General features: G+C 49.2%; 43 protein-coding genes and 1 riboswitch (2 of these 44 only partly in view). Of the genes, 9 read left to right on the plus strand and 34 right to left on the minus strand.

Features of this window, described 5'->3' with window-relative positions:
• Together J2T16_RS14265 and J2T16_RS14270 are read right to left on the minus strand one after the other, a co-directional pair.
• On the minus strand, positions 1 to 960 hold the beginning of the coding sequence (locus J2T16_RS14265; protein ID WP_253499563.1) for a tubulin-like doman-containing protein. Its footprint begins 2,430 nt before the window's first position; the window shows 960 of its 3,390 coding nt (coding positions 1-960); the start codon lies at positions 958 to 960; its stop codon lies beyond the left edge, outside the window.
• A gap of 275 nt (positions 961 to 1,235) precedes the next feature.
• Positions 1,236 to 3,029 carry a vWA domain-containing protein gene (locus J2T16_RS14270; RefSeq protein WP_221791689.1) on the minus strand — a complete coding sequence of 598 codons (1,794 nt, stop codon included), beginning with the start codon at positions 3,027 to 3,029 and terminating at the stop codon, positions 1,236 to 1,238.
• Between the two features lie 409 nt (positions 3,030 to 3,438).
• Here J2T16_RS14270 and J2T16_RS14275 point away from each other — a divergent pair, with 409 nt between their 5' ends.
• Complete coding sequence (locus J2T16_RS14275) at positions 3,439 to 4,374, plus strand: hypothetical protein (RefSeq protein ID WP_221791690.1); 936 nt, start codon at positions 3,439 to 3,441, stop codon at positions 4,372 to 4,374.
• A 559-nt stretch (positions 4,375 to 4,933) separates the two neighbouring features.
• On the opposite strand, the gene J2T16_RS14280 is transcribed toward J2T16_RS14275, so the two are convergent.
• The 28 genes from J2T16_RS14280 to J2T16_RS14415 all read right to left on the minus strand — a co-directional run bounded on the left by J2T16_RS14280 (position 4,934) and on the right by J2T16_RS14415 (position 37,897).
• Positions 4,934 to 6,523 carry a DEAD/DEAH box helicase gene (locus J2T16_RS14280; RefSeq protein ID WP_154892007.1) on the minus strand — a complete coding sequence of 530 codons (1,590 nt, stop codon included), beginning with the start codon at positions 6,521 to 6,523 and terminating at the stop codon, positions 4,934 to 4,936.
• 989 nt (positions 6,524 to 7,512) lie between these two features.
• Positions 7,513 to 8,988 carry a SulP family inorganic anion transporter gene (locus tag J2T16_RS14285; protein ID WP_341181317.1) on the minus strand — a complete coding sequence of 492 codons (1,476 nt, stop codon included), beginning with the start codon at positions 8,986 to 8,988 and terminating at the stop codon, positions 7,513 to 7,515.
• A gap of 659 nt (positions 8,989 to 9,647) precedes the next feature.
• Positions 9,648 to 11,318 (minus strand): ABC1 kinase family protein, encoded by a 1,671-nt coding sequence (locus J2T16_RS14290; protein ID WP_464678767.1) that lies wholly within the window; start codon positions 11,316 to 11,318, stop codon positions 9,648 to 9,650.
• The gene (locus tag J2T16_RS14295) at positions 11,319 to 11,702 is read right to left on the minus strand and encodes a phasin family protein (protein ID WP_499018561.1); all 384 of its coding nucleotides are present in this window, start codon (positions 11,700 to 11,702) and stop codon (positions 11,319 to 11,321) included. It abuts the gene before it with no gap.
• A gap of 73 nt (positions 11,703 to 11,775) precedes the next feature.
• Complete coding sequence (locus J2T16_RS14300) at positions 11,776 to 12,414, minus strand: ThuA domain-containing protein (protein ID WP_221788826.1); 639 nt, start codon at positions 12,412 to 12,414, stop codon at positions 11,776 to 11,778.
• A gap of 425 nt (positions 12,415 to 12,839) precedes the next feature.
• Positions 12,840 to 14,258: a cobyrinic acid a,c-diamide synthase CobB gene (locus J2T16_RS14305; protein ID WP_499018562.1), complete on the minus strand. Its 1,419-nt coding sequence runs from the start codon at positions 14,256 to 14,258 to the stop codon at positions 12,840 to 12,842.
• 145 nt (positions 14,259 to 14,403) lie between these two features.
• Entirely contained in the window at positions 14,404 to 15,492 is a 1,089-nt protein-coding gene (locus J2T16_RS14310; RefSeq protein ID WP_499018564.1) for a cobalt-precorrin 5A hydrolase, read from the minus strand.
• Positions 15,485 to 16,282, minus strand: coding sequence for a precorrin-4 C(11)-methyltransferase (cobM, locus tag J2T16_RS14315; RefSeq protein ID WP_499018565.1), 798 nt, complete (start codon positions 16,280 to 16,282; stop codon positions 15,485 to 15,487). The genes J2T16_RS14310 and cobM overlap by 8 nt, the downstream gene beginning before the upstream one ends.
• Positions 16,279 to 17,001 (minus strand): precorrin-2 C(20)-methyltransferase, encoded by a 723-nt coding sequence (gene cobI / locus J2T16_RS14320; protein WP_499018566.1) that lies wholly within the window; start codon positions 16,999 to 17,001, stop codon positions 16,279 to 16,281. Before cobI ends, cobM begins: the two co-directional genes overlap by 4 nt.
• A 92-nt stretch (positions 17,002 to 17,093) precedes the next feature.
• Positions 17,094 to 18,383, minus strand: a complete 1,290-nt coding sequence (cbiE, locus tag J2T16_RS14325) for a precorrin-6y C5,15-methyltransferase (decarboxylating) subunit CbiE (protein ID WP_499018567.1) — start codon at positions 18,381 to 18,383, stop codon at positions 17,094 to 17,096.
• Positions 18,346 to 19,500 (minus strand): cobalt-precorrin-5B (C(1))-methyltransferase, encoded by a 1,155-nt coding sequence (locus tag J2T16_RS14330; RefSeq protein ID WP_499018568.1) that lies wholly within the window; start codon positions 19,498 to 19,500, stop codon positions 18,346 to 18,348. The genes cbiE and J2T16_RS14330 overlap by 38 nt, the downstream gene beginning before the upstream one ends.
• A gap of 629 nt (positions 19,501 to 20,129) precedes the next feature.
• Entirely contained in the window at positions 20,130 to 20,777 is a 648-nt protein-coding gene (locus J2T16_RS14335; protein WP_221788838.1) for a precorrin-8X methylmutase, read from the minus strand.
• 161 nt (positions 20,778 to 20,938) lie between these two features.
• Positions 20,939 to 21,709: a precorrin-6A reductase gene (gene cobK / locus J2T16_RS14340; RefSeq protein WP_336121720.1), complete on the minus strand. Its 771-nt coding sequence runs from the start codon at positions 21,707 to 21,709 to the stop codon at positions 20,939 to 20,941.
• Positions 21,706 to 22,962, minus strand: coding sequence for a sirohydrochlorin chelatase (locus J2T16_RS14345; RefSeq protein ID WP_499018569.1), 1,257 nt, complete (start codon positions 22,960 to 22,962; stop codon positions 21,706 to 21,708). The genes cobK and J2T16_RS14345 overlap by 4 nt, the downstream gene beginning before the upstream one ends.
• A gap of 270 nt (positions 22,963 to 23,232) precedes the next feature.
• Entirely contained in the window at positions 23,233 to 25,170 is a 1,938-nt protein-coding gene (gene cobJ, locus J2T16_RS14350) for a precorrin-3B C(17)-methyltransferase (protein ID WP_499018570.1), read from the minus strand.
• A 338-nt stretch (positions 25,171 to 25,508) separates the two neighbouring features.
• Positions 25,509 to 25,697, minus strand: a riboswitch (cobalamin riboswitch).
• A gap of 227 nt (positions 25,698 to 25,924) precedes the next feature.
• The gene (locus J2T16_RS14355; RefSeq protein ID WP_499018571.1) at positions 25,925 to 26,755 is read right to left on the minus strand and encodes a uroporphyrinogen-III synthase; all 831 of its coding nucleotides are present in this window, start codon (positions 26,753 to 26,755) and stop codon (positions 25,925 to 25,927) included.
• A gap of 131 nt (positions 26,756 to 26,886) precedes the next feature.
• Positions 26,887 to 28,155 (minus strand): GerAB/ArcD/ProY family transporter, encoded by a 1,269-nt coding sequence (locus tag J2T16_RS14360; RefSeq protein ID WP_499018572.1) that lies wholly within the window; start codon positions 28,153 to 28,155, stop codon positions 26,887 to 26,889.
• Positions 28,156 to 28,211: 56 nt separating this feature from the next.
• Positions 28,212 to 28,433 (minus strand): hypothetical protein, encoded by a 222-nt coding sequence (locus J2T16_RS14365; protein ID WP_221789695.1) that lies wholly within the window; start codon positions 28,431 to 28,433, stop codon positions 28,212 to 28,214.
• Positions 28,426 to 29,625 (minus strand): Ger(x)C family spore germination protein, encoded by a 1,200-nt coding sequence (locus tag J2T16_RS14370; protein WP_221789693.1) that lies wholly within the window; start codon positions 29,623 to 29,625, stop codon positions 28,426 to 28,428. The genes J2T16_RS14365 and J2T16_RS14370 overlap by 8 nt, the downstream gene beginning before the upstream one ends.
• Before the next feature lie 4 nt (positions 29,626 to 29,629).
• Entirely contained in the window at positions 29,630 to 31,228 is a 1,599-nt protein-coding gene (locus tag J2T16_RS14375; protein WP_221789691.1) for a spore germination protein, read from the minus strand.
• Between the two features lie 212 nt (positions 31,229 to 31,440).
• Positions 31,441 to 31,779: a hypothetical protein gene (locus tag J2T16_RS14380; RefSeq protein WP_090924143.1), complete on the minus strand. Its 339-nt coding sequence runs from the start codon at positions 31,777 to 31,779 to the stop codon at positions 31,441 to 31,443.
• A 46-nt stretch (positions 31,780 to 31,825) separates the two neighbouring features.
• Positions 31,826 to 32,527, minus strand: coding sequence for a pirin family protein (locus J2T16_RS14385; protein ID WP_221789689.1), 702 nt, complete (start codon positions 32,525 to 32,527; stop codon positions 31,826 to 31,828).
• A 320-nt stretch (positions 32,528 to 32,847) separates the two neighbouring features.
• Positions 32,848 to 33,270 carry a DoxX family protein gene (locus tag J2T16_RS14390; RefSeq protein WP_154890356.1) on the minus strand — a complete coding sequence of 141 codons (423 nt, stop codon included), beginning with the start codon at positions 33,268 to 33,270 and terminating at the stop codon, positions 32,848 to 32,850.
• 64 nt (positions 33,271 to 33,334) lie between these two features.
• Positions 33,335 to 34,195: a M56 family metallopeptidase gene (locus tag J2T16_RS14395; RefSeq protein ID WP_154984458.1), complete on the minus strand. Its 861-nt coding sequence runs from the start codon at positions 34,193 to 34,195 to the stop codon at positions 33,335 to 33,337.
• Position 34,196: 1 nt separating this feature from the next.
• Positions 34,197 to 34,613, minus strand: coding sequence for a BlaI/MecI/CopY family transcriptional regulator (locus J2T16_RS14400; protein ID WP_145333541.1), 417 nt, complete (start codon positions 34,611 to 34,613; stop codon positions 34,197 to 34,199).
• Positions 34,614 to 34,865: 252 nt separating this feature from the next.
• Positions 34,866 to 36,317, minus strand: coding sequence for a catalase (locus J2T16_RS14405; protein ID WP_221789687.1), 1,452 nt, complete (start codon positions 36,315 to 36,317; stop codon positions 34,866 to 34,868).
• A 396-nt stretch (positions 36,318 to 36,713) separates the two neighbouring features.
• Entirely contained in the window at positions 36,714 to 37,526 is an 813-nt protein-coding gene (locus J2T16_RS14410; protein ID WP_221789685.1) for a winged helix-turn-helix transcriptional regulator, read from the minus strand.
• Positions 37,502 to 37,897 (minus strand): Fur family transcriptional regulator, encoded by a 396-nt coding sequence (locus J2T16_RS14415; protein WP_090924136.1) that lies wholly within the window; start codon positions 37,895 to 37,897, stop codon positions 37,502 to 37,504. Before J2T16_RS14415 ends, J2T16_RS14410 begins: the two co-directional genes overlap by 25 nt.
• A 268-nt stretch (positions 37,898 to 38,165) precedes the next feature.
• On the opposite strand from J2T16_RS14415, the gene J2T16_RS14420 reads away from it, so the two are divergent.
• A complete protein-coding gene (locus J2T16_RS14420; protein WP_221789683.1) occupies positions 38,166 to 39,290 on the plus strand; it encodes a GGDEF domain-containing protein in 1,125 nt (374 codons plus the stop codon).
• Between the two features lie 130 nt (positions 39,291 to 39,420).
• Here the strand turns inward: J2T16_RS14420 and J2T16_RS14425 are convergent, their stop codons facing one another.
• Both J2T16_RS14425 and J2T16_RS14430 read right to left on the minus strand, forming a co-directional pair.
• On the minus strand, positions 39,421 to 40,359 hold the full coding sequence (locus J2T16_RS14425; RefSeq protein ID WP_221789681.1) for an aldo/keto reductase family protein: 939 nt from the start codon (positions 40,357 to 40,359) through the stop codon (positions 39,421 to 39,423).
• Positions 40,360 to 40,534: 175 nt separating this feature from the next.
• Entirely contained in the window at positions 40,535 to 42,169 is a 1,635-nt protein-coding gene (locus J2T16_RS14430) for a hybrid sensor histidine kinase/response regulator (RefSeq protein WP_221789679.1), read from the minus strand.
• 454 nt (positions 42,170 to 42,623) lie between these two features.
• Between J2T16_RS14430 and J2T16_RS14435 the strand changes: the two genes are divergently transcribed.
• The gene (locus J2T16_RS14435) at positions 42,624 to 44,585 is read left to right on the plus strand and encodes an anaerobic ribonucleoside triphosphate reductase (RefSeq protein ID WP_221789677.1); all 1,962 of its coding nucleotides are present in this window, start codon (positions 42,624 to 42,626) and stop codon (positions 44,583 to 44,585) included.
• Positions 44,582 to 45,091 (plus strand): anaerobic ribonucleoside-triphosphate reductase activating protein, encoded by a 510-nt coding sequence (gene nrdG / locus J2T16_RS14440; RefSeq protein ID WP_221789675.1) that lies wholly within the window; start codon positions 44,582 to 44,584, stop codon positions 45,089 to 45,091. The genes J2T16_RS14435 and nrdG overlap by 4 nt, the downstream gene beginning before the upstream one ends.
• A 16-nt stretch (positions 45,092 to 45,107) precedes the next feature.
• On the opposite strand, the gene J2T16_RS14445 is transcribed toward nrdG, so the two are convergent.
• On the minus strand, positions 45,108 to 46,856 hold the full coding sequence (locus J2T16_RS14445) for a methyl-accepting chemotaxis protein (RefSeq protein ID WP_221789674.1): 1,749 nt from the start codon (positions 46,854 to 46,856) through the stop codon (positions 45,108 to 45,110).
• Positions 46,857 to 47,133: 277 nt separating this feature from the next.
• The gene (locus J2T16_RS14450) at positions 47,134 to 49,965 is read right to left on the minus strand and encodes a glycoside hydrolase family 3 C-terminal domain-containing protein (RefSeq protein WP_499018574.1); all 2,832 of its coding nucleotides are present in this window, start codon (positions 49,963 to 49,965) and stop codon (positions 47,134 to 47,136) included.
• Positions 49,966 to 50,336: 371 nt separating this feature from the next.
• Between J2T16_RS14450 and J2T16_RS14455 the strand changes: the two genes are divergently transcribed.
• The 5 genes from J2T16_RS14455 to J2T16_RS14475 form a co-directional block, all read left to right on the plus strand.
• Complete coding sequence (locus J2T16_RS14455) at positions 50,337 to 51,881, plus strand: FAD-dependent oxidoreductase (protein ID WP_336121712.1); 1,545 nt, start codon at positions 50,337 to 50,339, stop codon at positions 51,879 to 51,881.
• A 289-nt stretch (positions 51,882 to 52,170) separates the two neighbouring features.
• Positions 52,171 to 52,782: a DUF1700 domain-containing protein gene (locus J2T16_RS14460; protein WP_336121711.1), complete on the plus strand. Its 612-nt coding sequence runs from the start codon at positions 52,171 to 52,173 to the stop codon at positions 52,780 to 52,782.
• The gene (locus J2T16_RS14465) at positions 52,779 to 53,702 is read left to right on the plus strand and encodes a DUF4097 family beta strand repeat-containing protein (RefSeq protein ID WP_336121710.1); all 924 of its coding nucleotides are present in this window, start codon (positions 52,779 to 52,781) and stop codon (positions 53,700 to 53,702) included. The genes J2T16_RS14460 and J2T16_RS14465 overlap by 4 nt, the downstream gene beginning before the upstream one ends.
• An 83-nt stretch (positions 53,703 to 53,785) precedes the next feature.
• Positions 53,786 to 54,505 carry a 3-ketoacyl-ACP reductase gene (locus tag J2T16_RS14470; protein ID WP_090924125.1) on the plus strand — a complete coding sequence of 240 codons (720 nt, stop codon included), beginning with the start codon at positions 53,786 to 53,788 and terminating at the stop codon, positions 54,503 to 54,505.
• Between the two features lie 588 nt (positions 54,506 to 55,093).
• Positions 55,094 to 57,671, plus strand: the start of a protein-coding gene (locus tag J2T16_RS14475) for an S-layer homology domain-containing protein (protein ID WP_499018575.1). The gene runs 3,428 nt beyond the window's last position; 2,578 of the gene's 6,006 nt are visible here — the first part of the coding sequence; its start codon is at positions 55,094 to 55,096; its stop codon lies off the right edge, out of view.

The following is a 57,671-nucleotide window of genomic DNA, read 5'->3' on the forward strand; positions in this document are numbered from 1 at the left end:
AAAGTTGGTGATGTTCTCCGCCGTAACGTTCATGCAGTAGTCGTAGGCATTCTCCAATAACTTGCCTTCCGTATTGGTCGCCGAGATCAGATGACACAGGTTAAATGGCGGCAACGGTGAGTTCACGGCCAAAATGTTGCCGTACTTCTGGGTAAACCGCTCACCGCGGCTGTCCACGTTCATCCAGTAATCCAGCTCTTTGAGCGCTGCATATCCATTCTTGCGAATATATTCGCGTGTATGCTCACTCAGGCTTTTATTGGACAAGTTCACGTCTGGCGTAAACAGGTAACCGAGCGTGTTGACGCGGTCAATCCCGGCAGAGCCGTGATCCCGCTCAATGATGCCACGCACGATATAGGAAATATCGAGGAAGCAGCCGCTGCCTGTACCACCGGACAATCCGGTGAGCAGGAATACCATTAGTTTTTTATTCGTACCAACGGATAATGTTTTGATCTTTTTATCGATGGCCTGTACGACTTGATTGATCTTCGTAAACAGCAGCAAACGTCCAGCCTGACGCACCCCTGCGGCTCCGTTCATACCGTCCGTGATGCTCAGTTCAGGAGACAGCCAGTCTGTAATATACGGCTCCAGCACGCTGCGGTTCTGCAAAAGGCCACCAATCTCGGCATTCGAAAGCAGTACAAATTCGTTGATCGGATCAAGTCCGATGCCTCTGTATTTCTTCGCGCGATCCTGTTCGTTCGTTTCAAACGCCAGAAATTCAACGTTGTCCGGCTTCTCCATCTTTTTCTTGGACACCGGGTCTTGTGGCAGCTTGAAACGACGATTGATCTGATATTTCAGACGCAGTAGCGCGTCAATTCCCGTTCCGCCCAGACCGATAATCAGAATCGGGTTGTCAATCGTATCGACCCTGATTTTCTCACTGACGATACCTCCGCCCAGTGATACATCCAGTTGTTGAATATGTTCTCTCACGATCGGTTTCATTCAATATCCTCCCTGTATTTCAATTAAAAAGACTAGAAACCTCATTTACACTTGCCACTCCGATGACAGAGGAACCTTCCGATCGCTGTTATCCCCGGATATCTTTGAAATGTTTTCAAGGATGATATCCGGTGATAGCGTATGCTTCCGTAGCAGCTTTCTTTCAGAAAGCTTGCAGGCGAACGCTTCGCTTCTTCAGGTTTTCTCTGTCCTCTCCGTTAAAGTGTAAATTGTAATCTGTCTTTTAAAGCTCTCATTCAATGAGCTCCAACACGTCACACCAAATACTCAATCAAAATCGTTTTATCCGCCTGTTGCAGCGGGATGCTCAGTCGATCACCGTTCTTCAGTTCAACGCCTGAGCTTGCATCTACCGCACGACCTGATTTCTCCAGCGTACCTCCTGCGGTATTGCGAATGATCAATCGGTCTCCATTGCCAGGAGTAAATATATATTTTTCGGTTTCCTTCAGTTCAGGATCAAGCTGCAACAATTGATGCAGGTGGAACTTGCCCCGGAAGGATGCCAGCTTTTTGTATTGCGGATAGGATTTGTCTCCAGTGTTCTCATCCCGAATCTCCACGATGATCTGACCGACAAAGCCGCGGTTTTTGCGTTTCAGCCAGCCCATCAGGAACCAACCGCAGGCCGCCACCACGATCAGGGCAATCACACCCAGGATGACGGGCAACCAAGGGAACGGCTTATCATTCGCAGCAGGTGGCGTTGTAGGTTTTGCCTGACTTCCGCCTGTGCTCCCTGCGTTGATGACAATCGGTGCACTTTCACGGTAAAAGCTGTCTTCCTCTGCACGGATGATCAGTTCATAGTTGTGATTGTCCGGCACTTCAAAGGTTCCGGCAAAACCGGAGCCGGTGTTCTTCAGCGGTTGCTCTTCACTCTTGCCTGCGTCCTTGTCATTCACGATCAAGGTGGCCTTCATGTCCGCGTACAGATCTTTATCTTGTAGCGGTTGACCGCCATTTTCCAGCCTCGCTGACAGGTCGATCTTGTCGCCCTTCGTATAGGACTTGGTCTTAATTGGGTCCGCAACGAGTTGAAGATCGTAGTTAAACAGCAAGTTGATATCGATGCTGTCTTTGGGAGCCCCTTTTACCCGAAGTTTCCAGTCGCCCTCCTGAGGTTTCAAGAGCTTCACCAGCGAATAACTTTTGGAGGTAGATAGCTTGGCCTCATTCGAATTCAGGTTTACGTTCTTGCCAGAAGGATCGGTTAACTGTACCTGTACCGGCTTCGAAGACATGATGGAAATATTGGCTTCGAGCACGCTGTCATTCGGCACGTTCACGGTAACTTCCTGATAACTGCCGTTTCCGGTTACAGAAGGTAGCTTCACAACATTCAGCTTGGCATGATCGGCGAAAATTTCACTTAAAATCTGCGGCAGATCATCCGGTGTATCGGTGATAAACGACTTGCCTTTTGTTTGTTTGGCAAGGTCTGCAAGTGCATTTTTGTTCAGCTTGCCATCGGCATTCAGTCCGATCGTGTAGACTGGAATACCTTTCGCTTGCGCATCCTTGACGGCTTTTGCCAGATCCGCGTCCGACTCGGCCTGCGTGCGTCCTTTGCTTTTGTTAAAATCGTTATTGCCATCCGCAAGCAGTACAATCATGGGCGAGTGCGACGGGTCGGCCCCATGGCTCAATATGTTCATGGCTTCCGCAACACCTACGGATATATCGGTGTATGGGCCTCTGCCAAGCTGGTCGATAAAGTCTTTCAGATTACTTTTATCTGCGTCAGACTGAATTTCAAGCATTGCCTTTTCTCGCTCCACCTGATCGGTGTAAGCCACGATACCTACTTTATCGCCGACGGTGGGCAGCATATCTATAAACATTTTCATCGCTTCGTTACTGATCTTGTCGCGATCACTTGTATTCATCGAGTTGCTGACATCGGCTACAAGCACCGCGTCGATTCCACTAGTTTGTGCCTGGGCAGCTTCCGCTTGGGGGAGCAATGCCGAAGGCAGCAGCAGGGTTAGTAATGCCAGCAGAACCAGAGTTCCGCTAAGCCAGCGTTTTTTGCGTATCCGCAGCATGGGCTGTACTCCTTCACGTTTGAGATTAAAATGCGAATAGTTTATTATAGGCGTCAAGCCTTAAGGAAATCTTAACAGTCTTCTAATAAAATCTGAAAAGCACCCCTATTCTGAGTTACAATTTTGTAATGTCTGACAAAAATCGACGATTTTAGCGCCTTTGTTGGAATTCAAATTCCAACTATGGAAATATGATATAGCTATTACCAACAAACCGCAATATAACAGCGCTTGATCTTCAAGCCTTAGAAAGGGACGGAATTATGGTTACATACGTATGCCTCGCCATAGTGTTTCTTTTTGTTATGATCAAGGTGATCACGTTTCAGGTTCATCGGCGAAAGACCGTCTCCCGTGAAGACACGGATCGTACCCTGTACAATATTCTAAATGGTGGGCGTGATGGAGCATGAGTAGTACGAAAAAAGTAGTATCCATCCGGCCTTTCTATCGAACGACATATGCCTACCAAAAGTTGCATATCTGCAAACGCTGCGGGCAGTATACCTGCCTCTGGGAAGATCAGTGCACTTCCTGCGGACGTAGCACCCTTGTCACCGTAGAGGAAAAAGCAAGTTCACGAGTAAAACGCAGGATGGTCCGTGATGCTTTCTTTGTTCTTTTGATCGGCGCCGCAGCTACTTATTTCGGTGAAACGCTGGACCAGTCTATGATCGCTGTTACGGTGACGCTGTTACTGTTCGGCGGCCTAATCTTCTTGCAGCAGCGTTCATTCCAGATTGAACAACGGCGCGAAATGAGACAGTTGCTACGATTGGACGAAGAGATCATTCGCCAAGGGATCAATCGGAACTGGGCCCTTGTTGCCGAAGCGCGAAAAGAGGACGAGGCACTCGCCTACGAGATGTTGCGCGAGATCGGCTCCCTGATCTATAACGACCGGATTCGTCTGCAACAGATCGCGTTACTGCAATCCTTCGTGTTACGCAGCGATATGGACTTGCAACTTAAACCGCTACTGCTCCAGAACTTCGAGCGGCTGCTCGCCGAGTATATTGGCGAAATTGCCCGGCTGAAGCCGGAACTGATTCGTGAAGACGCGATTCGATATATCGCCACGTATGAGGTTCACATTTTACAGTTGCATAATGGCATCCAAATTCTGACCGCCGTGGCGGCCGCTGCCGTGCGTAAGAGCAAATATATTGAACTGTTTCCCAGTCTGATCACCCGCTATGCACGTTTCATGCCCAAAGACCGGTTTATGCGGCTTTATCACACGATCGAGCGTTATCCAACCAAGGCACGCGGTGGACTCGCGGAGTCCGTCGGCCGGGTATATAACGAGAAATACCGCGACCAGTATGCTGATGTCCATGGGTGACCGTCTGTGCAACAAGCCGGTCTATATCGTATCAAGACTGGCTTACGTTCAGATTCGGATTTATAAAAAGTGAGCGAACCGCGTGTAATAACCAGTTAACCCGTAAGTAAAATAATGCAAATCAGCTCCCTAATTATAGACGAACGGTACACCGAGCTTCCCTGAATTGTTGTGATCTAGTAAGCAAGATATCGTGCCATCTTTTAATCATATAAGTTTTAAACCAAAAACACCCCGTCCTTAGGTCTAGGATGAGGTGTTTTGTCGTTCTGGTTCATATTGTGCGAATTCTAACGATCACAGGGGAGCCATCATAGCGTGGTGACTGTATAACGAGTGAAGGCTGGAGTGCGGTTCACATCGTGTGAATAAGTGCATGTGCATCCTGATTGTAAAAAAGGGCCGCGACGTGCTTCCGTCGCGACCCTTGGTTCGAGCGTTCGGTACGATGACGTACCCGAACGCTCTCGATATGGGCCATGCGGCATCCGCTACTGCGATGCATGGCTATGATGCTTCTAGCGCAATATGCGGCTGCATCGCCGCTTGCGCCAGTGCGTTACCGCCCGCGACGAGAATCGCGGCGGTCGCCCCTGCTCGGACCGCGTCCAGCGGAGTCCGAGCGGCCTGAACCAGCGCCACCGCGTCCAGCGGTGCGCTTGTCGGCGCTGCGGCCAGCCCAGCCGCCGCTGCTGCGCTCTTCGCCGCGGCCTGCTCCACCGCGGCCGCCTTGGCTTGTGCCGCGGCTACTGCTGCTGCGGCCTTGGCTTGCTGCACCGCGACTGCTGTCGCTGCTACGCGCCGATCCGCGGCCTGCGCTGCGCTCGTCACCGCTACGGCCGCCACTGCGTCCACCGCTACGGCCACCTTCGCCTCCGCGTGATCCACGACCGCCACGTCCACCATCTCGGCGGTCGTTACGACCTGCACCGCGACGGGCACTGCCTGTCCCGGCAGTACGACCACCACGCTCATCATTGCCCTCGCTATTAATTACGCGGCGAGAAGCTCCCGTAGAAGCGACTGGTCCTTCGCTTGTCCATTGGATGCGATTCAGCTTCTGATTCGTACCTTCCTCGATCCGAGCAAGTTCCGGTCTGTCGTGCTGGGTTGCAAACGTCACGGCAAGACCCGTTCCACCTGCCCGGCCTGTACGACCGATACGGTGAATATAACTTTCCGCATCATGTGGCATATCGTAGTTGAATACGTGGGTAACCCCTTCAACGTCCAAACCGCGTGCGGCGACATCGGTAGCCACAAGGATTTGCAGCTTCGCATCACGGAATGCCTTCATGACATTCTCTCGCTTGGATTGGGACAAGTCCCCGTGAAGCTCGTCGCTCTCATATCCTGCTTCTCTCAGATCTTCGTTCAGCTTCGAAGCCCGGCGCTTCGTCCGGCAGAAAATAATCGCCAAATACGGGCGATACGTATCAATCATACCCCGAAGTGCATCAAACTTGCCGCGATCTGTACATTCCAGCACCTGCTGGCGAATCTGATGAATCGGAATCACGGACTTGGAGGAAACTTTCACGTCCTCCGGGTCTTTCATGTAGTTTTTCGCCAGAACACGAATGCCCTTAGGCATCGTAGCCGAGAAGAGCATCGTTTGACGTCTATGCGGCAATTCTTTCAAAATCGTTTCTACATCGTCCAGGAAGCCCATGTGTAACATCTGATCTGCTTCATCCAGCACCAGCTTTTTCACATTATCGAGCTTCAAGGTACCACGGCGCAGGTGATCCAGAAGACGCCCTGGTGTTCCTACAACGATCTGCGTTCCGTTTTGCAGTTTGCGCAACTGCTTTTCTACATCCTGTCCACCATATACCGCAAGCACATGCAGCTTGTCATCGTTCGCGGTCAGTTTCTTCGCTTCTTCCGTAATCTGCAATGCCAGCTCACGCGTAGGCGCAATAATCAGTGCCTGCGGAGAGCGGTCGGATACGTTAATTTTCTGAATAATCGGCAGCAAAAAAGCCAGCGTTTTCCCTGTGCCCGTCTGCGCCTCGGCGATGATATCACGTCCACCCAGCAGTACTGGAATGGAACGCTCCTGTACTGGAGTTGGCACGGCGATGCCCTGATGTTTCAGCACCTCGCACCATTCCGGGCGAATGCCCAGTTGTTCAAAGTTTGCCAATCGTTACACCTCTGTATATTCATTTAGATAAGTTCATTTCATAGAAGACCCTAGCCCCCTTGGAAATGCATAGGCATCTCCGTCTGAACTTGATTGAGTCTATGTCATTGTCTGAGTCGGCATACGAGCCTGCTATTTACGTCCTTGTGCCCGAGTTCTGCATCTGAACCTGATTCTCTACTCCAATCACACCCGTAACTGCAGTACACATCCTGTGAGTCCAAACTAGTTTTCCTGAATTCAACTCTGATTATGAAATGAATTTTTAAAAAGCAATCATTCCATTGCTCTTCTTCTCCATACCCTGTAGTTTACACGTTCATCCAGCAAAACAAAAGCGAAACTGAACTACCGCGCCAACTTGTAGCATGAATGTAGCGTAAAAAGCAGACGTTTTAAGTTTATATTTCACACGCGGCGCATAATAAGCCGGACATAGGGAGTACGGAACACACAAGGTTTGTTTTTCGTAAATCAAGCTACACCAACTACTGTGACACCAACCACGAAAGTCCTAACGATCACCACAGAGCTTATTTGCTCGAATTATGCCTTGTCTGAATTCTAACGATCACCAGGAAGCTTATTTCTTCAAAAATCACGAGAATTCTCACAAAAAGTAGTGAAATCAGTAAAATAGCGTCTCTGATGATCGTTAGAAATGAAAATGGCCCAAATTGGGCTAAATAAGCTCTCTCCTGATCGTTAGCGCTCACAGCTACAAAAAAAGCGGCTCCCCCCGGCAAACACCGCAAGGAGACCGCTGCATATCAATACTGTCTAGCGTTATCTATAGCCTATATTCGTTCGCATCGCAGTCCGCTATTTCTAGCTTACTTGCCGCCTGTTGATGTTGTAACGTTCAGATACCAATACCGATACCATTTTGGAACAAGTTACTTAAACGTTCGCTTTACTTGAACTTTACACTTCGCTTTAACTTTACGCCTTACCCGAGCCTTACATGAGCTTTACACTTCACTTCAGCCTTATGCTCCGTGTCCGCCCGTCCCCGGGACGGTACCCGCATCAGAAGCCTTAAAACCGCTGCGCTCCAGCAATCGGGAGCTTTCCTCGTTTAATCCACGCAAATGCACGGTTTTACCAAGCTTCGCGTATTTGAATTTTACTTTGCCAATCGCCACAACCGCGGTGTTGTCCCAGATATGCGAGCCGTCAAAGTCAATGGTGATGTCCTGCGGATCGGCTTCCGCATCGAATTTGTCCACGAAATGGGACGAGGAACCGAAGAAGAACGGTCCGTGTACACGATACACTTTCTGTCCTTGCTCCTCGCTAGACTGGACGCGAATTTTGGTCTGTTTCCAGCCGAAGTGTAGCACACTGAGCACGACGCCAACCATTACACCAAGCGACAGATCATGCGTGTAAACAACGATCGCTACCGTCACCACCATAACAATCGCTTCAGCGCGTGGGACGCGGGCTATATTTTTCACAGAACTCCAGTCAAACGTACCAATACACACCATAAACATCACGCCAACCAGCGCCCCCATCGGTACCTGCTTCACCACACCGCTCAAGAGCAACAATAAAATCGCCAGAAACGCACCTGCCGTAAATGTCGATAGCCTGCCTCGGCCGCCTGACTTCACATTAATGACGGACTGGCCGATCATTGCACAGCCACCCATACCGCCGAACAATCCGTTTACAAAGTTTGCAATCCCCTGACCACGCACCTCGCGGTTTTTGCTGCTTTTGGTTTCCGTCATCTCATCCACAATGGTTGCGGTCAAAAGGGACTCCAGCAAACCGACAAGTGCCATCGTAAACGAATAAGGCAACAGGATCATTAGTGTATCCCATGTCCACGCAATATTCGGCAGATGGAACATCGGCAATGTACTTGTCAGATTGCCCATCTGACCTACCGTTTTGACATCAAGATGAAAGACCACCGTAATAATAGTCATGATAATAATCGCTACAAGCGGAGCCGGAGCCCCTTTGAAAAAACGCGGTAAAATATAGATGATTGCCAGTGTTCCCGCCACCATCACGTACATGATCCAGTTCGCTCCCGTAAAGTGGGTGAGCTGCGCCATAAAGATCAGAATCGCTAGTGCGTTCACAAATCCGGTCAACACCGAATGAGGCACAAACGTAATAAATCGTCCTACTTTAAATATGCCTAAAATAAACTGAATGATGCCCGTCAGGATGGTCGCCGCAAAAAGATATTCCACGCCATAATCCTTGACCAGCCCTACCATTAATACCGCCATAGCTCCTGTTGCTGCCGAGATCATACCCGGTCTACCGCCCGCAATCGAAATGACGATAGCAATCGTAATCGACGCGTATAATCCCACCATCGGATCTACACCTGCAATGATGGAAAACGCGATCGCTTCCGGAATCAGTGCCAGTGCTACGGTGATGCCTGCGAGCACATCTCCACGGATATTGCCAAACCACTGTTGTTTTAACGTATTCATATGTTGTTGCTTTGCCTCCTAGATGTGTCCCTCAAATTAACGAACCTGCTGAAGAATAACGGGAGTCGTACACGTCCAATTTCTCACCTTGGGACCCATAAAAATGACAGTGATGTGTAAAAGCAAACCGCTTCCTTAACCTGTCTATCGCTAGTCTACTTGTCCCTAAGTGCATGATGATCTAATGCCTTGATTCAGCCGCAAACACCGTCTCATAATCATCATGTCATTGCCGTTCCAGCATGTACTGACTATTTCCGTTACCATTCAGCTGTCTTTCTTGCTTACGGCATCTCGTCTCACCATCTAATCTCAACTATATTTGCTGGATAGACAGAGCAATGCCTGTTGTTAGTTTTCCTCTCTCAGAAAAACCGGGGCCGTTAATCTACTGACCTATTATTATAGTTACAGACTTACATATGTACGAACACTGTAATATCGCAAAAACAGGTGCTTATCTCCTATTATCTTCATCCTTCTAGATTTAACTCTCTGTATCTCTGCTCATCAAAAAAAAACCGCAAAGACCTTTCATAAAAGGCCTTGCAGTCTATTTTGGCATTTACAGGTTATGGTGAGTTATACCTATTGTCAAGCAATCACTTTTTGGCGTTCGTTTGCTAGCTGCATTAATTATAAAAGCTTGAACTTCCGGCTTAAAACCTGCCCGATTTAAAAATCGAGTACAGCAGAAATGCCACCATGAGGATCGCCACGAGAAAACCAATCTCAATCACCGGAATATCCCATAGCATCGTGGATTGGTGACTAATCGAAGAACCGATAATAAGTCCTACCATGATGATACAGAAGGCGAGCAGCACAATGCTGAACGATAAACGATTGCTGATCTGATCCAGTCTGCGCATGAGTGACTCTAATTCGGGAACGCTGATCTCCAGTCGCAGCTTACCTTTGCTGATGATGGAGGACAACTGCCGCAGCTGTCCCGGCAAACCAATGACACTTTCGGCCATATCTGCCGCACTGCGAAACAGCCGATTTTTGATCCGACCCGCACTAAAACGTTCCTTGAGCAGCTTTCGCCCGAACGGCTCTGCCATATCCACAATGCTCAAAGTAGGATCTAGATGTTCAATGACCCCCTCCATCGTCAGCAAGGATTTGCCCATCAACAGTATATCTGCGGGCATGACAACCTTATGTTTCTGGGCAATGCCAAACAGATCATTGAGCGCCTGTCCTACACTGATTTTGGAAAAAGGGATATCGTAATATTTCGTTCGAAGTTTGTCCAAATCCACATGAAGGGCGCGCGCGTCCATGTCATCCGGCATCATACCGAGTTTCTCAATCGCACGGATCATACTATCCGTATCCTTACGCATCAGCCCGATAATAAGCGAGGCAAGCTGCTGCTTCATCTCATCACTCAGACTGCCCACCATACCGAAGTCGATGAAAGCCAGTCGCCCGTCCTTCAGCACCATCAGATTACCCGGATGCGGATCGGCATGGAAGAAGCCATGCATAAAAATCTGATTGAGCAACGCATCCACCAGCCGCTCGGCAATATTGTTCAGATCATGACCACGCTTCACCAGTTCATCCCGATTATTCAGCTTAATGCCCTCGATATACTCCATGGTCAATACACGTGATGAGGTCTGATCCCAGTAGATTACCGGAATTTTCACTTTAGGGTCCTGCTGATATTGCTGTGCAATCTTCTCCGTATTGCGACCTTCCACCGTGTAATCGAGCTCTGCCATCAGAGCCTGGGCATACTCTTCTACCATCTGCGGAATCTGGTATTGTTTCACCCAATCCCAACGTTTCTCCGCCATCGCAGTCAGTTCTCGCAGAATATCCAGATCGCGCTGCACAATCCGCGATATGCCGGGGCGCTGGATTTTGATCGCTACCGCCTCTCCGCTCTGAAGTTTGCCCAGATGCACCTGACCAATACTGGCCGCGGCCACCGGGGTATCCTCGAACCGGGAAAAGATCTCTTCCAGCGGTGTATCCAATTCCTGTTCCAAAATACCCCGTGCCGTCTCTGACGAGAACGGCGGAACCTGATCCTGTAATTTGACCAATTCACGAATCACCGATTCAGGTAATAGATCTGCCCTTGTGCTTGCAAGTTGCCCCAGCTTCACAAAAGCCGGCCCCAGCTCCTGCAACACCAGCCTGATCCGTTCACTTAACGTTTTGGTGGGTTGCGCTTCACGCGACATCCACCGTCTGGGCAGCGCGAGTAGCTGGAATAGCCCCAGCTCCTCGACCATATACCCGAAGCCATGACGCACCAGCGCCATGGCAATTTCCCGGTATCTGCCGACATGTTTGATCCGCACAGCCATCTATTCGATCTCGTTTCCTTTGAGAGGAGGAGAATCTTCAACAACCGGAGCCGGGGATTCATCAAGTTGAAGCTGAGGTGTCTGATTCAGCTCGGCCAGCTTTTTTTCCAAAACCGCAACACGCTGTTCCAGACTAGTTACATCACTTTCGGATGCCACGCCAGCTTCCTGAAGCACACGTTTGACCTGCTCCTGAATGACACGTTTCAGTTGGCCCTGCTCTTCTTCACCACGCTCCAATAATCGTTCAACAAACGCTTTGGATTCTCCAGGTGCAAGCTTCCCGCGCTCCACCAGATCATCCACGGTTTTCTCAATCTTTTCTTTGCTAACTAACGTAAGACCAAGCCCTAACGAGAACGCCTTCTTGAACAAATCGCTCATCTTATTCATCCTCCTCTTCGGTTGTCTATATATTACACCTCTTAAACCTCGACATGCAAAAAGGAGAGCTTCCTTACACGTACCGCGCTGCCCATTTTCCCGCTTGCAAAACTAATCGACGATATGTTTCATTCGCAAAGGATGGAACTGAATGCCCAGGCATCAGATAAACAATCCGCCCGAGTCCATACTTGTGTGCCCAAGCTGCCGGTTTCGGCCCCTCTTTAGACTGATAGTGTAGCAAAATTTTAGTCTCGGTAAATGAACCGAACTCGAATTCATATGGTTCTTCTTCCATCGTAAAACCGGAAATGCCCTCCGTCACAGGATGGCTCTCTTCCGTCACCGTGAACTCGAGCGGCGCATAAGCCGGGTGATGAAGAAATTTGGCGCCAATCATCTGTTTGATCTCATTTCGATTCTGAAGCGAGATTCCATTATGTAAGATGACCAGACCGCCCCCGTTACTTACGTAAGACAACAGACCCGCTGTCTGCTGCGGGGAGACTTTTCCTCTCCAATCGTCCATGTATGAGATACATACATCAAATCCCGAAATATTTTCATGAAGCAACATGTTGCGATTTTCACTACATTGAACTGTAATCGTATCTTGAAAAATCCGGCTAATCTCCCCGTCTACCCCCTGTAGCGGATGCCAGTCCGGATGTGTATAATCTCCAATTAAAAGTGCCTTTTTGCGATGATCCATTATAATCATCTCCTTTCTGCTGATCTTGTTCATTTAGATTCGTCTGCACACTCCATATCCTATAAATTAACCACGTTTTATAAAATCGACTACCGTGATGTTTATTCATCTCTTCTACTCAGGTTTTGAATAAGACGTATACCATCTCACAATACTTTCTAGTATAGCCGTATAACGGTTTGGCATATCCATATCATGCAGATCCAGCTGGGATTCACCGTCTATCTTGTCACAACACACTCCATCCTAACACATTCCACATGTTTCACTAAAAACCTTTAATTGTACAGTCCCACACCCAACTTCATGACCAAAGTCTCAGGAGGTTCAAAACGAATTCAAGCCCTTCCGCATATGGATAAGTTAAGCACGTTCGTTCTGAGCACTTCTTAGCACGATCATTGCACACGGATGCTACACTTGAACTAAGCTTGGTGCTCGCGGTACAGTCGACAATGCTCCACCCATCGCTGTGCGGCTTGCGGATCAGAACCGAGGTGTACATGTGTGTATCCAGCTACGATACTGCCCGACGCGTATCCCTCCTGCTTCGAACCCCTTAACCCCTTCGTCTCATACGCGTATGGAATGGCTCCTTCTTCGCGGTACGTCATCATGGAGTAATGGAATTCATGCCCCCGTAGAACTTCACCCTGTTTTAGCAAAAAGGAATCCTGAACCGCACTCGCCTCCCGGTATCCCAGTGCAGCTCGTTTCTTCTGCATCTGTACCTGCGCAGGAATAATACCTGCCATGGTATATGTCCGCCCTTCACGATCCGTGAGCGTTTCGGCCAGTACCATATAGCCGCCGCACTCCGCAAACAGCGGCATCTGGGAACGGGCCGCTTCGCGGAGCCCTTCCAGAAAACGCTCGTTTCCGGCAATCACCGCGGCAAACTCTTCAGGGAAACCACCACCCAGATAAATACTATCCGCCTCAGCCGGGATGCCTTCACCAGCGAGTGGACTGAAATACTTCAGCCTTGCCCCAGCCGCTTCAAGCAGTTCCAGGTTATCGGGATAATAGAAATTAAATGCCGCATCACGAGCGACGGCAATAACAGGCTGGTACGTATCCGGCTTGCTGTGGATGTGATTGGTGGAATGCACCGAGAGCGGGAGAGCACTTGTTGCCAGTTCCAGCAAAAGATCCAGATCCGTGCCCTCTAGCAACACATCGGCTGCCCGCTGGAATAACGGCTCCAGTTCTCCACGCTCAATGGCAGGAACGAGTCCAAGATGTCTCTCGGGGATCGACATGTCTTCATCTCGCTTTAGCCAACCGACGACCGGAATGTTGCACATTTGTTCAATGGCTTTTTTCACAATTGTATAATGACCCACACTTCCGCACCGATTTACAATCACACCAGCAATGTTTAATTCAGGCTCCAGATGCTGAAAGCCCAGTACGATAGCGGCTGCACTGCGCGCCATACTCCGTACATCGACAACCAAAATCACCGGTGTCTGCGTAATCATCGCAATCTCGGCGGTAGAGCCGATGTTGCTGAGCGGATCTTTGCCATCGTAGAGGCCCATCACGCCTTCAATGATGGAAATATCATGTCCCGCGGAAGCCCGCTGAAATGTCTGCTTCACATATGCAGGCGAAGTCATCCATGCGTCCAGATTACGCGAAGGTCTGCCTGTCACTGCCGTATGATAAGTTGGATCAATATAATCCGGACCGCATTTGAACCCCTGCACACTCAATCCTCGCTGGGCAAGTGCCTTCATTAGACCGAGCGTTACCGTTGTTTTGCCAGCCCCACTCCCCGTACCTGCGATGATCAGCCGAGGTGCACTTTGGTTATTGGGCGTTACATTTTTTGAGTTCATCGTTCATCCCGCCTTTGCTCTACATATAACAAATAGACCATCCCATATCGGTTTCAACGGCTGGGACGGTCCTTTACATGAGGTTGTAACAACTACTTTTTATGTGTGAATCCATAAGATGCTTCCCAATCACACGAACCCTAGCTTAATCAAACGCAACCCGTGCGACAGAGATCGTCAGGTTGCCGCTCTTTTTCTTTTCCAGCAGCCAATGATCAGCTCCCGAAGAGAGCAGTGCCGCCGGTTCACTTACGCCATAGGCTCCGGTGTATTTAAATACCGTCTCGGACGGATTGGCAAGTTGCACCGTATTCAGTTCCTCTGGAGTGTAAGTGACGAGTTCCCAGCCGTACTTGGCGCATAGGGCCAGCAGGCCCTCCTCATCTTTTTTCAGATCAATCGTAGCCACGTTGCGCACGCTCTTCACAGACAGGGATAGCTCTTCCAGCGTGGCAAGCACTTCCTGCTCCAACTCCTCCATCGCCGTTCCGCGATTGCAGCCCATGCCGAGCACGAGACTTTTGGGACGATACAACACACCATTCGTTAGAAAACGTTCCTCTTCCGCCGCCGAAAGCAGACGGTCACTGACCACCAGTGCAGCGTTAAACGCAAACGATTCCGTCTCCTGCATACTGCCGAAGACCTGAATGTGATCCGGTACAGGTTTGTTATACCGCCACCAGTTGCGTTCGCCTGTCTCTTGAATAAGTGCCACCGGCTCTTCGTTGACCACCGCCGCACTTACCGGAGTAGCTTTATCAAAGCTATCCACGATCCAGCCCAGTTCACGACCAAACATATCCACCGGGATCGTGCCCTGTACATCCGAAGCTGTCGTAATGACTGCACGCGCATCAAGCACTTCCGCCACTTGACGCGTGAGTTCATTGGCACCGCCAAGATGACCAGATAACACGCTGATCACGTTCTCGCCGCGGTCATCGATGACCAGCACGGCAGGATCGACTTTTTTGTCCACCAGCAGCGGAGCAATCATACGGACGACGGCACCCAGCGAGATAAACAGAATGATGCCGTTGTAACGTTTGAACAGGTCTGGCAGAATAAGCTTCACCGAACCTTCAAACAGGGTATAACCAAGTTGTTCCTCATCGCCACGGGCAAATTTGCTCATATAATAGACGTCTGTGCCCTGAAACTGTCCTTCGAGGTTACGCACCATCTCCACGCCGTGCTTCGTAATGGCTACAGCAGCAAACGGATTACTCACCGGACTTCACTCCCTTGCGATAGCCGTGGGTGAAGGATTTATCATAAAGTTTCGAACGGTGAGCATCCCGGTTCACCAGATCAGGATCAAGCGCCCAGCCTGCCAAAATCATCGCATGCATCGTAATGCCTGCGGCACGCAGATCAACAGCCAGATTGGCCAGCGTGGTGCGCACGATTTTCTGATCCGGCCATGTTGCTCGCTGCACTACCGCCACTGGTGTATCTTCGCTCCAGCCTGCGGCAAGGAATTCCACCACGACTTTTTTTGCCAATGTTGCACTTAGGAAGAGCGCCACCGTACAGTGATGCGAGGCCAAATCGCGCAGCTTCTCCCGTTCAGGCACAGGGGTGCGTCCTTCCGCACGCGTCAGGATGACGGTCTGCGTCAGTTCCGGCACAGTCAGCTCCGCTCCCAGCGCCGCTGCCGAAGCAAATACCGAGCTAACGCCTGGAATAATCTCGTACTCCACGCCATGTTGTTTCAACAAAACCATCTGTTCCAAAATGGCACCATACATCGCTGGATCACCCGTATGTACACGTGCTACGCTGCGTCCTGCACGAACCGCTGTGCACATCAGTTCGACCTGCTGTTCCAAATCCATGCCGGAGCTTTGCAACACCTCGGCTTCGGGTTTGGCAGTCGCAATCAGTTCATCATTCACGAGGGAATCCGTGTACAGAACGAGGTCGGCATTTTTCAAAATATTCGAACCTTTTACCGTAATCAGCTCGGGATCTCCCGGGCCTGCACCAACAATGTACACTTTCGGTTCCAATGTTTTCATTTGCTCACCACCATCAGGCTTAAATATTCCAGCTCCTGCCCTTTCAGTTCACGGGCGTCACGCCAGACCAGTTCATAAGGAGAAGTGACTTTGGTGACCACCGACGCTTTGTCGCCAAGTCCCATCTCCTCCAGCAGCTCCAGCATCGGGTCCAGCACCTTTGCTACTTTGATAAACACAATCGTATCGTGATGCTCAATCGCCTGCCGCATCGCTTCTTTATCCGCTGTAGCCGGAATAATGCCAACCTGCTCATCTCCATCTGCCAGATGGATATCCAGCGCTGCCGCCGCACCAAGCACGGAGGATATGCCCGGAATAGAGCTAATCGGCACTTCAGGATGAAGTTCACGCATGAGACGTGCAAGGTGGATAAATGTACTGTATAAGTTCGGATCACCTTCCGTCACGAACGCTACATCTTTGCCTTCCTTAAGTGCTTCCCAGCACGCTTCCACGGTTTTGCCCCACTCCCGCTCTAGTACGACCGGGTCTTTGGTCATCGGAAAGATCAGCCCCAGCATCTCTTTCTCCTCCGGATTCACATACAATTCCACGATCTCGTGAGCGTAGGATTTGCCGCCTTTGCGTTTCTTCGGATAGGCGACTACCGGGCATTCGCGAATCATCCGGTATGCTTTGACCGTAATTAGCTCCGGGTCTCCGGGCCCAACACCGACGCCATACAATGTGCCAACGGTAACTCCGGCTCCTGTCATGCTCTCTGAACTTTCCGTGTGAATTCCGGTACTGTTGATGTTTCCTGTTGTTGTACTAATGCGACTCTCCCCCTTCTTCGTCTCCTGCCAAACTATTCCGCTCCGTACGCTGTTTCGGCTTCCGCTTCTGCTCCTGCTATAAATTGACCTGTAATGACATAGATCGGATTCAGTCCGTCAAAACGGGTCATGTTCAGGATCGGCTTGCTCCGCGCCGTCTGCAGCAAAGTCACGGAGGCGTCCATGCCTGCATCGCGCATCGCCTTCATGCTGTCATGCAGCGTTTCGATAGTCGCTGCATTCACCACGATGCGTCCTTCGGGGCGCAGCCGGGACGCACACAAGGCGATCAGCTGCGCGAGTTCACCGCCGCTGCCGCCAATGAACACCGCATCGGGACCCGGCAGTTCGTCCAGCCCCGCTGGCGCTTTGGCATGAAGGACGGTAAAATCCGTCCGGAATTTGATCCGGTTGGCCTCGATGTTCACGAGGTCACCCTCGTTTTTTTCGATGGCGAAGACCTGGCCTCGCGGCGCCAGCCGCGTGCACTCCACCGCCACCGAGCCTGAACCTGCGCCGATATCCCACACGATGCTGTCCTCGCCCAGTTTCAGCTCAGATAAGCTGAACGCGCGGACTTCACGCTTAGTGATGAGGCCCTTCTCGGGTTTGCGCTGATGGAATTCTTCATCTGCAAACCCGAAGCCTTTGCGCGGCGCCAGTGCATCTTTACGGCGCAACAAAATGACGACGTTCAGCGGGCTGCACTCAGCCGCTGCCAGCTCGTCCAGGGTGTAATGGCGGGCACGCTCGTCTGCCGCGCCCAAGTTTTCCGCAACGTAGGCATCATACTCCGTCATGCCGAATTGTTGCAGATACGCCCCGATCGCAGCGGGGCTGTTATGCTCGTCCGTGAGCAGAGCGACTTTGGCTTTGCCATCGATGCGCTGGGCTAGACCTTTGAGGGGGCGACCGTGCACGCTTTCAAGCACGGCGTCGTGCCAGCTCTCGCCAAGCCTTGCGAATGCCAGCTGCAGCGAGCTGAGATTAGGCCGGATATCCAACTGATCCGGGCCGAGTTTGCGCGCGAAATACCCGGCGATGCCGTAAAACAGCGGGTCTCCTGAGGCAAGCACAACGATGGTGTGCGAGTCCTGCAACGCTTTTATTTTCGCAACGAGGTCATTCAAACTGCTCTTGATCACAATCTTCTCTCCCGCAAACGCCGGGAAAAATTGCAACAGACGTTCGCCGCCTACCAGCACATCGGCCTCCTGAATGAGTTGTAGACTGTCTGCCGTCAGCCCCGCCGCGCCTTCTTCGCCTACGCCAATAATGCGGATGTTACGATTCTTTGCTCCAGTTGTTATGTTCGAGTTCACTGATTTCCGCCCTCCCCAGTTCCATTCCTTTCATGGTGACGAGCACCACTTCCACCGTTACGCCGCCCCCCGCATGTTCCAGACAGTGCTGACAGGCGTATAAGCATAACTTTTCAAAATAAGGCAAATATCCCGCTTCGGTCATCATATCCGCTACCTGAGTCGCCGTGTTGGCTTCCTCGATCGCTTGCGCCAGTTCATCGCCAGCCCCGGTCTCGCGAGCCACGGACGCAAGAAATCCAAAATCCACCGGCGCACTTTTGGAGTGCACCATCATGACCCCTTGAGCCACTTTGGCGAATTTGCCCGGCATCCCGACCAGACTGATGCGTTTCATGCCCAATCGTTTCCCATGTTTGATCGCAAAGCCTACAAAGTCACCCATCTGAATAAAGGCTTCCTCCGGCAGTTCGGGCATCATTTTCATGGCGTATTTCTCACTGCTGCCTCCTGTTGTCAGCACAATATGCTCACAACCGGAAGCCTGAGCAACGGAAATCGCCTGTACTACACTGGCTTTGTACGCTGAAGTAGAGAACGGAACGACCACGCCGCGTGTGCCTAAAATGGAGATACCGCCAAGAATGCCAAGCCGCGCATTGAGCGTTTTCTTCGCGATCTCTTCGCCGTCCGGTACGCTAATCACGACCCGCACTCCCCTGGCGGCCCCATATTCCGCAAGTACCTGTGTCACCGCTTCGGTAATCATACGGCGCGGCACGGGATTAATGGCCGCTTCCCCAACAGGCACGGGCAGTCCTGGCTTCGTAACACGCCCCACACCAATGCCGCCATCCAGCTCTACCCCCGGCTCGTCCCGCCAAGACACATGCGCAATGATTTTCGCTAAATGTGTGGCGTCCGGGTCATCCCCGGCGTCTTTGATCGTGGCACAAGTCGCCGTGCCGTCCGTCATCAGTTCCTGCTCGATCAGCTCGAACGAGTGGTCAAAGCCGGCGGGCAAGGAAACCACGGCTTGCGCAGGGATATGACCCGTTAACAGGAGCTGCGTCGCTCCTTTGGCAACGGCTGTCGCACACGCACCGGTCGTAAAGCCGGAACGCATCGGTTTATCCGGGTCCGGTGCTTCTCCGCTTTTCATGCGTTTCTTTTCCATGGCTTTGAACCTCCCGTCCTTCTATATGCTCGCTAGTTGGTGCGCTTATGTTGACCGTTGGTTATTGCTGATTGTTGCTGGTTGTTGTTTAGTTTTGTATGGATTGTTAGTTAATCGATTTTTAGTTGTACTCAACAACTGAGACACTAATAAATGTACACTAACCATTGTTGATCGTTAGAGGTTACTAGACGGTGCTGGATTAGACTTACACTCTCTGGCGATCGCACCTAACCATCTCATTGACTTAACACCCACTCCACTCACGGCTAAGCGCTAACGATCACAGATAACGTTATTTGGCCTAATATGCCCTCGCTGGAATTCTAACGATCTCGGGAGACGCTATTTCACTAAAACAGTGCGATTTCCAGCGCTTTTGGGTGGTTTTGGGCGAAATAACGTTCCTCAGGATCGTTAGAATTTCAAAAGGGTGATTTCACGCAAAATAAGCTTCCTGGTGATCGTTAGAAGTTGCTGGACTTTAACAGATTCGGACATGGCCCTTAGTGAAGACTCTTCCAGTTCTCATTAGGATTCGGCACGGCTCGCTAACCAGACTTAATCAGATCAGTTAGATTTCGTTTGACCTCACTGGTCAAGCGAGGCAAACCGTCTTAGTACCCGCTCTATGCCTTTACAGCCATCAACGAGATTGCGTTAAGTGCTGCCACAACGATCGTACTGCCGCCTTTGCGACCGATGTTGGTAATAAAAGGAATATCCAGCTTGCGTAGCTCGTCCTTGGACTCGGCCGCAGATACAAAACCTACCGGCATGCCGATGATCAGCCCCGGCTTGGCCTCGCCCTCTTTGACAAGACGAATCAATTCCAGTAGCGCCGTTGGCGCGTTACCGATGGCGTAGATGCCCCCGTCATACATTTGGGTTGCTTTGCGCGTCGAGATGATGGCACGAGTGGTGTTGAGGCGTTTGGCCTCTTCCATTACATCTGGATCGGAAATATGTACATGCACATCGCCGCCAAAACCGCGAATACGATCCTTGCTCACACCCGCCTGAATCATCTGCACATCGGCAATGACTGACTGACCTGCACGTAGCGCCGCAATCCCTGCCTGGATCGCATCCGGGTGAAACACCATACTACGGCCCAGTTCAAAATCAGCCGAAGCGTGAATCACACGCTGTACGACCGGATACTGCTCATCGGTAAACGGGTGCTCCCCCAGTTCCTCCGTAATCATCTCAAAGCTCTTACCTTCAATTTCCTGAGGTTGCACGGTCAGCGGTTTAAAATCTGTTTTGAAATCCACCCGAATCACTCCACTCCTTGTATTTGAACAAACATTTTCATCGTACAAAAACTGTCCCATACATCATTGCATCGTCTACCTGAACGCACTCCATGCTTCTTTCAATCCTTGCAATCAAGCCGTTCAAAGTTGCGTTATTCAAATTAAGCCTATCGGGGAGATTACTTCCCCAAAATACTTTTCAGCTCGTCCAGTACACCATCAAAATGATCAAACACCGTGCCAAACTCCGCCTCTGGACGTGAGATCAGCACAACATGAATACCCAGCTCCAGTGCAGACTGGATTTTCTCATCCACGGCTCCGGTTTTACCACTTTCCTTCGTGACCATCACCGTTGTTGCATAGTGCTTGTAAAGTGCCTCATTCATTTCTCGGGAAAAAGGTCCTTGCATCGCAATAATATTGCGTTGCTCTACGCCCAGCTCACCGCATTTCTCCATATTGTCGAGACGGGGGAGCATGCGTGCAACAAGTCGTATATTCGGATCACCGAGCAGGTGCTTGGTAAAGATTTGCAGCGTTTTGCTGCCTGTCGTCAGCATGACAGAACCTTTCAGCTCTTTGGCCTTGAGTGCTGCCTCATCATAAGATGACACGACATGTAATAGTTCATGGTCATCATAAGCAAGCCCCGTTCGTTCGTAACGAATGTAAGGAATGTTCGCTTGTTTCGCGGCTTCCATAGCATTCGCATGGGCTTCTTCGGCAAAAGGATGGCTCGCATCCACAAGGACAGGGGTATTATTTTCAAGAATCAGCTTCACCATCGCCTCTACGGTCAATCGGCCTGTCCGCACTGGTAAACCGGCTTCGGTCAGACTTTGGGCTGCACTTTCGGTCACAACCGACGTCAGGACGTTATGTCCTTGTTGCTGGATTCGGATCGCAAGTTCGCGTGCATCGCTTGTACCGCATAACATAAAGATCATGAACGCTTCACCTGCTCGGAAGTTGATGCCACTTGTGCCTGAGAAGAGGATGCATGCTGCTGAATATCTCCTGCTGTTGCTTCTGAAGCGAGTTGCTGGTTGCTCCGATGTCCTTCGTGCTCATGGTGTGAGTGATGCAACTCTTCGTCATGGTCATGATGGAAATCAAGTTTCGCCTCACGAGTAGATGCAACCTCCGCAGCGTGCTCGGAATGCTTGTGGTCATGACTATGATCGTGATGATCGTGCTCATGATGGTGGTGATCGTGCCCGTGGTCATGTCCGTGATCGTGATGATCATGGTGATGGTGGTCATGGTGATGATCATGGTCGTGATCGTGGTCGTGATCGTGGTCATGCCCATGGTCGTGGTCGTGATGGTGATGATGGTGTTTGGCCGCTTCGAGGCGGAACTGGCAGTTGTCACAGTTGGCTGTAACCCGTCCATATAGCCCCTCGTGCGCACGTTCCAGCACCAGCTCGACCAGCTTCGGATGGAAGCCGAAATAACCACCGATTTCGACTTGAATATCTGGATGCGCGGCTGCAAATTCGGCCGTCATCTCATCAATGCGTTTAATCAGTACACCGGTAAAGAGGAAATACGGCATGACGATAATTTTTTTCGCACCAAGCAAGAGACAACGTTCCAATCCATCCGGGAAAGAAGGCTGGGTTACGCCGATAAAGCTGCTTTCTGCCCATCTGTACGGCAACTTCTCCCACAGCATACGGGTCATTTTGAAAAAGTCACTGTTCGCATCCGGGTCACTGCTTCCCCGTCCAAGTACAAGTACAGCGGTCTCTTCATCAGTCACCGTAGCAGGCGGAGCGGCCACTGCAACTGCTGTATCTGTTCCACCTTCACCTTGAGCTGCAATCCGTACAGGCTGCGCCTCTTGCAGTCGAGTTTGCATAATTTGCACGACTTTTTCATGCACACCGATCGGACGGCCATATATAAACTGTACTTGCGGATAACGCGCTTTGGCACGATCAATCGCATTCGGAATATCAATTTTCGCATGACCGGCCGCAAATAAAATAATCGGTACGAGTACGACACGGGTTGCGCCTCGATCTACACAAGCGGTAACTCCATCCGCAATACTTGGTCTGGTTAATTCCAGAAAACAGGTTTCGACCAGTGTGTTCTCCGGTGCTTGCTCCGCGACCTCACGTGCAAACTCCTTTAACTCGCGGTTCCCCTCTGGATCACGGCTCCCGTGTCCTACCAACAAAATTGCATCCATCTTCGTATTTCCTCCTCTGTCCGATCCACAGATCAGATTTCTCATATTCGTAAGGCTCTCCACTCGGTTCCAAGGAAGAAAGGTATAATCTATGTCTAAGTCTGTATTGATGCAGCTGTAGATGTTGTATCTATCTCAATCAGCTGGGTTTCAGCCGAGTTGTGTCTGGGTTAACTTTTAGCTTTGTGGCCTCTTATCTTCCGTAGATCACTCTGCTGCTGATGCTTAAGTGGACTTCAAGCCCGTAACCCAAACTACGCACTTCCACTCTTAGTCACCGCATACCGGATTCACTTCAACAGTGACTGGCGCATCCACATGGCGGAAGCCTTGAATGACTCCTACACGTTTGAAAAACTTGTGGAAACGTTCGTTCGGATGACCTTTTTCCTTGTACTCCGCGACAATGCGTTCCACAATACCGCCGATCTGATCACCTGGAATGCCCTCTGCTACAGGCTGAGCCGGGTGGGCATTGCGGCCAAACTTTTTCCCGCCAAGGAACAGATCGTATCCTCCTTTGCGGTACACGATACCGATATCCTCCAGCACTGCCCCGTAACAAGCCATACCGCAGCCGTTTAACGCTACGCTCGTTTCCTTCGGAGCAGACAATCCACCGATCACGTCCTGCAAGTGGTTAGCCATCGGCACTGCATCGTCCTTCTCCAGATTGCAGAAGTCACAGGCTTTGACTTTGATCACATCCCCAATCGGCACCACGATAAAGTTTGCTGCGCGCAGCTCATCTACCAGCGCATCCGGTTCAAACGTCGGCACTCTCAGAATAATCTGGTGCTCTGGCGTATACTCGAGTTCACCATCCTCACTTGCGCACTGCGCCAGCAGGGCCATCTGAGCGGCGGTGAACTTTTTGTTGCCCACGCCGGGCGACACGCCGATCTCAAAGAGCGGCGCCTTGCGCCCCGGCACGGGCACAGCAGCGGCTGCGCCAAGCACCGCTGCGCTGCTCGCGCTCTGCGCGCTTGCGGCTGCCGGACCTGACGCCGATGCGTCCAGCCAGCGGCCTGCCGCTTCGCCTGCGAGCGCACCGCCTGCCGCGAGCCGCGTCAGCGCCTCGGCGGCGAGCTCGGCTGCGCCGGCGCGTGGCGCCACAGCGGCAGCGCGCGGTGCGGCCTCTGCCGCCGCGGACGCGGGCCGCTCTGCGGCAAGCACGGCGGTGCCAGCACCGCTCGCCGGGCTTGCCGCAGGCGGGGTCGCCGCCCATGCGCTTGCGGGCGGCTGCCCTTGCGGAGCCGTGCCCGCTCCGGCGCTGGCGCCGCGCAGGGCTGGCTCCGCCGGTGGCACGGCCTGCGCATCGCGGGCCGTGCCATTGCCCGCTGCCTCGCCGGAGGCGGCAGCGCGGGCTTCTTGTGCGCCGAGCGACCATGGCTCGGCTTCGGTGCGTAGCCGCTCATGGGGCCTGAGCGGCTGTTCCGCGGAGTTCAGCGTATATTTCCGCTGATATCCGCGCGGGGTGACCATGAGTCCTTCGTACATCATGGTCGAGGAATTGCCGATAATCACGGTGGTTAACATACCGATATCGTGATTCAGCATATCTTCCAGCGTCGTCATGACCACGTCCTGTCGCTCCCGATATGCACTTTTGACCAAGCCAACCGGTGTCTTCGGATCACGGTAACGTAGCAACATCTCTTGCGTTTCTACAATCTGGCGTGTGCGTCGTCCACTGCGGGGATTATACAGAGCAATAACAAAATCAGCGGAAGCCGCTGCCTCAACCCGGCGAATAATCGTTTCCCATGGCGTCAGATGATCGCTGAGGCTGATCGTACACGCGTCATGCATAACCGGCGCACCAAGCAAGGACGCACACGATTGAATAGCGGACACGCCAGGAATAACCTCGACAGCTACGCCTGTATCCGGCTTCCAGCCTTGCTCGATCAGCACCTCATATACAAGCCCCGCCATACCGTATACCCCGGCATCCCCACTGGAGATTACGGCAACAATGTGGCCTGCTTCCGCTTGTCTTACCGCTTCCTGTGCCCGACTGACTTCCTCCGTCATGCCTGTACGCACAATGGCTTGTCCATTCAACAAAGGCCGGATCAGATCCACATAGGTGTTATATCCAATGATGACCTCGCTTTCCTGCAATGCATCCAGCGCCCGTTTCGTTATGTGCTCCATCGCACCTGGACCGAAACCGATGATCAGCAACTTGCCTTGCTTTTGCATCCCGTTTTCCCCCTCACTCCACTTGTCATACGATTAATGCCCCAACCTTGTTTATCCCAAAAGTTCCCCGATACAGATGTGTCTCTCTCGTTTATAGCCCTGTAAAACATCATTTCTTCTGCTCAACTCGGCAACTTCGTTCCTGTCCGAAAAAACAAAAAAATCCCATCCTAATCACGGATGAGATACGCATGTACTTACACTCAGGAAACCTGGCCTGTAATATTCCATAATAAGGAATTACAAGCAGCCAGAATAGCCCATATAGAGCCTCGCAAGACAAACCACGGTTTGTCCCTTTCCCGAACTTATCGTACACCACTCCTTTCCGCGAAGGGTTTGGTGACACATGCAAGGTAGGTCTCCTGGCTCTGGATCATTAGCGTTCTTTCCTGTCTTCCCCAGTATACCGAGTGACTTTCATGGAAAACGCTTCACCATTACAGTGGCGGGACCGCTCGGGACTTGCACCCGATTCCCTGTTACCTCTTGCTTTATGCAAGAGCACCTTGCTGTTTTCATATTGTCTTCATCATACCATCGGTCAGGAAATAATGTCCACGCTTCTCAAGATTGTCCTAAACATTAATTTTGGATAAAAATGAAAAAAAGGTCCCGATCCGATAACGGATCAGAACCTTTATATATCCATCCATATAATTGATGTGATTCCTTCTAAACTTAATACCTCTGTATACGAATTGCGTCTGCTATTCTTCATACAGCTACTCTTGCCCTGTGAATGCTCTCTTTATTAATCTTCCCGGACACCCACCGGATTCGCGGCAAAATAACGTCCCAGTTCAACGATGAGCGCTCCCATCTTCTCTTCGTCTGGTACAACCAGCGCTTCAATACCTTCCTCACGCATCGCATTCGCCGTAACTTTACCAACAGAGGCTGGGACTACCCCTTCTTTGAAGGCTGTCAGCATCTCCTCCAGCTTACCTTGAGATGTCGCATATTCCGTCAAAAACCGAACCTGCGGCCCACTTGTAAAGGCCACTGCATCTAACTTATGCTGAATTACTTCGTTCAGCAGTTGCTCCAGCTCTGTCTCTTCTGGCGGTACGTGACGATACGGCAATACCTGCCGCACAACAGCTTTTTGTTCTTCTAACCAGCGAACCAGCTTGGGAGCCGTTTCCCCATGCAGCTGTAACATCACCTTTTTGCCTGTAAGATCATGCGAGCCAAATTCACGAATCAGTCCGTCTGTACTGCCGTCATCATCTCGTACCAGAGGTGTTAGCTTCAGCTTTTTTAACGCATTTACCGTTTTGTACCCTCGGGCTGCAATACACGATTCAGCCAAGACATTCCGAAGTTGTCCGGCTACATCCATGTCCTCAGCCATGTCGAACAAAGCATCCAGTCCCATGCCCGTCGTAAACACTGCCCAATCCGGCGGATCAGAAATCCAGGAGACCAGTCCGTCTCGAATGTTACGATCATCCAGAAACACCGTGCCTTGTGCAGGACGCACAAGCGGGATTCCTCCCATTTTCTCTACCAAAAGAGACATCTCTTTGGACTTTCTCGGTCCGGTTAATGCCACACGTACCCCTGCCAAATGTTGAGCCATCCATGTTCCCCCCGTTTAAGAAGCCGAAAGTTCATCAATCTGACTACAGTATACAGGGTACTTCTGCGGAGGGAAACCATGTCTGCTTGCTTTCCGGCCTCTTTAGCTATAAAGATTTTTTATGGTTTGCATCAGGAAGGCTGCAAATTTCCGCCGCCAGGTGATGTTTTACCTTTCTTCTCTATGGACTTTTCCGCTGACTTATCACCAGACTTCTCTTCGGACTTCTCTTCAGATTGATCTGATTCACCAGATGCCTGCTCCTGCTTCTGTTCACCTTCCTGCTGTTTGCCTCTCGAGGCCCTCTCTCCCGATTCAGAGTTCGGTGCATGCCCGGCCTCCTTTTTGCGCGGACGAAGAAATAGAAAGAATACGATTGGAAACAGCACCTCAAATACAATGGCAACCCATGTCCATTCCCGTGTAAATCGATTCAGTTGGATCGCATTGCGGAAGAACCAGAACGCACATACAAAACCCAGCAACGCAATGGGTCCGGTCAGTACTTTACCAGACACTTTGGGAATCATGCGTTTCAACCCCCAGCACACTAAATACAGGTCAAACGCAATCTTGGTAATAATACAAGGCAAAGTTGCTGCCGCAAGCGCCAGATCGAATCGATCTAAAAAGTCACTAATCTGCAGCTGTCTTGCCAGCTCATACGATGGATATACAAGTCTTGAAGCAATGGGTACACCGATGGAGGTGATCGTTTCCACGACAATAAGCATCATCAATAGAGCCGTGACGATGTTGCCTGTGACAATGGACTTTACTCGAAAGTCACTCCCCCTTACGATAAAGGGCAGAAAAATCATCTCTCCATAAAACGAAAAGAGATACCAGCTCCCCCTGCCCACACCCGCCAGGTCAACATCGAAATAGGGCTTCAGGTTATCCAGATTGATCTGCTGAATTAGCATAAACGGCACAATCATGGAGTTTAACAGAAAAAGCGCTACATATAACTCCACCATGCCAATCAGGGAACCTAGCCCTCCTCGCACGATAAATATAGCCATGACAAGCAGAGAGAGCACGATAATCGATATTGGTGTTGTTTCCAACAATGTGATACTTACATAATCCCCTGTTAGCCGAATATCTCTCGCGAATACAAAGAAGAAAAACGCAATGTACATCAATCCGGCCAATCTTCCCAGAAAGGGAAATCGTGTCACTAATGATTCAAACAGATCCTTGTCCGGAAAACGCCGCTGGACACGGCTGAGCAGCCACATCGATGTAAACATAATCAGAACAACGGGTATGTAACAAAGATAGGCATGCTGTTCTGCATAATAAATGGCTTGTGCATGAGGTTGTAGCAGTGTACCCGTAATACTAAGCAGCATGAGCATCAAGATCATTTGCCTGTGCGTTACCTTCTGAATCATCCTGCCCCTCCTTCCGTACCTGTTTCTTGCATATCAAGATTACATATGCCACATCCTCAAGGCATTGGCAGCAGACGTTGAATAATATGACTCATCCATACCGATAGGAATACGGTTTTGTTCAGCGTCGTAACGTAGAGCCAGAGGCCTGTTCCAAGCGCAATGATTCCATAAGACAGCCAGCGATTAATGGAGGCCGCTTGTTTCAGATGCCTGAAATCCATAATCAGCACCCCGATTACCATTGCCAGATAGGTAAACAGTAGCGGTTTAATCATGTATGATGTCCTCCTCTACGACTCCAATCGGTTTATTGACAATACCGACATTCTCAATAATGACATGCGGGTCCACAGTTACTTGAACCTCCGGATAGAGAACCTCCCAGCGATCTTTAATCTTGTCCCATTCCTTGGGTAACTGCCTATGGATGGAACGGCCGATGCCGATAATGTCTGCTTTGAATTTCTTCTGAACCAGCCTTACACCTTCCTCAATATCCTCTTTGATCTTCCGGTGCACGGCTTCATTCAGATTTAAAATTTCCTTCTCGCGCCTGTCACCATAATCCGATTCATTGTCCACAAGCACTCCCTTGGCATACATCTGAATGGTCACACTCACTTTGCCATTCACAATCTTGGGATGAAGGGAGGAATTGTTCTCGTTTAACTTGATAAACATATCTCCTTTGCCGCGCGGAGCTTTAATCATGACCTCGGGTTCATTAGCTTCACCCATGGCAAGAATTAATGCATCAGCAGGGGCCTTGTCCATCATGCCTACCAGCTTGTCTTTTTTGAAAATAGCTAATCCGTCCAGTTTGATATTGGTCACAGCACCTTTCCAACCCTCAGGTACACTGTCCGAAACGGATGCGATCGGCAGAAAAGGATCAACCCCTTCGTCTAGAATGGAGTCTATAAACGTTTTAAGGGATCTTGGATTCCTCATATTAAGAAAACATAGTTCTCGTACCATCTCCGAAGGGAACTTCTCAATCGGCGCATCCGTGTCCATGACCTTGTGTGCCTCACCTCTGGTGACAACAGGAAGTGCCGATAACCGATTTAGGGGATATCGGGTGAACAGATCTAGCATCGGGGCAACACCGTCACGTGCCAGTTCTTCCCCAATAAGGATGGTACGGCGATGTGCATAATAAATACGGCGAGAGAGTGACTTCTGACCCTTAAGCGTAGTCCCGCGTAAAGTTCGATCCGTGTTGGAGAGGATAAACCATGGCTTGTCACCATTTGTACCGCCCCCGCCCCCTTCACTTCCCGAGGCTCCAGACTGTCCAGGAAGGGCAATCTGCAGACTGGATCGGTATTCATCACCTTCTTTATCAGCAGCAATACCGATGACAAAGGCGACATCATTAATCTCTTCGCGATCCCAGCAACCTGTAAGCAGAGATGTACACAAAATCAACGAAATGACAGCTCTATATTTAATCAAAAACTTCATGGAATCACCATCCTTCCTCTGCTTCCGGCGAACCATTGATATCTCTGGTCATACGTTTGCGATCCCGGTGCACGGTCGAAGGACGATTGATCATTTTCCACCAAGGCACCCGGACCAAAATATCTTTGGTATCCTTCTTATGGTATGGACTCACCCCTGACAGATAAGGTACACCAAAAGAAGTCATCTGTGTCAGATGTACAGAAATCAGCACTAGACCAATCACGATGCCGTATAATCCCAGCATGCCTGCCAGAAGCATGATCGGAAACCGTAACAGCCTTACGGTAATGGCAAAGTTAAAGCGCGGAATCGTGAAGGATGCAATCCCCGTCATCGATACGATAATAACCATTGGGGCAGAGACGATACCTGCCTGCACGGCAGCTTGACCAATCACAAGGGCACCGAGGATACTGACCGCTTGCCCCACCGTTTTGGGTAACCTGACCCCTGCCTCCCGCAGCGCTTCAAAGGATAATTCCATAATGAGCGCTTCAATGAGTGCCGGGAAAGGGATGGCTTCGCGGGCACCGGCAATACTGAGAATCAATGTAGTTGGAAGCATGTCCTGATGAAAGGTCGTAATGGCGATATACAATGCTGGCAGGAACAAAGCAATAAACACAAACAAAAAACGTATCCAACGAATCAAATTGGTAATGAAGAACCGCTCATAATAATCCTCACTAGCCTGTAACATCTGCCACATCGTCACGGGAGCAATCAATGCAAACGGCGTTCCGTCCACCATGATAGAAAATCGACCTTCCAGCAAATTTGCGGCAACTGTATCCGGGCGCTCCGAATAGTGCATCTGTGGAAACGGGGAGTTCGGGTTATCCTCAATGAGCTCCTCGATATAACCGCTCTCCAGAATACCGTCGATTTCAATCTTCTCCAGACGTTCTTTGACATCCTGAATTAATTGGGGATCAGCAATCCCTTCCAGATAGGCCAAAACCACATCCGTTTTGGTGTCGGAGCCCAGCGTCATACTTACCATTTTGAGTGCAGGTGTCTTCAGCTTGAAACGAAGTAAAGCTGTATTCATGCGTAGCGTCTCGGTAAATCCTTCACGCGGCCCCCGAATGACCGACTCCGTCTGCGGCTCCTCTACGCCTCTCCGCACCCCACCTTTCACGTTGAATAGCCATGCTTCGGCTTCTCCGTCCATAACCAGTAACGCCGATGAGGCGAGCACGCCCTCGGTCGCAGCAGCCCAGGTCTGAACTCGCTTGACCTGCGTTAATTCAATTCGTGTATCATCAATCGGCACATCCGGCTCGTCAGTACGTTGCTGGATCAGCCCTCGAATAAGCGGGCGTAGCATATGCTCCTGAATATCCGCCGAATTCACTATCCCCTCAACATACACGAGAAGCCCCTGAACCTCCGGTGTGATCATCACGTTGCGGAACACGACATCCGAAGAGTTCGAGAAGATTTCTTTTAACGCCTGAATTTGAGTTGTATGTATGGCACTGATCGGTTGTTTCAGAATAGGTGGGGACGGCAGTCCCAAGGGTACATATTTGCTACTGTCAGTCGTTGATGCTGAAGTCTTGGTCTTTTCGCTACCTTTTGATGATTTATCTGCCATATGCCGCCCCTCCATTCTTGGTTTTTATACAAGGTAGCTTGTGCCAGAAGGCAGGGAATTATGTGGTCTTTTTTTACAAAAAAAAAGCCTCCCTCAAGGGAAGACTTAACAATCGAAACGATCAACTTGAAAACTGAACCATACGTGTTAAATCAATAACTTACACCATGAACAGAATAACAAGCTTAGATCATACACTTATCTCTGTTCGGTTAGTCAGCAAAATAATCATCAGGTATATATTGAATTTCCGACTTGGCATAGATGGTGAGTGTATGCCGCTCGCTGTCATATTTTACGCGGTCGCCGTCAACATAATACCAGTGCTTTGTCAGAGGACGGTCTTTGCGCTGTACGAAACGGAATACGTTTAATTCCTGTCTCAGCTCAATAATCTTCAAGGCAGTCTGCTCATCAAGTCCCGATACAGTGAACAGGTAACCTGTTCCTTCCTGCTGAAAGCGATAAGACAAGGCTGCATCCGTCTTGCTATTCGCCAGCCCACGCCCGGTGACCCCATGTTTTACCATAAACCATTCCTGCTGTGCCATACGTATCGTTCCTCCTTTGATCTTGGAGTGGGAGTTCTTATTTTTATTAAGGCAAATCAATCAACATATAAAACGTATCCTCATGCCCTTCCAGCTTCATGGAAGAAGTCTGCTCCACGCGTGCGGTATCTCCTGTATGGAGCACATGTTCATTCTGCAGGCCAAGCTTGCCCTCAATGGAGAAAATGTACATGCGGCGACCTTCGTTCTGTTCAAAATCAAGCGTCTTGCCCTTGGATAACCGCCCAAGGTAAATCGTCATGTCTTGATGAACCGTGGCAACCCGCGGCCCACCATCGGATGATACTACAGGCACAAGAGCGCCTTCCAGAGCAGTTATATCATACGAAGTCGTTTCGTAGGATGGCTGTAACCCTTTCGTATGTGGCATAAACCACAGCTGGAGAAGCCTTACTTCCTCGGTATCTGAGGCATTATGCTCTGTATGAATGACGCCGCTTCCTGCTGACATGCGCTGAATGCTACCAAAGCCTGTTACGGCAACATTGCCCAGACTATCTTCATGTCTCAGCTTGCCATTCAGCACGATGGATACAATCTCCATATCACTGTGTGGATGTGCCCCAAAGCCGCGACCTGGTGCGATGACATCATCATTGGCTACCCGCATGGGTCCAAAAGCAGTGTTGTACGGGTCCTGGTACTCCCCAAAGGAAAAGCTGTGACTGCCCCGCAACCAGCCACGGTCAAAGCTGGAACGTGCTTCGGATGGAATAACCTTAATCATATCGCGTAACCTCCTCAAATCTGTTATGGTTCGTGTAGATCCCTCTTATTTTTTCTTAGTAGCATACTTATTCTCATTATATCAAATGTTAAGGTAATACGTCCAAGCCAAAAAGTGACGCTCCTTCCTTCAAACCAAAAAGCTCTTTACCTGTCAGCTCGATCCGGCAATCACCGTTACCTCGTCGGACTGGCAAGCAAAGAGCTTGGCCGCAGGCGTATTCCTGCGCTTTAACACTTTCCGTTACACTTTTCTATGAATCGTTATATTATGCTTTGATTATACTCATCCTGTTATGTCGCTTTCCTCCCTGATGCAGATCAGGCACTCACATTTTGGCTGTTCTGACGTGTAGCTCCTTGCCGGTTAAACAGATAATCCAGCGCCAAAAAGCGGCTGCCAGTCAGGAGAAGAGTCAATGATCCTGCCATCAGCATGTAATCGAACTCTGTTCCCATCAAAAACGGTTGCCCTGCCTTGGCTGTGAACAGTGCGCCGACCATAACCGCGATGAACAGCAAGGCAAATACACGTGTACCCAGACCCAGGATCATGGCCGCACCACCTGCCAGTTCAATGACAGCAACAACAGACGCCATAAAACCGGGAATCCCTATACTTTCAAAAAAACCAACCGTACCGCTAATTCCACCCTCGAATTTACTCCAGCCATGTAATAGAAAAATGAGACCAATCATAATCCTTGAGAAAAAAAGTCCAATTTCAATGGTTTTGTTATTCATCATACATCTCCCCATTTCATTCATAATTTTAGTCCGGATGCATTGCTTGGTTCATGGTCGTTTTCTATCCGATCGACCATACAAACAGAACAGACAGCAGCAGAAACACCGTTACAGAGATTAGAATGGCATATCGCGGTAAGCGTAGTGTAACATCACGTTCAGGGTCGAGCAGACGGGAAATACGCACATTTACCGACGTATCGGCAAATGAGGACTGAATTGTCATCGCTCTTCCCTCCCCAGATGGTGTGCATGTCCGAAGCAGTTTCAAGAGTGCACTGCCAATACCTGCGGCATTCCCCGTACGTTCAATCGCTTCGTTATCTGCTAAAATCTCTCTGACGATGCGATATTGCTGTGACGTATGCTTCAGCACAGGAATATACGGCATCATCGTAGCAAATACCGAGAGCAGCGTTGTTTTCAGTGGATCTCGGTGCCACAAATGGTGAACCTCATGATACACGACAGCCTTCTCTTCATCCGAATCCAGCATACGGAGCAGGCCAGTGGAAAGCACAATACAAGGTCGCCACAGCCCAATGGTAAACGCAACCGGAGAAGGTTTGCCCACAACAAGAAATCGGGGTTTCTTAAGATGTCTGTATCTTGCAGTCAATTCTTCCGACCAAGCGCGAATCTCCATGGAGCGGAGCTTGGTTACTGCGGCACGCGTCTGGACAATTCGTCTAATCATCATCCAGCTTGTACCAGCAAAAGTCAGCAAAACCAGAAGCAACAGGAACTGACCTACAGACATCCACCCCATACGACTCATCCAGTGATTGCATAGCCATAGCAGATTCAACCGGATGTCCCATCCAAATATTTTATACATCGCATACATGAACATCTGCATGAGCACGAGTACCGGAATACCCAACCCGACGGTGAACAAAATCTTGGAACGGGTCTTCCACATCTTAATCGTTATCCTTTTTCCATTGCTTAATCTTCATTTCGAGCCGTTCAATCAAGCCTTCATCGGCTTCATCTAACGCATCCAGCATGTGATTCACTGCTAGTGTCCCGAATTCGTCCACCAATTCCTGGGACAGTTCCTTGGATTGATCGTTCATAAAGTCCTCCCTGCTTTGTACCGGCTGGTACAGCGATGTGCGACCCTTCTGTGTTTTGCCGAGTAATCCCTTATCCACCAACCGATTCATCACAGTCATAACCGTATTGAAATTTACGTCTTTGTCTTGTTCCAGTGCCGTCTGTACTTCACGGATGCTGCTGCCGGGACGAGCCCACAATACTTCCATAATCTTGGCCTCAAGTGGTCCAAAAAAACGATTCAGTCCTCGCTCGCCCACTTTAAAATTGAGTATTCTCATATTCTGACACCCCTCACACTACCCATTGTAGTGTCCAGAAATGAGAAGTCAACCTCTATGTCAGGTATTTTATGTAAATGATTTGTAAAAATGTTTTTCATTTGTGTATAAAAGTACATAAGAAAACCGGGCAATTCTGCAAAATTGCAGTCATACCCGGTTCGTATCATGACCTTTCCAAGCTGGCATAAAAGACCAGCTATTCGCTTGTGCGAGATGCGGGAAGTTCCCGCGTCGACAGATAATCTCACTTTATTTTGGCATATGCCCAGAGATATCTACACCCAAGCCATGAGCCAGTCGTCCACCCAGCTGTCCGTCAGCCCGGAAGAAGTGGCATAATGCTCGCATCTGGATATCTACCGGTACGGCTTTGAGATCATTCGTCAGATTATCCAGCAGATGATGCTGCTCTTCTGGTGTGAAGGAACGGAACAGCTCTCCTGCCTGCGTGTAATCATCCGTTTTCTCAATCTTTTCCCGTGTGACATGCCCCTGTAATGGAACCTGGGTTTCCCGATAAGCCGGATCTTCCTGTGGACTGTTACCTGAGCTGTTAGGCTCATAGTTTACTGGAGATGGGTCCTGGTTCACGTTCATGAGCCCATCACGCTGATGATTGCGCACAGGTGCATACGGGCAATTCACTGGAATTTGGAGATAGTTAGGTCCAAGACGGTGCCGCTGTGTATCCGGGTAAGAAAACAGACGACCCTGCAACAATTTATCCTCAGACGGTTCAATGCCTGGCACAACAGCACTTGGTGAAAATGCGACCTGCTCCACTTCTGCGAAGAAATTCTGAGGATTACGATTCAATGTCATCGTCCCTACTGTCTGGAACGGTAGTACATCCTCAGGCCATGTTTTCGTTGGGTCCAGCGGATCGAAGGAGAAATCATCCATCTGTTCCGGCTTCAGCAGCTGCACTTGCAGCTTCCACTGCGGATATTCTCCGTTTTTGATATGTTCATGCAAGTCTCGCGTTGCGTGGTTAAAATCCTGTCCCTGAACTTCGGAAGCTTCCTTACGAGAAAGGCCACGAGCACCCTGCGCTGATTCCCATTTGTATTTCACATAGTGTACTTCACCTTGGTCATTGATCCATTTGAATGCGTGTACTCCGAATCCATCCATCTCCCGATAGTTGGCCGGAATGCCCAGATTCGAGAACAGCCAAGTCATCATATGAGTTGATTCCGGGGAGAGGGTCATGAAATCCCAATATCGCGCCGGATCTTGAATGTTGGTATCTGGAGCCGGTTTGAGAGAATGCACCATATCCGGAAATTTAATGGCATCCCGAATGAAGAAAACAGGCAGATGGTTACCCACAATGTCGTAGTTGCCTTCACGTGTATAGAATTTAACAGCAAACCCGCGAGGGTCACGTGCGGTCTCAGGAGAACCCGTACCATGAATTACAGTTGAAAATCGTACGAACACATCCGTTTCTGTGCCCGGCTCTTGCAGGAAATCGGCTGACGTATATGCCTTCATGCTCTGCTCCAGCTTGAACACCCCATGTGCTCCTGCGCCTCTTGCATGCACAACCCGTTCAGGAATGCGCTCACGGTCAAAATGAGCGATTTTCTCGATCAGGTGGTAATCCTCCAACAAGGTTGGCCCTCTTCTACCTGCTGTGCGTGAATTCTGGTTATCTCCTACCGGTGCTCCCTGGTTAGTTGTCAAACGATCTGTCATCCTGTCGTCCTCCTTATAATGGGTCTCATGTCTGCTGTATCTATCTACTAATTCCATTCATATTCGTTGTTCGCTCAAATATACATTTAGACTTGATCTAACTGTTAAAATCATTCTAACATGTCCCATCTATCTACTGCATGAGGTTCGTATGAGGTTCAGATGAGGTTGTTACGCTAAAGATGAATGAAACATGAAGCATACGAAAGAGGTTGCATATGACACCGGAAAATAAGATAAGGCATAGATCATTTAATAAACGATCTACGCCTTATCTGAATCGCTAACAAGATAATCCTGAGCACATATTCCCAAAATCGCAATACACTACGTGAGGCCATTCTTGTATCTATATAAGTTGGTGTAAAATCTTTAGTTCAACTTAATAGGATACTATTAATCCGCCAATCGATAGCCCACGCCTCTTACCGTAACGATATATTGCGGCGAAGAGGCATTATCGCCCAATTTTTTGCGCAAGCTTTTGATATGCACATCCACCACATTGCTTCCACCTGTAAAATCAGTCTCCCAAATATCACTAAGCATCTCTTCACGCGAGATGACTGCACCTTTGGCATCAATCAGCTTGAGTAGCAGATCATACTCCGTCTTGGTCAAGTGAATGCGATCCTGATCACGTTGCACGCTCATGCGCTCCCGATCCAGCACCAAGTCTTTGAATCCGATTCGCTGTCCCTCTTCAGGTAAAAAAGCTCGCTTAGGCATTACAGGACTACTTCCAATCATGCGCTGTACACGGTAAAGTGCCTCCTGCGGACGTGCAGGCCATACAAGCAACTCCTCCTGAAGCATCGGTCCGCTTGCACTGCCAATCATCTTCTCCCCCACCAGGTAGAGACATGGTGTCGTTTTTTCCGCCTCGCGGTTCAACCGGCTGTGGATTCCCGTAAATGCATCAATCGTTCCGGCAACCGAGAGGTCATAGATCAGTAGATCAAAAACAAGGCGTTCATGGAGATCCGGTTCCCAACGATGGAACACAAGTACGTCAAAGCAACTATCTGTCAGAGCCTTCACCAGCTCATGCACCTGACCCGGCATCGGGCTGATCAGAATGACACGTCTGGTAATCGGGCAGTTGTCCACGAGAGGTGCCGTTCCTGAATCTGCCAGCGCAGGTTTGACCCGAAGTGGCAAACGGCGGCCTGACCATTTCACTTTTACTTGACCCGTTTGGTTTTGCATTCCCCGCAGACACCTCCAAATACCACATGTGCATGATCTATTGAATAACCGGTCTCTGCCGCTACCTGCTTCATCCATTGGGGAGGAACTTCTGTCATCACCTCGTCCACTTTACCGCATACTTCACACATAATATGCTGGTGATCATCCATCCGGGCGTCATATCGGCTTGCTGTTTCGCCAAGTTTAAGCTCCCTGATCAACTCTTTGTCTGTTAAATAGCGAAGAGAATTGTATACAGTGCCATAAGCCAGATTGTACCCCTGTTCCACCAAGCGATTCATTACATCCGCAGCCGTTGGATGGTCTTCTGATTTACGTACGACATCATACACGGCTTGCCGTTGTATTGTCAGATTTAACGTTTTCACAACCAAGTCCCCTTTTTTCTATTTTTCAAATGTATATACCTCTCGAACATATTTGTTCGCTTTAGCTTTTACATATCAAAAGAATTTTGATTTAGATTAAGTATAAATCTTAATGCATAGGGAAGTCAATATTGTCCCGTACGGCTACGTTTTAGAATTTTATAGCGCATTAAAACCAAACCCTTCAAACATTTGGGATTATATGGTTCGCCCCCACACTGATTTTCAGATAAAATAGAGGGATGTGCGTAAAAGGGGGGGATGCTGGTTGTTAAGCACGTTTTTTGTCAATCTCTGTGTGATCATTTCCTTTCTGTACCTGTCAGGAATCATCACCAAATACTACAGCATTCGTTTGCCTTTTCCCTCGCTTCGCGTTCAGCTAATCGGTGGCTTTTTATTCGGTCTATACGGTACAGTGCTTATGAATTATTCTTTCCATATCAATGACACTACCATTGTGGATCTGCGGCATTTGGCTATCGTAACTGCAGCCGTATATCTTGGTGGGCTCGCTTCGGTCATCACCGGAATCATCATTGCGATCCTTCGAATCGTTATGTTTGGTATTACCTCAGCAGCCATTGATGCAGCATTTATTATGATCCTACTCGGGCTGGCTGGTGTGTATTTTGCCTACGCTTCGTGGTCCAGATTAACCAAGATTATTACCATGAATCTCTTAGGCATGACTATGATATTTATCGTACTGCTAATGAACACGCCCAGCATGAATACATTGATGAAAGTATATCCCATACAGATGACTATAGCCTTTGCTGGCGGTCTTTTCATATATTTCATCGCGGAATTTATTAATAGATCCAACGAGATGTTATTTCTGCTAGAACGACGAGCCTCCACAGACCATCTGACGGATCTGAGCAATCGGCGGCAATTCGAACAGTCTCTCCAGTCTGAGCTTCAACATGCCAGGCAGTATCATCAGAAGCTTTCCTTGCTGGTAATTGATATTGATCGATTCAAAAAGGTAAATGATACGTTTGGTCACTCTGCCGGAGATTCGGTATTGAAGCAACTTGGGCAATTGCTTGTAGAACATGCCCGTTCTACGGATCTTGTTTCCCGTAACGGTGGAGAAGAATTTGCAATTCTATTGCTCGATTGTGGATATCATCAATCTATGGCTATTGCAGAATCCGTGCGGAAAGCTGTGGCCCGATCTCTTTTCATCCTGCCAGACGGGCAGACCGTAAAGCTCACGATCTCCATTGGTGTAGCCGTTTATCCCGATCACTGTGATGACCATGATGACAACGACCTGTTTGATCAAGCTGACCGTGCGCTATATGAAGCTAAAAATACGGGACGCAACAGGGTATGCTCACTGCCACCCCGCAATATCACGGTTGTAGATAATGATTCATTTTGAGATGATGATTAGTCTTAACGACGAAACGAAAGGGATGTCTCACCTGCCTCAACCAAGGCAAGCGGGACATCCCTTTCCCATACATTAAACCAATGATGTTCTTACAGTTTTTATAGAAAACCAGTTGGAGTCAGACCAGAATTTGTTCAATCTCTGCAATAACATCAGCATCCAGCTTAACTCCAGAAGCTGCAGCATTTTCTTTAACCTGTTCCGGACGGCTCGCTCCGACCAGAGCGCTGGAAACATTATTTTGCCGCAAAATCCAGGCCAGTGCCAGTTGCCCCACCTTCAGGTCCAGCTTGTCTGCAACTTCGACTAATTGACGTACTTTTCCGATGCGATCTGCGTTAATTTTCCCTTCATCCCAGCCAAGCTTGGCTGCCCGGCTATTCTCCGGGATATCGGAGACAGATGTATATTTCCCTGTCAGCAAACCTTGTGCAAGTGGTGAATAAACAACCTGTCCGATGCCTTTACGTTCACCCAAAGGAATGATCTCGCTCTCAATATACCGATCAAACATATTATATACCGGTTGATTCACGACAATACGATCCAGCAACAAGCGATCTGCTGTACCGAGCGCAGCTTCCATCTGAGCCGCTGTCCACTGGCTCACACCTACATATAACACTTTACCATGACGCACCAGATCATCCAGTGCACGAAGGGTCTCCTCTATCGGTGTCTCCTGATGATAACGATGGCAATAGTAGATATCGACATAATCGGTGCCAAGGCGTCTCAAGCTGGCCTCGCACTGCTCCATAATATGTTTGCGGGACAAGCCATGATCGTTAGGGCCATCACCCATTTTGTTAAACACCTTGGTTGCGAGAACATAAGAACTCCGTGAGTACGCTTTCAATGTTTGACCCAGCAATACTTCTGCGGCTCCCCGCTCATAGGCGTTGGCTGTATCGAAAAAGTTGATCCCTTCATCAAATGCCGTTTCAATTGATTTCACCGCATTTTCACGTTCCACATATCCTCCGTACGTCAACCAGCTACCTAAGCTGATTTCGCTTACTTTCAGTCCGCTTCCACCTAACCTGCGATAATCCATGAATGCATGTCCTCCTCAGAATGTAGAAATGATGAAGTTAAGTTCCATATCCTATTGTAACCCAACCTGAACAAATGGAAAAACATATAAGTAGAAGCTCAGGAAAAACAGCAAAAAAAGCACACCGCGAGTGATGTGCCTTCTGTAACCTTGGTAGAGAAATTCATCTTCTCTTTTATGGCAAAATAATACTCAGTGCATTTAAAAGCTCAGTCTGTCTAACTGGCTTTGTCAGCACGGCATCAAAAACCTCCGTCTGCTGAATATCCATATGCATCCCATATGGAACGAGCACAATGACAGGCAGCCCTTCAATCTGCTGTTTCAGCGCAATGACGAAATCGACTGTGATGCCCTCACGCAAGCCCAGATCTACAACAGCCACATCCGGCTTATAACCTTCCTTGATCCATTCACATGCGGTGGCTGAACCCGAAGTCATGCGCACATCCATCTCCCAATTCCGCATCAGGGAGGATACGCCCTGCAAAATATCAGGATCTTTGGCGAGTAGCACTTTTTTAGCCTTCAAACGTTGCTGCACACTTGTGATTTGCGGCAAGTCCCAATACCTGCGTAATGGCAATGAAATCCGAAACTCTTCTTCACCTGGCAGGCTGTTTACCTGAATACGACCATGCATCAGAATGGCCAGATTCTGGCTGACTGCTAGTCCCAGATTACTACCAATCAGTTTTTCCGTACTGATCGTTTCCGGTTTGGCAGTAGAAATTCGCAAGCGGTTGTCAGATAACATCTGTCCCGTGTATCTAACCCGTAGCAAGAGAAGGCTTGTATCCTCTACTTCCTCTCCCCTCATCTCTGCTGTTACCAGTACAGCACCTTCCCGAGTAGAATCCATGGCGTATTGCATCACATGGCCTAACATCTGGCCAATCTTGATCTCATCGCCAATGAAAACTTGCGATACATTCAGATTCAGATTTAATCCCAGTTCTATCTTTTTGCTTGCGGCTGTTCCGGCATAGAGATAGACGGTGTTCTCAATAGTGCTGACCAAATCAAAGGGATCATCATGAATAACCGTTTTTCCTGCCTCATTGATATTAAAGTTCATCATATTGTTGAGCAGTGAAAGCAGAATATTACCGCTCGTTTCAATCATATTCACATACTCAGCTTGTTCCTCCGACATGTCGGGTGTCCGCATCAGATCCGTCAATCCCAAAATGCCGTTCAACGGATTACGGATCTCATGACTCATCAGTTTGAGCATTTGTGTCTTGGTCATGGCCTCGGATTCGGCACGTTCCTTCTCCGCCTGCAATTTCTCCTGCAACTGTTCTGAATCGCTGAGTCTCTGTTCCTGAACGTGCAGCGCACTCTCCAGGTCAACAACGTATCCCAGAAAAACAGCCATAGCTTTAAGTGTTTTCATATCGGTTTCACTGATCTTATACCCTGGATCATCCATTATGCATATCGTTCCGTAGGATTCACCTGTTCTACGTACAATAGGTACTCCCACAAAAAAGCGATTACCCAATCCATCCGTGACATTCATTAATCGTGTTACAGAATGTTCGGTGGTATCCGAAATGGTAACGACACTGTTATTGTCTCTCAGAACCAGACTGCAGTAGGATTCCATAAAAGGAAGCGCAGTCCCTTTGACAATTAATTCTTCCTTGCGGTTGAAGGCTTCCAGAATGACATTAGTCACTCCGTCATTCGTGGCTACGAAGATGGTATTCACTCTTAATATGCCACTTAATACGTCCACAATATGGGCCGCTGCTTCTTCAATATTTTCATAGAAGCCTTGGTTAACGCCTTCTACCGTCCCCATGATCCAACCCCTCTTTGTTTGTCTTGGCTGCTATATTAAGTTCACCGATCAGAATGTTGATTCACATGCAGGGGTATGCCGGGGAATCCGAACGATTGTCACAAACTATACTTATATGTTTAACACCACAGAAGTACAAGAGAATCATCCTGTGCCTGTAACCTCTTCTTTCACCGAATAGATCTGAAAAAATGCTTCGATCCACGGTATCTAACTTATAAGTTTATACTTGCAGGGTAAATAGAAATTATACGCTTCTGTTTGAATTTTGGGAACCTTAAACCCGCGCCAAATCCCGGAAGATGCCCTTCCACCTCACAGGGGGTGTGATCATAATCACACCCAAAAACCCACATATAGTTTATAAATGGATAATACAAATCTACATGTAGTATATAACTCATATATTAATCAAATTATAATCTATTCAAAAATCATTTAGGAGGCACGTTACATGACTATGCTTGAGCATGCCGCACCACCGGCAACCGATCTGTTATCTGACCTGGGAAGACGTATAATTGGCGCAGAAGACGCTGATACGCTGAGGGAGAATGCAAATCTGAATGGAGATTCCTTCAGCGGCAAGATGAGCAGGCTCGGATCGGAGACAGCCAAATGGCATGCCATGCGTCATGTATTGCCAGAGGTGCTTGCAGATGCGGTGGAGAATGGCGATCTGTATGTTCACGATCTGGATCAGTATGCCCTTGGAACAACCAACTGCATTTTTATTCCATTCAGTCGATTGCTGGCTTCCGGCTTCAATACGGGCAATGGATCGGTTCGCACACCACAAACCATCATGTCTGCGATGGCTCTGGTCGCGATCATCTTCCAGTCACAGCAAAACAGTCAGTACGGCGGCGTATCTGCCAACAAAATTGACTGGGATCTGGCGCCTTACGTACAACGCTCTTTCATCAAGCATTTCCGCAAAGGTCAACGGCTTTTTGATGAACAAGCCTTGCTGACGGACGAGCAGCTTCATCTGGACAGCGCCGAAGCGAAGCAGCAATGCCCGCGGGCATTTGCTTTTGCATATGAAGAAACGGAACTGGAGACAGGACAAGCCGCCGAATCTCTTATACATAACCTGAATACGATGAGTAGCCGGGCGGGCGGACAGATTCCTTTTACATCGCTAAACTATGGTATGTGTACATCAGCTGAGGGTCGTCTTGTGTCGCGCTCCCTGCTCGAAGCAACGATTCGTGGCCTCGGACATGGGGAAACGCCTGTATTTCCACAGCATATTTTCCAGTGCAAACAAGGGGTTAACCAAGCTCAGGGTGACCCGAACTATGACTTGTTTCGCCTCGCGGTAACCTGTTCTTCACGGCGGATGTATCCTAACTTTGTCAACGTGGACGCATCGTTTAATCTACCTTATTATCACCCGGAAGACCCGGATACGATCATTGCTACCATGGGCTGTCGCACACGTACCCTTGCGGATCGGTTTGGCCGGAATCGGCAAAGTGGTAAAGGGAACCTGTCCTTCAATACGGTCAATCTGGTGAAACTAGGGATTCGGTTTGGCATCTGCCAAAACAATCGGGCTGTTGCGGATCGGGAAGGATTCTATGCGGCCCTGGACAAAATCATGCACAATGCCGTGGAGGGGCTACTTCATCGGTATGCCATTCAGAAGAAACAGCCTGCCAAATCATCGGACTTCATGATGCGTGAAGGGGTATGGGAAGGCGGAGAGAAGTTGGAACCGGATGAGCCGGTTGCCGATCTGTTGAAACACGGCACGTTGTCTATTGGATTTATCGGACTCGCCGAATGTATGACTGCTATGTATGGACGCCATCATGGACAAGATATGCATGTTCATCGCGAAGCACTGCATGTCATCCGTACGATGAGAGAGTTCTGTGATCGGATGAGTGAGCTGCATAACCTGAACGTTACATTGTTTGCTACACCTGCAGAAGGACTATCCGGTAAATTCACCAAATTAGACCGGGCACGTTACGGCCCCATCTCTGGTGTAAATGAGCGCGAGTATTATACGAATTCATTCCATATTCCGGTCTATCATAACCTTCCTGCCTACCGTAAGATCGAACTGGAAGCTCCATTCCACGCTCTGTGCAATGCCGGAGCCATCTCTTATGTTGAACTTGACGGCAATGTGCGGGCAAATACATCAGCCTTTATGCGCATCGTACAGTACGCGCTGGCACAGGATATCGGTTACTTCTCGATTAATCATCCGATTGATCGTTGCCCTGAATGCGGGTATGAGGGGGTCATCGGTGATACCTGTCCGGGATGTGAAGTTCACGAAAATGAGGTTCACTTCCAGCGCTTGCGCCGTGTAACCGGTTATCTGACAGGAGATTACAAGGTACGCTTCAATGCTGCGAAGCAGGCCGAAGTGCGGGATCGGGTGAAACACCGGTGAATCTGTTTGGTTACATTCCCGAATCGGTCAATGAAGGAACCGGCCTTCGTGCTGTGCTGTTTATCAGCGGATGCCGCCACGCATGTCCGGGCTGCTTCAGCCCGGATTCGTGGAGTTTTCGCGCAGGTGAACCCTTTACAGAAGAGCGGCAGCAACAGATTTTGCATGAGGTCACGAACCATCCGTTGCTGGATGGCGTGACGTTATGCGGGGGTGACCCCTTTTTCTCAGCAGCAACATGTACTCGTTGGGTACGTCAGTTTCGGGATGCAAGGCCAGATCTGACGGTATGGGCCTATACCGGATTCGAATATGAGGAACTCATCACCGACCCGGAAAGAGCAGAGCTTGCACAGCTATGTGACGTGATTATCGACGGGCGTTACCTTGCAGCAGAGCGTGATGTGTCTTTGCCCTTCCGTGGAAGTCGTAATCAGCGGTTGATTGACGTGCCCGCAACACAAGCATCTGGAACCATCGTTACATTGCATCTTGGTGCAGTGTAACGATGTTTTTCTCTTTTTACACCTGAAACCTTTGGATGACCTGATTCAGTTCGTAAGCCAAACTTCTCAGCTCGTGAGAAAGACTTGATACTTCTTCCATCAGCGCCAGTTGTTCTTCCGAAGAAGCACGAGCCTTGTTCGCGTTACCGGATGAATCCGAAGCCACAACACCCAATTGCTCCAGAGAAGCAGCAATCTGATCACTGCTGGCTGACATTTGCTCGGAGGCGGCGGATACTTCGTAGACTTGTCCCGATACCTTCTGAATAGATTCGACAATCTGGCGGAATGTTTCTGCCGTTACTACGGATGTCTCTGCTCCTCGTTTAGCGACATCCACTGAATCTTCAATGGAAGTTACGGCCTTCTCCGTATGATTAAGGATACCTTGAAGGATCTGGTCGATCTGATCAGAAGACTCTTTGGAGCGATTCGAAAGCTTCTGAATCTCCTGTGCAACCACAGCAAAGCCTCTTCCTGTCTCCCCTGCTCTAGCTGCCTCAATGGAAGCATTCAGCGCAAGCAGGCTCGTTTGATCCGCAATATCCCGAATCATGGACATGATTCCACCGATGCTGCTGTTCAGTTGTTGAAGATCATGAAGAACTACGACCGTGCCCGACATGTTAAGTTCAATCTTCTGCATCTGATCCACCATCGTTGTAATATCTGCCTCCCCTCGGCTAGCGAGATCCGTTGTATCCGCAGCCAGTTCAGCAACCACCTGAGATGAGTCAGCAATTCGTTTGATACCAATGACCATCTCGCCGATGGACTCCTGGCATTCATTCGTGGATTGTCGTTGCTGTTCTGCTCCGGAGGACACCTGCAGCATCGATTCGGTAATCTCTTGTGAAGCTTCAGTGGTACGTTCCGAACTCATCTGCAGATCCGCAGCTGAGCGGGTCACACTCGCAGAAGTGGACTGTATGCCTGTAATCAGTTGCTGTAGCCCCCCAAGCATATGATTAAATGCGTTGGCCGTTTGGCCGATCTCATTGTTATTGCGCACATCCAGACTGACTGTCAGATTGCCGCCTGCTGCCTGTTTCGATACGTCTGCCAGCTTCTGTAATGGTCGAAGTACAATGCGAGCCAGAATGACCATAACTATAATCATAATGACGGCAATGATAAACCCACTCCCCAGACTGTACAAAAACATCCACATCTGATCCTGCTTCACTTGGGCTGCGTCCAAATCCAGACCAAAAATAGCAATCGTCTTACCCGTATCATCTTTGATCGTGCTTAGATAGGTCACCCACGTCCCTGCAGTATCCGTGTATGATTCTGTAAAAGCGGTTCCGTTCTGGAATACATGATCATATGTATCTTGAACTACTTCTGGAATTTCGTATTCGACACCGGGGACCATCTCCAGATCGTAGAGTGCCTGATTGACTTGCACCCCCGTTAAGATCTGTTTCCCATCCCGTTCGATAATATCCGATTTGAATATATAAGCATTTGCAATAGAGGCAACACCGGTCATCGCATCGAGTTGTTCTTTCAATGACGTGAGTTCGGGAGATGTTGGCTTAGGTGAAGCCTCCAGTTGCTGATTCGCCTGTTCTACCCACTTATGGTTGAGCTGAAGCTGATTGGACAGCGCCTTACCTACCTGATTGATTTCTTCGTAGTAAGCCTGCTGACTTTGTTTGAAATTCAACACACTCATCAGGATGATCATTACAAACAAAATGATGGCAATCAGGACAGAACTGGTGAAAACCAAACTTCGATTGCGGAAGTAGCGTAACATTGCAGATTCCCCTTTTCCTTTACTTTTCTAGCTTACATATCCGTCCTGATAAAGAATGAGTTCGGATTCGACTCCTTTCTCCACCTTTGCCTTCAGCAAATGATATGACACTATATAATATATATCGTGATATAATTGCTTTTTTTGAATGGGGATCATGTAAAAATAAAAAAAGGCCAACCGTTAAAAACAGGTTGACCTCGCATAATAGAAAATAGGAAAAAGATGGTTATTGATCTCTTCTATCCTGCTCTCTATCGTTTACATTTTCTATATGTTAATGAACCTCAAAATGACGAACACGGACGCCCGTAGGTAATATTAGATAGATATCCTGCACTCCTGATGCGCCTGTCAGTTCAACCTCTACCGTAGACCACTGCTGGGCACCGCTTTGTGCCAGCTCTACACGTCCTGCAAGGGCACCGTCCGGGGTACCCAATCTCACTTCCAGCACACCCCCTTGCTGTTCTGCAGATAGGCGAGCTTCAAATGTGGTGGCCCCGTTGCCAAGGTCAGCATCCCTAAAGGCAATCCACCCTTGTTCTCCTATGACACGGACTGCTGTACCACCCTCTTTGCACTCATCCAGTTCCACACTCCGATAAGCATCATAATTCTCGGCACGTGTAGTCACGCTCAAGTCACGCGCAGGTATGATCTCTCCATCTATTTTTAGATCTGCGACCAACTGCACATCGGAGGAAGATTTGGCTGCCATAATCGAATAGATGCCATCCTCCACCACATAACGATCACGAGTAACATCCCAGATGGCCAATTCCGAAACAGGCAGGTCAAAATGAACAGTCGCTGTCGCTCCAGCTTCAATATGCAGACGTCGGAAAGCTTTTAGCGTTTTAAGTGGACGTTTCACTCGTGACTTTCCTGCACGCACATACAACTGCACGACCTCGTCACTGGCGATTGAACTGGTATTCGTCACATCCACTCGAATGGTCACGCGGTCGTCTTTTCCTGCTTGCGCAGGACTAATCTCCAGATTGCTGTATTTAAATGAAGCATAGGTCAGACCATGTCCGAACGGATATAACACATTTCCTTCAAAATATTGATACGTGCGGCCCGCTTGGATAATGTCATAATCCCGGATATCAGGCAGTTGATCTTCCGATTGCACCCAAGTCATGTTCAGACGGCCTGCAGGTGCATAGTCTCCGTACAATACGTCAGCGACCGCGTTCCCCAGTTCCTGTCCGGCGTGTGACGTATACAGGACCGCTGGAATATTCTCCTGAACCCAGTTGCAGGTAAATGGATAACTTCCTACAATCACCACCACGGTGTTCGGGTTAGCTTCATGTACGGCCTTCACCAGCTGAAGCTGTGATTCAGCCAGCTCAAGACTTGGACGATCCACTTCTTCTTTACCGTTGACGAGCGGGTTGTTACCGACAAATACAATCGCTGTCTCTGCTGCTTTGGCTACAGCAACAGCTTCGCCGATCCCATTCGTTACGACATTTTGCTCGAATAGCTCTGCATCACCGAATGTTGTCAACTCTTCGGCCACCTTGAGTGCATCATGGCCATCGTTCGATGTCGTCACGATTCTACCATTCCATGTGGTGAGCCCCACACGACCATCCGCCTGTGGCAATAGATGAAACACTTCTTTGACAAACCAGCCGTACACTTCATTAGCCGAGGCAGTGACCGACTCTTCATCTGTGGTCAGGTATTTGCGGTTACTCTCTGCCTGCAACGTGTAACTACCGAATCCCCAATCCGTCACTCGGAATGTCTCGGCTTCTTCTGAGGCTCTCACTGCCATCTCAGATGAGCCCTCCACTCTGACAAGGCCCAGCTTTTTGCCGCTTGCTGCCGATGTCAGCGTGATGCGATGGTCACCGTCCTGGTAGGTTACGTTATCACTGCCCACTTTGCCGCGAATCGCTTCCAGTGGCGTGACGCTGTAGGGTAGCGTACCAGCATACCAATCCCGATAGACCGTTCCGCCAAGCTGGCCAATCACAGCTACTTTGCCTGTTTTGGTTTTGTCCAACGGAAGGGTACCATTTTCGTTTTTGAGCAAAACCACCTGCTCTCTTGCCGCCCGGAGAGACAGCGCTTTGGCCTTCTCCGTCATCATGGATTCCTCGCCAATTGCAGCGTAGGGATTGCCTTCTTCCGGATCAAATTCACCTAGACGGAATCGCACACGGAATGTATTAAACAAGGCTGTGTCGATATCTTCCATGGTCAGCAGCCCTTGCTCCAATCCTTCACGAAGCGCTTGCTTGGACAGTTCGGCATCGTCGGTGATACTGTCGATCCCCGCTTTGACCGATTCAACCGTACCGGGTGTGTGGGATTCATAATATTTATGATCATTCTTGATGCCCATCACGTCGCCCGCGTCACTGACGATGAATCCATCCATGCCCCATTCGCCTTTGACAATCTCGTTCACAAAAGGATGTAGCAGAGCCGGCGTGCCATTGATCGAGTTGTACGCTGTCATCATTGACTGCGCTCCACCTTGCTTGAATGGCTTTTCGAATGCTTTCAAATAATATTCACGCATATTGCGTGGATCAATGCTGGATGAGCCGCTACCACGATCCACTTCGTTGTTGTTGCCGAGGAAGTGTTTGAGCGTTGCCACAGCTTTGTAATACTTGGGATGGTCGCCCTGCATACCTTTGACCAATGCGGTTGTCAGCTCTGCGGTCAGTTCCGGGTCCTCGCCATACGCCTCTTCGTTTCGTCCCCAGCGCGGGTCACGTTCCATATCCACCGTGGGTGCCCACAGCGTAAGACCGTTGACGGCAGGATTCCGTTTGTAAAATACACGTGCTTCGTCTCCGATGACGGAGCCGATCTCTTTCATCAGGTCGGTATCCCACGTACATGCGAGTCCTACAGGCTGCGGGAATGAGGTAGCTTCACCAAGCCAAGCCAGGCCGTGAGCGGCTTCCGTTCCATGTTTGTAAGCAGCAACACCCAGGCGTTCTACGGCTGGCTGGTATTGCAGCATGGATTCAATTTTTTCATCGTCCGTCAAGCGGGACACAAGGTCCTTCACTCGATCGTTAAGTGCCATTGTTGTATCTTGAAACGGATATTTCGTTTGATGAGTTGTCATATCTATTCTCCCTTTAATGTATAGTATAGATTGATTATGATAGCGAATACATTTTAATTCATGAAAACGGACTATATCTTTCGGATTACCTCTCTAAATTAGGCAAAATACCTTTATAAATCATGATTTATTTTTATTTTAGGGGATATTAATCAAAAACCTAAAACGATTTCGGTAATCTTACTATAAAACATTCTGATATAAAAAAACAGAGGGACGTTTCAAGAAAATGTTCCTCTTCCTTTTTTAAAAATATGTAGCTACTCGTTTTTTTCTGGCATACTCTGGCAATCCTGATTAGAAGTACAGGGACTTCTGCTTCTGAACGTTCCCTATTATGCTGTGATCATGATTAGGAGGAAACCAATCCAATGAATAACAATGAGCAGTTGAACACAAGTTTACCACCGGTTCCCGAATCTTTGTGGCGTGCCGCGAATACATTCGAATCTTATCCGAAGTTAACAGAAGATACCACAGCGGATGTAGCGATTATCGGAGCCGGGATTGCAGGCATCACCACAGCCTATTTGCTTGCCCAGTCTGGACTGAGTGTCGTTCTGCTTGAAGCTGGAAAAGTACTGGACGGCACAACAGGCCATACAACCGCCAAAGTATCTGCACAGCATGGCGTCATTTTTGATGAAATTATGCATCACTTCGGACATGAGCAGGCACGGATGTACTATGAAGGGAATGCAAATGCAGCGAGCTGGATGCGTAGTCTGGTCAAGGAAAAGCAGATCGATTGTCAGTGGGCTGATGAGGATGCCTATGTCTATATTCAGTCCGATGACCATATCAAAAAGCTGGAGATTGAGCTGACCGCTTATGGCAAACTCAACATCCCTGGTGAATGGGTAGACCCCCTTCCGATTCCTGTCCCCTCGAGAGCAGGCATTCGTATGCCTGGACAAGCACGTTTCGACCCATTAGCTTACTTGCATCACCTGCTTGCTTCAGCCGTGAAACAAGGAGTACGTGTCTATGAACAAACAACGGTAACCGATGTGGAAGAAGAAGCCTCTCTGAAAGTAAGAACCTATAATGGTTCATTCGTCACGGCAGAGCACATCGTGGTTGCTTCCCATTTTCCCGTATATGATCCGGGATTTTACTTTACCCGCCTGCATGCTGAACGCTCCTATGCGGTGATGGTTGAGCCTGAGAAGCCCTATGCAGGTGGCATGTACATCTCCGATGATGATCCGGCCCGTTCACTCCGTGCTGTCGTTCATAATGGTAAAGAGCATATTCTATTCGGCGGAGAAAATCATAAAACCGGACAAGGCATCTGTACCTTCGGTCACTACGAACGTCTGGAGAAATATGCAGCCGAGACGTTTGGGATTCGTAACATCCCGTTTCGCTGGTCGGCTCAGGACCTGATCTCCATCGATAAAGTGCCCTACATCGGACCGATTACCGGAAGGCATGAACGGGTCTATGTCGCTACAGGCTTTGCCAAATGGGGCATGACTACTGGTACGATGGCCGGACATCTGCTGGCAGACCGAATTACCGGCAGAGATAACCCGCACGCAGAAGTATTTGATCCGGCAAGATTTAAGGCAGACCCGGGTTTCAAACACTTTATCGTAGAGAACGTCAATGTTGCGAAGGAGTTAATTGCAGGCAAAGTCGGTATTGTGCACAAAAATATAAACGAGCTTGGCAACGACGAAGGCGCAGTCGTGCGTCATAACGGTAAAAGGGCCGGAGCCTATAAGGACACCAGCGGTAAGTTGTTCCTGGTTGATACAACTTGCACCCACTTGGGATGCGAAGTGGAATGGAATAATGGGGAACGTTCCTGGGACTGCCCGTGCCACGGCTCACGCTTTAATTATGAAGGACATGTCATTGAAGGGCCTGCGGTCGAAGACCTGCCCATCCTGGATGTGCAGGGGCAGTAAATACAATAGAAGTAAACTATATATCCATACAACGAATAACTCCTTCCCCACCAAATGTACAAAAGTTGTATTTCTGCACTCCATGTGTGAATATACGTGGAGTTCGCTGACATACATTTCATCTCATAGACCGGATCGGTATCCGTCTCCAGACGGAAGCAGCCGACCCGGTTTTTCTGTATGCTGGTATAGAAGTAAGTTATAACACGGTCTCACATTAAATACATACTGAATGTTATGATAAATCCACTACCACTGCACTAAACATAGGGTGCGAAAGGAACACAAGATGAATAGACAACAATTTATGCAAGCTATGGAATTGCTTTTAAGTCCGATGGACCGGCTGGAACGTGCTGAACTCCTTGCAGATTATGCCCACAAGTTTACGCTGGGGTTACGTGAAGGCAAATCGGAGGAAGACATTGCACGGGAGATCGGCCACCCGGAGGAGATTGCGCGCAAAGTACTTGGTGAACGGTATAACGCTAACGCATACTCTGACACATCCGATAGAGGTGGAGTTCCCTTCGATGCACCAACGTTCAGAGAGATGAAACGACCTGTTAATCACAATCGGGCTACACGGAACTTTTTTGTATGCATCGGTTTAATCTTCCTTAATCTCGCACTCATGATTCCGATCGGTCTTAGCCTATGGTCTGTGTGGCTTACAATCGCAAGTCTATCCTTGCTTGCTCTGGCTCCTGTCGCTGCTGCCTTCGACTATCTGTATCTGAACCACCTTGAAACAACAGAAGTTTTTGTTGCCATTGGGCTGCTCGGTATCGGCATTCTGTTTGCCCTTGCCTCCAAATTTGTCTTTATTGCATTTAAAAATGTGACACTTCGCTATATTCGGTGGAATATCAACGTGATGAAAGGGGATGTTTCTGCATGAGCACTAAAAAATGGGTTGCACTGGCTCTCGTCTGCATTGGAATAGGTTTACTTGGAACATCGGTCTATGGCTTTCAGTTCAAGGATGAAAGGGAAGCATATAACAAGCGGTGGGAACTGGGCACCGGAGGACTGCAAGATGATCTGCAAAATATTCAGCTGGATGGCAACTTTAATGCGGATATCGAATTCATCGTTAGTCCAGACAACCAAGCGTATATCGAAGTGGACGGAAAGTGGGATCCGGAGGTTATTCAAAGTTTCGAGGAAGCAAGCTTTACTGATGGAACATTTGAACTGAAGCTAAAAAAATACAACCGTCTGAAGTTTTTCTCTTTTAATTGGAACTGGGGGGAACAAGATTCAAGAATAACCGTGGCTTTGCCCAAAGGATACCCTTTAAATGATGTCACATTGCACTCTACCTCAGCGGATTGGGATATAACCGGGCTAAATGCTGAACATTTGGAGATGAAAAGCACCTCAGGCTCCATCGTTCTGAATGATATCCAGATTCCTCGCATGGAATTGTCTCTGACTTCAGGGGACATTGCTGCTTCTGCTATTCAAGGGGATTTAGCCGTAGAACAGACATCAGGAAGCTTCACCGCAAAACAAGTGGATGGAAAAGTAAATAGCGTGATTCAATCAGGAGATGTGGAAATTGCACAATTGAATGGTGAGGCTAATGTTGAGTTCACATCCGGCAGTATTGATATCCAGCAATCTCACGCAGCGCCTATTCAGGTATCAGGGACATCGGGGGATATATCCATTCAGGCCGCACCTGATTTTGATGGAATTTATGAGGCCAAGGCCACTTCGGGCGACGTTAATATACCGGAGTCACCAGGCATAAGTCAGGATGTGATCCAGGCACGTACGACTTCTGGCAGCATTCGAATCACCCAACCGCGCTAACGTGTGATGAAGCATATTTCCGATCATTGGGTAAAGTATAGTATAATCAAGTGCTAACCCAAATGCTGAGGAGGAATATTCCTATGGAACTTAAAAATAAAACAGCCATCATTACTGGCGCCGGTAAAGGTATTGGCCGCGCCATCGCGGAAGCCCTTGCCAAAGAAGGCGTACATCTTGGACTGATCGCCCGCACCGCTTCCGATCTGCAAGCCCTTCAAGAGTCTTTAAGCCAGCAATATGGCGTGAAAGTAACAAGTGCTGCAGCAGACATCTCAGATCGCTCTCAAGCTGAAGCAGCGGTCGCAGCTATCGAGATGGAGCTTGGAGCAGTCGATATCCTCATTAACAATGCAGGGATCGGAAGTTTCGGTACACTGCTAGAGATGGACCCTGAAGAGTGGGAACGCATCCTGCATGTGAATGTCATGGGTACATACTATGTAACTCGGGCCATTCTTCCAAGCATGATCAAGGAAAGCAGCGGCAGCATCATTAATATCGCTTCAACGGCAGGTGAGCGCGGATTCGCTACAGGTTCAGCCTATTGTGCATCCAAATTCGCATTGCTGGGCATGACGGAATCCTTGATGCAGGAAGTTCGCAAATCGAACATTCGTGTAACCGCGCTGACACCAAGCACCGTAAATACGGAATTGGCTGTGAATGCCGGACTCAAAATCGGAGACGAGGATCGCATGATGCAAGCCGAAGATGTAGCCGAACTGGCGCTGGCTACCCTCAAGCTGTCTGACCGCGTATTCGTCAAAGCCGCAGGGATCTGGACAACCAATCCACAGTAAAATGTGACTCCACCAACCAGAATGCTGGTTGGTGGTTTTTGTGTTTATGATATAAAGGATATCTAACGTATTCGTGAGGATGCTGAAGGTAATTAATTCGAAAAGTGTTCCACAAGAACTAATATGCACAGCATTGGGTTGATTGTTTGTATCCAGAGTCATGATGCAGAGCACTTCTCTATCGTAATCATTAAGGAACCTTTTAAAAGTAAACACGGCATCCCTTGGAGTTTTGATTTTGTTTTTAGGAAAATGAATTGATGTTTTATCCCGGACTATTTATAGTTTTATGTTTTGGACAATGGTCCGCGTAGCTTTTGTTCGTTTACTCATTCGAAACACTCCTCACTCTATAGAGGTTCTATTACCTCATTAGATATATATCTTCCATTGGTATTTCAGGTATACGTTCTGGCCCGAGTCCGGGATTTTGTCGTAGCTTTGATACAATAGAAACAAGCAGAATGAAAGAGCCTTCGGAATTGATCGAGATTCCAAGGCTCTTTCATGTTTTTTTCTTGTTTATTTTTTGTTTATTGTGTTTTTGTATAATAAACCTGATTTTTGTCGAAATGGGGGACGAGAGCTGTGAATCATCAAAGAAAAGCCAAACAATGGTTGAGGAAGTTGTATATATTGAGCATGGCTTTGATTATTGCATGTTCAAGCATATTAGAAATCCCGGCTTATGCAGCTGAGACCTGGAGTCAATTTGGCCGGATCGGGCCGGTCTTCAGTTCAAACCCCGGAGGTTTTGCCGCTCCCAAAGGAGTGACGGTAGACAGCAGCGGGAATGTGTATGTGGCCGATTCCGGCAACCATCGCATTCAGAAGCTGACCCTATCAACGAATACATGGAGCGAGTGGAAAAAGGTCGGCGGCGGTGCAGGAAGCGGCTTGGGAGAGTTTAACAATCCAACCGCAGTGGCGGTAGACAGCAGCGGGAATGTGTACGTGGCCGATTCTGGCAACCATCGCATACAGAAGCTGACCCTATCGACGAATACATGGAGCGAGTGGAAAAAGGTCGGCGGCGGCAATGGACTCGGTTTGGGCGAGTTTAACAATCCTAGAGGAGTGGCGGTAGACAGCAGCGGGAATGTGTACGTGGCCGATAGTAGCAACCATCGCATTCAGAAGCTGACCCTATCGACGAATACATGGAGCGTGTGGAAAAAGCCCAGTGCCGGCGCAGTCGCAGGAAACGGCTTGGGCGAGTTTAATTTTCCTAATGGAGTGGCGGTAGACAGCAGTGGGAACGTGTATGTGGGTGATAGTAACAACCATCGCATTCAGAAGCTGACCCTGTCGACGAATACATGGAGCGAGTGGAAAAAGGTCGGCGGCGGCGCAGGAGCCGGCTTGGGGGAGTTTAATACTCCAAGAGCAGTGGCGGTAGACGGCAGCGGGAACATCTATGTGGCCGATACTGGCAACCATCGCATTCAGAAGCTGAACGCAGCCACCGGTACATGGAGCGAGTGGGTGAAGAACGGCGGTGGTTCAGGAAACGGCTTGGGCGAATTTATTAATCCAAATGGAGTGGCGGTAGACAACAGTGGGAATGTATATGTGGCCGATGACAGTAATCGCATTCAGAAGCTGAACGCAGCCAACAATACATGGAGCGAGTGGTCTGTATTAGGGCCTGTTAACGGGATTAGTCCGGGCGAGTTTACTTTTCCAAGAGGAGTGGTGGTAGACAGCAGCGGGAATGTGTACGTGGCTGATACTTCCAACCATCGCATACAGAAGCTGAACAAATCCACGAATACATGGAGCGAGTGGAAAAAGGTCGGTGGCGGCAATGGAAGCGGCTTGGGCGAGTTTTACAATCCATTTGGAGTGGCGGTAGACAGCAGCGGGAACGTGTATGTGGCCGATTCCGGCAACCATCGCATTCAGAAGCTGACCCTATCGACGAATACATGGAGCGAGTGGAAAAAGGTCGGCGGTGGCACTGGAACCAGCTTGGGCGAGTTTAATACTCCTTATGGAGTGGCGGTAGACCTTAACGGGAATGTGTACGTGGCCGATTCTGGCAACCATCGCATTCAGAAGCTGACCCTATCGACGAATACATGGAGCGAGTGGAAAAAGGACGGCGGCGGCAATGGAAGCGGTTTGGGAGAGTTTAGCGTTCCAGGTGCAGTGGCGGTGGACCTTAACGGGAATGTGTACGTGGCCGATTCTGGTAACCATCGCATACAGAAGCTGACCCTATCGACGAATACATGGAGCGAGTGGAAAAAGGTCGGCGGCGGCGCAGGAGCCGGCTTGGGTGAGTTTAATACTCCAAGAGCAGTGGCGGTAGACGGCAGCGGGAACATCTATGTGGCCGATACTGGCAACCATCGCATTCAGAAGCTGAACGCAGGAAGCGGTACATGGAGCGAGTGGGTGAAGAGCGGCGGTGGTTCAGGAAACGGCTTGGGCGAGTTTAATACTCCTTATGGAGTGGCGACAGACAACAGCGGGAATGTGTATGTGGCCGATAGTAACAACCACCGCTTACAGAAGCTGGATATGCCTGCATCTGCGATCATTGACTTTGCAAGCACAGCGAAGACGAGCACAACGGTATCGTTCAGTTGGACAGCAGCCAGCGGAGCGACGGCGATCCTCATCGAGCAGTCGCCAGCCGGAGAGAATACATGGACAACAGCCACGAATGGCACGATTGCAACCAATTCGACGACTGCGACGGTAACGGGGCTCAGCGCAGCCACCGCATATGATTTCCGCTTAGTGGTCAACGGCGGGGCGAACACAGGCAACTCGAACACGGTGAGTGTCACGACCGATAATGTACCAACGTACACGATAGCAGAGATAGCGGATCAAACGGCAACGGAACTGACGGCAGGTTACAGTTCGGGCACTCAGGACACGAAAACGATCACGATTACGAAAACCGGCACCGGAGATTTGACAAACGTAGCGACGGCGTTAAGCGGAACCAATGCGACCGACTTTGTAATTACGCAGCCGGGAACGACGACACTAAACAGCGGAACGACATCGACGACGTTTACGGTGAAAGCAAAGGACGGCCTCGCAGCAGGCACGTACACCGCAGCGGTCACGGTATATGCGGACAACATGACGAACGTGACATTTGCGGTTACACAGACGGTGAATCCAGCACCCGTGGCACCCTCTATCA

The sequence above is a fragment of the Paenibacillus intestini genome, from assembly GCF_030803945.1.
GTDB lineage: Bacteria > Bacillota > Bacilli > Paenibacillales > Paenibacillaceae > Paenibacillus > Paenibacillus polysaccharolyticus.

Excerpts from the sequence above, each read along its gene's own strand:
- J2T16_RS14270 (WP_221791689.1), bottom strand. The coding sequence starts at position 3,029 with ATGCTGCGGATACGCAAAAAACGCTGGCTTAGCGGAACTCTGGTTCTG.
- J2T16_RS14275 (WP_221791690.1), top strand. The coding sequence starts at position 3,439 with ATGAGTAGTACGAAAAAAGTAGTATCCATCCGGCCTTTCTATCGAACG.
- J2T16_RS14285 (WP_341181317.1), bottom strand. The coding sequence starts at position 8,988 with ATGAATACGTTAAAACAACAGTGGTTTGGCAATATCCGTGGAGATGTG.
- J2T16_RS14290 (WP_464678767.1), bottom strand. The coding sequence starts at position 11,318 with ATGGCTGTGCGGATCAAACATGTCGGCAGATACCGGGAAATTGCCATG.
- J2T16_RS14295 (WP_499018561.1), bottom strand. The coding sequence starts at position 11,702 with ATGAGCGATTTGTTCAAGAAGGCGTTCTCGTTAGGGCTTGGTCTTACG.
- J2T16_RS14300 (WP_221788826.1), bottom strand. The coding sequence starts at position 12,414 with ATGGATCATCGCAAAAAGGCACTTTTAATTGGAGATTATACACATCCG.
- J2T16_RS14305 (WP_499018562.1), bottom strand. The coding sequence starts at position 14,258 with ATGAACTCAAAAAATGTAACGCCCAATAACCAAAGTGCACCTCGGCTG.
- cobM (WP_499018565.1), bottom strand. The coding sequence starts at position 16,282 with ATGAAAACATTGGAACCGAAAGTGTACATTGTTGGTGCAGGCCCGGGA.
- cobI (WP_499018566.1), bottom strand. The coding sequence starts at position 17,001 with ATGACAGGAGCCGGAGTTACCGTTGGCACATTGTATGGCGTCGGTGTT.
- J2T16_RS14330 (WP_499018568.1), bottom strand. The coding sequence starts at position 19,500 with ATGGAAAAGAAACGCATGAAAAGCGGAGAAGCACCGGACCCGGATAAA.
- cobK (WP_336121720.1), bottom strand. The coding sequence starts at position 21,709 with ATGATCTTTATGTTATGCGGTACAAGCGATGCACGCGAACTTGCGATC.
- J2T16_RS14345 (WP_499018569.1), bottom strand. The coding sequence starts at position 22,962 with ATGGATGCAATTTTGTTGGTAGGACACGGGAGCCGTGATCCAGAGGGG.
- cobJ (WP_499018570.1), bottom strand. The coding sequence starts at position 25,170 with ATGCAAAAGCAAGGCAAGTTGCTGATCATCGGTTTCGGTCCAGGTGCG.
- J2T16_RS14355 (WP_499018571.1), bottom strand. The coding sequence starts at position 26,755 with ATGGCTCAACATTTGGCAGGGGTACGTGTGGCATTAACCGGACCGAGA.
- J2T16_RS14360 (WP_499018572.1), bottom strand. The coding sequence starts at position 28,155 with ATGATTCAGAAGGTAACGCACAGGCAAATGATCTTGATGCTCATGCTG.
- J2T16_RS14365 (WP_221789695.1), bottom strand. The coding sequence starts at position 28,433 with ATGATTAAACCGCTACTGTTTACCTATCTGGCAATGGTAATCGGGGTG.
- J2T16_RS14370 (WP_221789693.1), bottom strand. The coding sequence starts at position 29,625 with ATGAAGTTTTTGATTAAATATAGAGCTGTCATTTCGTTGATTTTGTGT.
- J2T16_RS14375 (WP_221789691.1), bottom strand. The coding sequence starts at position 31,228 with ATGGCAGATAAATCATCAAAAGGTAGCGAAAAGACCAAGACTTCAGCA.
- J2T16_RS14380 (WP_090924143.1), bottom strand. The coding sequence starts at position 31,779 with ATGGCACAGCAGGAATGGTTTATGGTAAAACATGGGGTCACCGGGCGT.
- J2T16_RS14385 (WP_221789689.1), bottom strand. The coding sequence starts at position 32,527 with ATGATTAAGGTTATTCCATCCGAAGCACGTTCCAGCTTTGACCGTGGC.
- J2T16_RS14390 (WP_154890356.1), bottom strand. The coding sequence starts at position 33,270 with ATGAATAACAAAACCATTGAAATTGGACTTTTTTTCTCAAGGATTATG.
- J2T16_RS14395 (WP_154984458.1), bottom strand. The coding sequence starts at position 34,195 with ATGTGGAAGACCCGTTCCAAGATTTTGTTCACCGTCGGGTTGGGTATT.
- J2T16_RS14400 (WP_145333541.1), bottom strand. The coding sequence starts at position 34,613 with ATGAGAATACTCAATTTTAAAGTGGGCGAGCGAGGACTGAATCGTTTT.
- J2T16_RS14405 (WP_221789687.1), bottom strand. The coding sequence starts at position 36,317 with ATGACAGATCGTTTGACAACTAACCAGGGAGCACCGGTAGGAGATAAC.
- J2T16_RS14410 (WP_221789685.1), bottom strand. The coding sequence starts at position 37,526 with ATGCAAAACCAAACGGGTCAAGTAAAAGTGAAATGGTCAGGCCGCCGT.
- J2T16_RS14425 (WP_221789681.1), bottom strand. The coding sequence starts at position 40,359 with ATGGATTATCGCAGGTTAGGTGGAAGCGGACTGAAAGTAAGCGAAATC.
- J2T16_RS14430 (WP_221789679.1), bottom strand. The coding sequence starts at position 42,169 with ATGGGGACGGTAGAAGGCGTTAACCAAGGCTTCTATGAAAATATTGAA.
- J2T16_RS14435 (WP_221789677.1), top strand. The coding sequence starts at position 42,624 with ATGACTATGCTTGAGCATGCCGCACCACCGGCAACCGATCTGTTATCT.
- J2T16_RS14445 (WP_221789674.1), bottom strand. The coding sequence starts at position 46,856 with ATGTTACGCTACTTCCGCAATCGAAGTTTGGTTTTCACCAGTTCTGTC.
- J2T16_RS14450 (WP_499018574.1), bottom strand. The coding sequence starts at position 49,965 with ATGACAACTCATCAAACGAAATATCCGTTTCAAGATACAACAATGGCA.
- J2T16_RS14455 (WP_336121712.1), top strand. The coding sequence starts at position 50,337 with ATGAATAACAATGAGCAGTTGAACACAAGTTTACCACCGGTTCCCGAA.
- J2T16_RS14460 (WP_336121711.1), top strand. The coding sequence starts at position 52,171 with ATGAATAGACAACAATTTATGCAAGCTATGGAATTGCTTTTAAGTCCG.
- J2T16_RS14465 (WP_336121710.1), top strand. The coding sequence starts at position 52,779 with ATGAGCACTAAAAAATGGGTTGCACTGGCTCTCGTCTGCATTGGAATA.
- J2T16_RS14470 (WP_090924125.1), top strand. The coding sequence starts at position 53,786 with ATGGAACTTAAAAATAAAACAGCCATCATTACTGGCGCCGGTAAAGGT.